General features: G+C 66.4%; 52 protein-coding genes (2 of these 52 running past the window's edge). 34 read left to right on the forward strand and 18 right to left on the reverse strand.

The window, feature by feature from the left end; translation table 11 throughout:
- Positions 1–871: the 3' portion of a Cmx/CmrA family chloramphenicol efflux MFS transporter gene (locus NU1_RS14250; RefSeq protein ID WP_067521526.1), read on the forward strand. Its footprint begins 332 nt before the window's first position; 871 of the gene's 1,203 nt are visible here — the last part of the coding sequence; its start codon lies off the left edge, out of view; the stop codon is at positions 869–871.
- A gap of 151 nt (positions 872–1,022) precedes the next feature.
- On the opposite strand, the gene NU1_RS14255 is transcribed toward NU1_RS14250, so the two are convergent.
- Positions 1,023–1,784, reverse strand: coding sequence for a 3-hydroxyacyl-CoA dehydrogenase (locus NU1_RS14255; RefSeq protein WP_067521527.1), 762 nt, complete (start codon positions 1,782–1,784; stop codon positions 1,023–1,025).
- Between the two features lie 294 nt (positions 1,785–2,078).
- Between NU1_RS14255 and NU1_RS14260 the strand changes: the two genes are divergently transcribed.
- The 13 genes from NU1_RS14260 to NU1_RS14320 all read left to right on the forward strand — a co-directional run bounded on the left by NU1_RS14260 (position 2,079) and on the right by NU1_RS14320 (position 15,887).
- Complete coding sequence (locus tag NU1_RS14260) at positions 2,079–2,885, forward strand: hypothetical protein (protein WP_157552236.1); 807 nt, start codon at positions 2,079–2,081, stop codon at positions 2,883–2,885.
- Positions 2,886–2,898: 13 nt separating this feature from the next.
- Positions 2,899–3,765 (forward strand): MinD/ParA family ATP-binding protein, encoded by an 867-nt coding sequence (locus NU1_RS14265; RefSeq protein WP_067521531.1) that lies wholly within the window; start codon positions 2,899–2,901, stop codon positions 3,763–3,765.
- Positions 3,762–4,415, forward strand: coding sequence for a hypothetical protein (locus tag NU1_RS14270; RefSeq protein ID WP_067521533.1), 654 nt, complete (start codon positions 3,762–3,764; stop codon positions 4,413–4,415). Before NU1_RS14265 ends, NU1_RS14270 begins: the two co-directional genes overlap by 4 nt.
- 80 nt (positions 4,416–4,495) lie before the next feature.
- Positions 4,496–4,786 carry a hypothetical protein gene (locus NU1_RS14275; RefSeq protein ID WP_067521535.1) on the forward strand — a complete coding sequence of 97 codons (291 nt, stop codon included), beginning with the start codon at positions 4,496–4,498 and terminating at the stop codon, positions 4,784–4,786.
- Entirely contained in the window at positions 4,786–5,049 is a 264-nt protein-coding gene (locus NU1_RS14280) for a hypothetical protein (protein ID WP_067521538.1), read from the forward strand. The genes NU1_RS14275 and NU1_RS14280 overlap by 1 nt, the downstream gene beginning before the upstream one ends.
- Before the next feature lie 159 nt (positions 5,050–5,208).
- Positions 5,209–6,033: a DUF8175 domain-containg protein gene (locus NU1_RS14285; RefSeq protein WP_067521540.1), complete on the forward strand. Its 825-nt coding sequence runs from the start codon at positions 5,209–5,211 to the stop codon at positions 6,031–6,033.
- Between the two features lie 34 nt (positions 6,034–6,067).
- The gene (locus NU1_RS14290) at positions 6,068–7,558 is read left to right on the forward strand and encodes a hypothetical protein (RefSeq protein WP_067521542.1); all 1,491 of its coding nucleotides are present in this window, start codon (positions 6,068–6,070) and stop codon (positions 7,556–7,558) included.
- Positions 7,555–9,045, forward strand: a complete 1,491-nt coding sequence (locus tag NU1_RS14295) for an SCO6880 family protein (protein WP_084521344.1) — start codon at positions 7,555–7,557, stop codon at positions 9,043–9,045. The genes NU1_RS14290 and NU1_RS14295 overlap by 4 nt, the downstream gene beginning before the upstream one ends.
- Positions 9,046–9,050: 5 nt before the next feature.
- Complete coding sequence (locus NU1_RS43225) at positions 9,051–12,656, forward strand: hypothetical protein (RefSeq protein WP_245720121.1); 3,606 nt, start codon at positions 9,051–9,053, stop codon at positions 12,654–12,656.
- A complete protein-coding gene (locus tag NU1_RS14305) occupies positions 12,653–12,961 on the forward strand; it encodes a transposase (protein WP_067521544.1) in 309 nt (102 codons plus the stop codon). The genes NU1_RS43225 and NU1_RS14305 overlap by 4 nt, the downstream gene beginning before the upstream one ends.
- A gap of 119 nt (positions 12,962–13,080) precedes the next feature.
- Positions 13,081–13,605, forward strand: a complete 525-nt coding sequence (locus tag NU1_RS14310) for a hypothetical protein (protein WP_084521378.1) — start codon at positions 13,081–13,083, stop codon at positions 13,603–13,605.
- A gap of 36 nt (positions 13,606–13,641) precedes the next feature.
- Positions 13,642–15,504 carry a type IV secretory system conjugative DNA transfer family protein gene (locus NU1_RS14315; protein ID WP_067521545.1) on the forward strand — a complete coding sequence of 621 codons (1,863 nt, stop codon included), beginning with the start codon at positions 13,642–13,644 and terminating at the stop codon, positions 15,502–15,504.
- Positions 15,501–15,887 carry a DUF4913 domain-containing protein gene (locus tag NU1_RS14320; protein WP_245720122.1) on the forward strand — a complete coding sequence of 129 codons (387 nt, stop codon included), beginning with the start codon at positions 15,501–15,503 and terminating at the stop codon, positions 15,885–15,887. The genes NU1_RS14315 and NU1_RS14320 overlap by 4 nt, the downstream gene beginning before the upstream one ends.
- Positions 15,888–15,992: 105 nt before the next feature.
- On the opposite strand, the gene NU1_RS14325 is transcribed toward NU1_RS14320, so the two are convergent.
- Positions 15,993–16,547 (reverse strand): hypothetical protein, encoded by a 555-nt coding sequence (locus NU1_RS14325; protein ID WP_067521547.1) that lies wholly within the window; start codon positions 16,545–16,547, stop codon positions 15,993–15,995.
- Positions 16,548–17,044: 497 nt separating this feature from the next.
- Positions 17,045–17,935, reverse strand: coding sequence for a peptidylprolyl isomerase (locus NU1_RS14330; protein WP_067521549.1), 891 nt, complete (start codon positions 17,933–17,935; stop codon positions 17,045–17,047).
- A 138-nt stretch (positions 17,936–18,073) separates the two neighbouring features.
- On the opposite strand from NU1_RS14330, the gene hisS reads away from it, so the two are divergent.
- The 4 genes from hisS to NU1_RS14350 all read left to right on the forward strand — a co-directional run bounded on the left by hisS (position 18,074) and on the right by NU1_RS14350 (position 21,785).
- Positions 18,074–19,348, forward strand: coding sequence for a histidine--tRNA ligase (gene hisS, locus NU1_RS14335; protein ID WP_067521723.1), 1,275 nt, complete (start codon positions 18,074–18,076; stop codon positions 19,346–19,348).
- A gap of 359 nt (positions 19,349–19,707) precedes the next feature.
- A complete protein-coding gene (locus NU1_RS14340) occupies positions 19,708–20,355 on the forward strand; it encodes a hypothetical protein (protein ID WP_084521381.1) in 648 nt (215 codons plus the stop codon).
- A 100-nt stretch (positions 20,356–20,455) separates the two neighbouring features.
- Positions 20,456–21,154 (forward strand): hypothetical protein, encoded by a 699-nt coding sequence (locus tag NU1_RS14345; protein WP_084521347.1) that lies wholly within the window; start codon positions 20,456–20,458, stop codon positions 21,152–21,154.
- Positions 21,155–21,179: 25 nt separating this feature from the next.
- Positions 21,180–21,785, forward strand: coding sequence for a class I SAM-dependent methyltransferase (locus tag NU1_RS14350; protein WP_067521551.1), 606 nt, complete (start codon positions 21,180–21,182; stop codon positions 21,783–21,785).
- Positions 21,786–21,789: 4 nt separating this feature from the next.
- Here the strand turns inward: NU1_RS14350 and NU1_RS14355 are convergent, their stop codons facing one another.
- The 3 genes from NU1_RS14355 to NU1_RS14365 all read right to left on the reverse strand — a co-directional run bounded on the left by NU1_RS14355 (position 21,790) and on the right by NU1_RS14365 (position 24,214).
- Positions 21,790–22,263: a flavodoxin family protein gene (locus tag NU1_RS14355; protein WP_067521553.1), complete on the reverse strand. Its 474-nt coding sequence runs from the start codon at positions 22,261–22,263 to the stop codon at positions 21,790–21,792.
- 235 nt (positions 22,264–22,498) lie between these two features.
- Positions 22,499–23,290 carry a cutinase family protein gene (locus NU1_RS14360; protein ID WP_245720123.1) on the reverse strand — a complete coding sequence of 264 codons (792 nt, stop codon included), beginning with the start codon at positions 23,288–23,290 and terminating at the stop codon, positions 22,499–22,501.
- 483 nt (positions 23,291–23,773) lie between these two features.
- Complete coding sequence (locus tag NU1_RS14365; RefSeq protein WP_084521349.1) at positions 23,774–24,214, reverse strand: SRPBCC family protein; 441 nt, start codon at positions 24,212–24,214, stop codon at positions 23,774–23,776.
- 433 nt (positions 24,215–24,647) lie between these two features.
- On the opposite strand from NU1_RS14365, the gene NU1_RS14370 reads away from it, so the two are divergent.
- Positions 24,648–25,100 carry a flavodoxin domain-containing protein gene (locus NU1_RS14370; RefSeq protein ID WP_067521559.1) on the forward strand — a complete coding sequence of 151 codons (453 nt, stop codon included), beginning with the start codon at positions 24,648–24,650 and terminating at the stop codon, positions 25,098–25,100.
- 27 nt (positions 25,101–25,127) lie between these two features.
- Here the strand turns inward: NU1_RS14370 and NU1_RS14375 are convergent, their stop codons facing one another.
- On the reverse strand, positions 25,128–26,354 hold the full coding sequence (locus tag NU1_RS14375; protein WP_067521560.1) for a cytochrome P450: 1,227 nt from the start codon (positions 26,352–26,354) through the stop codon (positions 25,128–25,130).
- A 379-nt stretch (positions 26,355–26,733) separates the two neighbouring features.
- Positions 26,734–27,189, reverse strand: a complete 456-nt coding sequence (locus tag NU1_RS14380; RefSeq protein ID WP_157552240.1) for a hypothetical protein — start codon at positions 27,187–27,189, stop codon at positions 26,734–26,736.
- A gap of 520 nt (positions 27,190–27,709) precedes the next feature.
- On the opposite strand from NU1_RS14380, the gene NU1_RS14385 reads away from it, so the two are divergent.
- The gene (locus tag NU1_RS14385; RefSeq protein WP_067521564.1) at positions 27,710–28,714 is read left to right on the forward strand and encodes a malate dehydrogenase; all 1,005 of its coding nucleotides are present in this window, start codon (positions 27,710–27,712) and stop codon (positions 28,712–28,714) included.
- 76 nt (positions 28,715–28,790) lie between these two features.
- Here the strand turns inward: NU1_RS14385 and NU1_RS14390 are convergent, their stop codons facing one another.
- Positions 28,791–29,663: a TIGR03619 family F420-dependent LLM class oxidoreductase gene (locus tag NU1_RS14390; RefSeq protein ID WP_067521565.1), complete on the reverse strand. Its 873-nt coding sequence runs from the start codon at positions 29,661–29,663 to the stop codon at positions 28,791–28,793.
- Positions 29,664–29,845: 182 nt separating this feature from the next.
- On the opposite strand from NU1_RS14390, the gene NU1_RS14395 reads away from it, so the two are divergent.
- Positions 29,846–30,595 carry an SDR family oxidoreductase gene (locus NU1_RS14395; protein ID WP_067521567.1) on the forward strand — a complete coding sequence of 250 codons (750 nt, stop codon included), beginning with the start codon at positions 29,846–29,848 and terminating at the stop codon, positions 30,593–30,595.
- A 138-nt stretch (positions 30,596–30,733) separates the two neighbouring features.
- On the opposite strand, the gene NU1_RS14400 is transcribed toward NU1_RS14395, so the two are convergent.
- Positions 30,734–32,287 carry a hypothetical protein gene (locus tag NU1_RS14400; protein WP_067521569.1) on the reverse strand — a complete coding sequence of 518 codons (1,554 nt, stop codon included), beginning with the start codon at positions 32,285–32,287 and terminating at the stop codon, positions 30,734–30,736.
- The gene (locus NU1_RS14405; protein WP_067521728.1) at positions 32,284–32,613 is read right to left on the reverse strand and encodes a type VII secretion target; all 330 of its coding nucleotides are present in this window, start codon (positions 32,611–32,613) and stop codon (positions 32,284–32,286) included. The genes NU1_RS14400 and NU1_RS14405 overlap by 4 nt, the downstream gene beginning before the upstream one ends.
- A 135-nt stretch (positions 32,614–32,748) precedes the next feature.
- Here NU1_RS14405 and NU1_RS14410 point away from each other — a divergent pair, with 135 nt between their 5' ends.
- The 4 genes from NU1_RS14410 to NU1_RS14425 all read left to right on the forward strand — a co-directional run bounded on the left by NU1_RS14410 (position 32,749) and on the right by NU1_RS14425 (position 37,945).
- Positions 32,749–33,741: an NAD-dependent epimerase/dehydratase family protein gene (locus NU1_RS14410; protein WP_067521571.1), complete on the forward strand. Its 993-nt coding sequence runs from the start codon at positions 32,749–32,751 to the stop codon at positions 33,739–33,741.
- Positions 33,742–33,772: 31 nt separating this feature from the next.
- A complete protein-coding gene (locus tag NU1_RS14415) occupies positions 33,773–34,801 on the forward strand; it encodes an Rv2578c family radical SAM protein (RefSeq protein WP_067521573.1) in 1,029 nt (342 codons plus the stop codon).
- 109 nt (positions 34,802–34,910) lie between these two features.
- Entirely contained in the window at positions 34,911–36,866 is a 1,956-nt protein-coding gene (locus tag NU1_RS14420) for a 2-oxoacid:acceptor oxidoreductase subunit alpha (protein WP_067521574.1), read from the forward strand.
- Positions 36,866–37,945 (forward strand): 2-oxoacid:ferredoxin oxidoreductase subunit beta, encoded by a 1,080-nt coding sequence (locus NU1_RS14425; RefSeq protein ID WP_067521576.1) that lies wholly within the window; start codon positions 36,866–36,868, stop codon positions 37,943–37,945. Before NU1_RS14420 ends, NU1_RS14425 begins: the two co-directional genes overlap by 1 nt.
- A gap of 619 nt (positions 37,946–38,564) precedes the next feature.
- Here the strand turns inward: NU1_RS14425 and NU1_RS14430 are convergent.
- Positions 38,565–39,167: a hypothetical protein gene (locus tag NU1_RS14430; protein WP_067521578.1), complete on the reverse strand. Its 603-nt coding sequence runs from the start codon at positions 39,165–39,167 to the stop codon at positions 38,565–38,567.
- A 167-nt stretch (positions 39,168–39,334) separates the two neighbouring features.
- Positions 39,335–40,258, reverse strand: a complete 924-nt coding sequence (ypfJ, locus tag NU1_RS14435) for a KPN_02809 family neutral zinc metallopeptidase (protein ID WP_067521580.1) — start codon at positions 40,256–40,258, stop codon at positions 39,335–39,337.
- A 189-nt stretch (positions 40,259–40,447) separates the two neighbouring features.
- On the opposite strand from ypfJ, the gene aspS reads away from it, so the two are divergent.
- A complete protein-coding gene (aspS, locus tag NU1_RS14440; RefSeq protein WP_067521582.1) occupies positions 40,448–42,244 on the forward strand; it encodes an aspartate--tRNA ligase in 1,797 nt (598 codons plus the stop codon).
- A 462-nt stretch (positions 42,245–42,706) separates the two neighbouring features.
- The gene (locus tag NU1_RS14445; protein WP_084521352.1) at positions 42,707–43,666 is read left to right on the forward strand and encodes a DUF389 domain-containing protein; all 960 of its coding nucleotides are present in this window, start codon (positions 42,707–42,709) and stop codon (positions 43,664–43,666) included.
- Positions 43,667–43,684: 18 nt separating this feature from the next.
- On the opposite strand, the gene NU1_RS14450 is transcribed toward NU1_RS14445, so the two are convergent.
- Entirely contained in the window at positions 43,685–44,560 is an 876-nt protein-coding gene (locus tag NU1_RS14450) for a DUF7847 domain-containing protein (RefSeq protein WP_157552242.1), read from the reverse strand.
- A 474-nt stretch (positions 44,561–45,034) separates the two neighbouring features.
- On the opposite strand from NU1_RS14450, the gene NU1_RS14455 reads away from it, so the two are divergent.
- Positions 45,035–46,204, forward strand: coding sequence for a phosphotransferase family protein (locus NU1_RS14455; RefSeq protein ID WP_067521588.1), 1,170 nt, complete (start codon positions 45,035–45,037; stop codon positions 46,202–46,204).
- A 132-nt stretch (positions 46,205–46,336) separates the two neighbouring features.
- Here NU1_RS14455 and NU1_RS14460 read toward each other — a convergent pair whose 3' ends face one another.
- Positions 46,337–47,980, reverse strand: a complete 1,644-nt coding sequence (locus tag NU1_RS14460; RefSeq protein WP_084521355.1) for an alkaline phosphatase D family protein — start codon at positions 47,978–47,980, stop codon at positions 46,337–46,339.
- Positions 47,981–48,099: 119 nt separating this feature from the next.
- Between NU1_RS14460 and NU1_RS14465 the strand changes: the two genes are divergently transcribed.
- Complete coding sequence (locus tag NU1_RS14465; protein WP_067521733.1) at positions 48,100–49,452, forward strand: replication-associated recombination protein A; 1,353 nt, start codon at positions 48,100–48,102, stop codon at positions 49,450–49,452.
- Here NU1_RS14465 and NU1_RS14470 read toward each other — a convergent pair whose 3' ends face one another.
- Entirely contained in the window at positions 49,453–50,745 is a 1,293-nt protein-coding gene (locus NU1_RS14470; RefSeq protein WP_067521590.1) for a hypothetical protein, read from the reverse strand.
- Complete coding sequence (locus NU1_RS14475; RefSeq protein ID WP_157552244.1) at positions 50,742–51,521, reverse strand: CPBP family intramembrane glutamic endopeptidase; 780 nt, start codon at positions 51,519–51,521, stop codon at positions 50,742–50,744. Before NU1_RS14475 ends, NU1_RS14470 begins: the two co-directional genes overlap by 4 nt.
- Before the next feature lie 196 nt (positions 51,522–51,717).
- Between NU1_RS14475 and NU1_RS14480 the strand changes: the two genes are divergently transcribed.
- Together NU1_RS14480 and NU1_RS14485 are read left to right on the forward strand one after the other, a co-directional pair.
- Positions 51,718–52,371, forward strand: a complete 654-nt coding sequence (locus NU1_RS14480; RefSeq protein WP_067521594.1) for a response regulator transcription factor — start codon at positions 51,718–51,720, stop codon at positions 52,369–52,371.
- The gene (locus tag NU1_RS14485; RefSeq protein ID WP_084521358.1) at positions 52,368–53,483 is read left to right on the forward strand and encodes a sensor histidine kinase; all 1,116 of its coding nucleotides are present in this window, start codon (positions 52,368–52,370) and stop codon (positions 53,481–53,483) included. The genes NU1_RS14480 and NU1_RS14485 overlap by 4 nt, the downstream gene beginning before the upstream one ends.
- 52 nt (positions 53,484–53,535) lie before the next feature.
- Here NU1_RS14485 and NU1_RS14490 read toward each other — a convergent pair whose 3' ends face one another.
- Positions 53,536–54,207, reverse strand: a complete 672-nt coding sequence (locus NU1_RS14490; RefSeq protein ID WP_067521595.1) for a CatB-related O-acetyltransferase — start codon at positions 54,205–54,207, stop codon at positions 53,536–53,538.
- A 53-nt stretch (positions 54,208–54,260) separates the two neighbouring features.
- On the opposite strand from NU1_RS14490, the gene alaS reads away from it, so the two are divergent.
- The 3 genes in view from alaS to mltG are tightly spaced (each overlapping or abutting the next) and all read left to right on the forward strand, a layout consistent with a single transcriptional unit that may run on beyond the window.
- Positions 54,261–56,930 carry an alanine--tRNA ligase gene (gene alaS, locus NU1_RS14495; RefSeq protein ID WP_067521597.1) on the forward strand — a complete coding sequence of 890 codons (2,670 nt, stop codon included), beginning with the start codon at positions 54,261–54,263 and terminating at the stop codon, positions 56,928–56,930.
- Entirely contained in the window at positions 56,930–57,502 is a 573-nt protein-coding gene (ruvX, locus tag NU1_RS14500) for a Holliday junction resolvase RuvX (protein ID WP_067521599.1), read from the forward strand. The genes alaS and ruvX overlap by 1 nt, the downstream gene beginning before the upstream one ends.
- Positions 57,499–57,671, forward strand: partial view of an endolytic transglycosylase MltG gene (mltG, locus tag NU1_RS14505; RefSeq protein ID WP_067521601.1) — the 5' portion only. 1,273 nt of this gene lie beyond the right edge of the window; the window shows 173 of its 1,446 coding nt (coding positions 1–173); its start codon is at positions 57,499–57,501; the stop codon falls past the right edge of the window. The genes ruvX and mltG overlap by 4 nt, the downstream gene beginning before the upstream one ends.

Consider the following 57,671-nt stretch of genomic DNA (forward strand, 5'->3'; position numbering starts at 1 on the left):
CGCCGCCGCGACGGCGGTCGGTCTGGTGCCGGAGAACGCGCGCGGCAAGGCCATGAGTGTGGTGGCGGGCGGACTCACGATCGCAACCATCGTCGGCATACCCGCGGGTACGGCCATCGGGCAGCAGTGGGGCTGGCGGGCGGCGTTCTGGGCCGTGGCCCTGCTATCGCTCGCCGCCATGGTCGGCGTGCTGACCAAGGTGCCGGATGCCCGGCCGACCGTGACTCCGCGTGTGCGAAACGAACTGCGCGCCTTGACCACCGGGCCGGTGTGGCTGCTCTTCGGCACCGCCGCCCTGACGATAGCCGCGCTGATGGTCACCTTCGGCTACTTCGGCGCACTGTTGACCGACACCACCCGGCTGGCCGACAGGTGGGTCCCCGTCGTCCTGGCCATCTACGGTGTCGGCGCGCTCCTGGGAATTGTGCTGGGCGGCAGGTTCGCCGACGCGCATCCGATACGCACCCTCACCGTCGGCATCACCGGCTTGACCGCCGCCTCCGCGTTGCTGGCGCTCACCGCCGAATATCTCGTGCCGGTGGTAGTGCTGGCATTCCTATTGGGCGCGTTCGGTTTCGGCGTCAACCCGGTGCTCAACAGCCGCATTTTCACCCTCGCCCCGAAGTCGGCGACCCTCGGCGCGGCCGGCAATGTCGTCGCCATCAATATCGGCATCACCATCGGACCGTGGCTGGGCGGCATGGCGATCGGCGCGGGCTGGGGCTACCCGTCCACCGCGTGGCTCGGCGCGGCACTGGGTACCGCGGCCCTGGCCGTGGTGGCGTGGTCGCACGCCTTGTCCCCGGTCACTCCGCAATTCGGTAAAACTCGGGGATCCGAGCATATCGCGGAGCCCGCGCGCCTATCGTGAAGCCAGCGGAAGCGATGACATGACCAGTGCGGAAACGATCCTCGGCGGAGTACTGGCCGTCGTCTCTTGACCATGGGAGTGCTTGCCGCGCTGTGAATTTCGCGCCCCCGGCCGGTCGGAAGCCAGTGGTCCCGACCGGCGGATGGTCGAATCAGCGCGGCGCCATGCGAATCGCGCCGTCGAGGCGGATCGTCTCACCGTTGAGCATCGGGTTCTCCACGATATGGCGAACGAGTGCGGCGTATTCCTTCGGGTCGCCCAGTCGCGACGGGTGCGGCACCTGGGCCTCGAGCGAGGCGATGGCCTCCTCCGACAGGGTCGAGAACAGCGGAGTGCGGAACAGACCGGGCGCGATGGTGTTCACGCGAATCTTGTAACCCGCCAGGTCGCGCGCGACCGGCAGGGTCATGCCGACAATGCCGCCCTTGGATGCCGAATAGGCGGCTTGACCGATCTGGCCGTCGTAGGCGGCGACCGACGCGGTGTTCACGATGACGCCGCGTTCTCCATCGGCTTCCTCGGTCGCGGCCATCCGCTCAGCGGCCAGACGGATCACATTGAACGATCCGATCAGGTTGACGGTGACCACCTTGGTGAAGGAGGCGAGCGGGAACGCGCCCTTCTTGCTCACGGTTCGGACGGCATTGCCGATACCCGCGCAGTTCACCGCGATTCGCACAGTGCCGAGTTTCGCGGCGGCATCGAGCGCGGCCGTCACGTCCTCTTCGCTGGTCACGTCGCCGGGCGCGAACACCACGCGCTCACCGAGTTCCTCGGCCACGGCCTTGCCGTCCGACGACGGAAGATCGATGATGACGACCGAAGCGCCCGCGCTGTGTAGTTCACGCACGGTGGCCAGGCCGAGTCCGGAAGCGCCGCCGGTAACCACCGCGACAGTTTCTGATGTCTTCACAAAACCTCCAATTACTAGATCTTGTGAATGTAGATTCTCGCTCTCAGATGTGGAAGACCGGCCCCCCACATGGGCTTTCGCGGCGATGGTTACTGGCGAGTATCAATGCGCGGGTGAAGCATGGTACCGGTCGGTTCGACAGATTCGTTGAACTTCGAAGGGTAATTTTCGGCGCGTCGGCCGGTGGGAATCGTGCTGATACGAGAGAATTTCCGTTCGGGACCTTGCCCGACTTCGGCGGGTCCGACCGACAGCTACACCGCCTGCTGCACCGACCGCCGAGAGGGTTCGACGATGACGAACGACGTAACCCGTTCGGTGGAAATGTTGAAGTCGTACAAAAAGATGTCCCGCTGGTACCCCGCCCTCGAGCCGGAGACGGGCGATGGCACCGGTACCGATGACTCGCACGCCGTCTCGGCCTTCGGTGACGAGGACCGGGCCGCCGGATTCCCGTACTACATCCGCGACGAGGAAGTCGAAGTCATTCCGCCCGTCGACGAATCGATGTTCCGGCGCAGCCAGTACACCGGCCGCTGGTCGGACTGGGTCACCGATCGCACCCCGGAATTCACCCCGCGCGAACGCGCGGCGGAGCTGCTGACCTTTCCGGCCGAGTCCGATGCCGGGCCGGACTCGGATGTCGGCCCGGAGCCCGCTGCCGACTCGGATTTCGATGCCGACGACGATTCGGATGTCGACGTCGAGGTCGGCGCGACCGCCGCGCCGCGAACCTCCGATGGCGACGAGCGGACCGTGCGCAAGGAGAAGCGTTCAGCGCGTAGCACAAAGCGGCCCGCGCGGCGTGGGCAGCGGACCGCGCGCCTCGAAAGCGCCGACGTCACAGCGATTTCGGACACACCTCGCGCCGCGCGAACCGCGCACAAGTCCGATGCCGTCGCGGCGTCCGCGAAGTTCCGTCGCCGCCGCCTGATAGCCCTCGCCGTCGTGCTGGTTGCCGTGTTGTTGCTGGCATTGGCGGGTGGTGTTGCGCTCTTTGTGCTCCATTCCCATGGCGGCACAGCGCAATCCGTGGGCACCATGGTTGGCAGCATTGTTGTCGACGGTCGCACCACCACTTCGGGCATCCCGGCGGGATAAGAGGAGCACGGACATGGATCAGGACTGGAGCCGCTGGCTCGACGAGACCCCCGAGGAGGGAGAGCCGTCGGGCCGGCCCGCGCGTGCTCCGGTGGTGCGTCTGCGCAAGCGGCGCGACGAATCCGACGAGGGACCGATTCCACGCCCGATCCTGGTGGTAGGCGGCTGCGGCGGTGCGGGAACCACCACCACCGCACTGGGTATCGCGGGCGAGCTGGGGGCGGTCGGAACCCAATCCGTGGCGGTCGACGCGACCTCGGCGGGCAGCGATATCGCCCTGCGCGGCGCGGATGAACACCTCAGCCCGATCAGCCTGCAATCGTGGCTCTACGGTCGCGGTGACGACGAACCCGCTCCGCTGAAGGAATGTCTGTCCCGCGCCACCTCCGGAATCGGTCTGCTGTGGCGCGATGCCGCGCCGCTGCGCCGCCGCGCCACCTACCTCACCGTCGCGCGCGGAATCCACGACTCCGGGTACACCGGTGTGTACGACGGTGGCAACCCGATTGCCAGCCGCCATCTGCGACCGTTGCTGGAGGATGCCGATATCGCGCTGGTGCTTGCCATTCCGGCCCGCGCCGACGCCGCCAATCGACTGCGCCTCACCCTCGAATGGCTCGACGACAACTTCGGTGCGCAGGGCGAGGGGCAGGGCGGTGGCATTGTCGGCGACACCATCGTGGTCATCTCACATCAGCTGCCCGGCAATCACTCTCGGATCGCTGATCATTTGCGGGAGCACCTCACCGGATGGGTTCGCGATATCTGCGAGGTTCCCTACGATCCACACCTGGCGCGGGGAGAGCTGGTGCGGCACAGCGACCTCGCGCCAGAGACTCGCCGGGCGTATCGCCGCCTGCTTGCTGGAGTGGCATCATGACCGCAGCCATGAAGGAACGCCGATCCGAACCAACCGCGGCGGCCGGTGTCGTCCCGCCGCCCGAAACCCTGCGCGCACCCATCTGGGACCGCCCCGTCCCCGGCGCCGGTCGCGCCCCACTCGTCTGGCTGCTGGGTGTGCACGGTGGCGCGGGAGCGTCCACCCTCGCACATGTGCTCGCGCCGGTCGCGGATTCGCACCGTCGCTGGCCCGGTGGCTTCGACCGCGAATCACCGTTCGTAGTCCTGGTCGCTCGCGAAACTATTCCCGGCCTGACACGCGCCCACGATCTGCTGCGCCAACACCACGCGGACCTCGCCGGTCCCAGTGAGGTGCTGGGCCTGATCACCGTGGCGGCGCGACCCGGCCGGATTCCGGTGGAGATCCGTCGCTATCGCGACGTGGTCGGGTCGCTCGCCGGACAGGTGTGGCAGGTGCCGTGGCACGAGGAGTGGACGCTGGTCGAACCCGACCAGCTTCCGGTCTGGTCGCCCGGAGACCCCCTGCCGCAGCAGCGGAAACGCAGAACTGATCCGCTGCAGGAGGTTCCAGCCGATGTCCGGGAGCTCGGTACCGGCATCGTCGCGGCCGTCCGGGAGGCGCTTGCCGACCCGGAGCCGCCCCGCGACACGTCGGATTACGAAGGCTGACGCGACATGCCGCGCCCGAATTGCCCAAAGTTAGGCGAAATAGTAAGTAGCAGTAGGATTTTGGAGTTAGGAAGAAACAGATGAGCATGCTACTCGCCGTACACGACGCGTACGGCGCGGTCCTCGCGCAGGTCGGGAATCCGACCCCCGAGGCGCCGCCCGCGTCGGACAAGCTGTTGAAGCTGGTTCGCTACTTCACCTGGTTCGTGCTGTTGTCCGGAGTCCTTGGAATCACCTACGCGGGCGGCAGGTTCGCCTGGGAGAAGTGGACAGGAGGCGGTTTGGAATCCCCGAAGATGGTGGCAGGCGCCATGATCGGCGGCATCATCGCGACCAGTGCGGGCACGATCATGAATGCCGTGATCGCCTAATGTCCGCGATGGTGACCGTGCTGGCCTACAAGCAGATGCCCCCGGAGGTGATCAGGCCGATCATGCAGCTGATCGACTGGTTGCTCTGGATCGTGCTGCTGTTCTGTATGGCCTGGATGATTCTGTCCGCCGGTAAGCTCTGGTACGCCTTCCGCGACGATATGGCCAACAACGAGGCAACGCACGGAGTGATGATGAGTCTGGTGGGGGCCATTATGGCCAGTTCCGCCAGCGGCATCGCACTCGCGCTGCTGCCCCAGTAGGCGCGCGACGGATCCCATGATGAACCTCACCGACACCCTCGCCCGCCCGCGCCGACGCACCGTCGGCGCGGTATGTGCCGTCGTGCCGGTAAGAGATCGCTTATATCGTGGAGTGATCGTCGAATTACCCACCGGCACAGCCATCTTGGAGGCAAACATATGAGCGAGAAGGAGTCGCTCGAGCGCGAACGCATCTCCTTCGGCGCCATTGTGTCCGCCGCCCTGCTCGCTCTCATCCTGGTGGTGGGCGTAGTCGTGTGGGTGAATCGTGACGAGCCCGCATCCGCGTCCAAAGGTGATGTGGCCCAACCCGCTTCGAACGACCCGAATGCCACCGGGTTCGCAGGCCCGGAGGTCGACCTCTTCGGTCGTCGGGTGGACGTGCCGAACAACCCTGCCGGACAGCCACTTCCACAGAAGCCGGCCGCGCAGCGCAAACCGTCGGATCCGGAATGGCTGACCGCCGCTCCGGCAGGTACCACCGAACCGCACGGCTGGCAGCGGGTCTACGGCGCGTCGGTGCCGTTCTCCACCTCCGATGGGCCCAGCCGGATCGAAGACGGTTTGGCGGTGGGGTATTCGCATACCCCACAGGGCGCGGTGCTGGCGTCGGCGCAGATCACCTATCGACTCAATGCCCGGCCCGCCGATCGGGAACTGTACGTGCGGCAGGTGCGCGTGTCCGCGCAGCAGGTCGCCGCCTACGACCAGGCCCTGGCGGAATCGCGACTGCCAAAACAGCAGCCGGAGCGGGTCACCCGGTATCTGGTGGCCCCTGATGCCTTTCAGATCGAGAACTACGCCGACGATATGGCGATCGTGCGGCTCGCGGCGCGCGGTCCCGTTGTCGACAGCCGACAATTATGGGCAGCCGTGCGGCTGATCATGGTGTGGGACGCGGGTGACTGGCGACTCAAGCCCGCCGCCTCCCGGCAATCGCAAACCGAGTACGTGGATTCGCTTGCGGGGTGGACGAAATGGTGATTGACCTGGCTGCAGATCAGGAGAGGCGGATCACATGCTGAGGCGCATCGTCACGATTTTCGCGGTCGTGTTCACCGTCATGATCGCTACGCCGACGGTGGCCTACGGCCAGACCTATGGCTTCGACGAGGCCTGCAACGAACTGCACGATTCGCTCGACGGTCTCGGTGTGCCGGGTATCAGCCTGGGCGACGCGGCGTCGGCGGCGTGCAAGGCCGGCAATGTCGCGACCCACCCCGGCGACGCCGCCACGGCGGTGCGGGACAAGGCGTGGGACTCCACCTTCGGCAAGGTGGTGGACTCACTGATGAACGGTCTCGGTGAGGCGTTGATCCTGGCGCTCACCTTCTGGATGAAGGTGCCCAACGAACGGGTCAGTGATTCCGGGGCGCTCTTCACCAAGATCAACGACTACACCTATCAGGCGCAGATACTCTTACTCATGGTGTCGGTGATCATCTCCGGCGCCAGACTCGCCGAAGCCAGACGTGGTGCGGCCATGAGCGAGGCCGCCGAATCCTTCCGCATGTTCGCGCGCGTCATCTTCAGCTCGTGGATGTTGGGCGCGGTGATCGTGGCGGGCACCCAGGCCTCGGACAAATTCTCCGAGTGGGTGATCAACGACGCCACCGATGGCAATGCCAAGGATTTGGCCGAACTGATGGTGAAAACCGCCAAGCTACAGGCATTCTCACCGGGTCTGGTGTTGATTATCGCCATTGTCGGCCTCCTCGGCGCACTCGCGCAGATCGTGCTCGCCATCGTGCGACAGGGTCTGCTGGTGGTCGCGGCCGGAGTACTGCCGCTCGCGGCGGCGTCCTCGGGCACAAATACCGGAAAACAGGCCTATCCGAGATTGATCGCCTGGATCATCGCGTTCATGCTCTATAAACCGGTGGCCGCGATCGTGTACATGATCGCGTTCACCACCGCCGGGCACGTGGACGAATTGACCTCCACCGCCGGACTTCCCGATGCCGATCAGGCCCAGCGCATGTTGGTCGCCATCGTATTGCTGTGTAGCGCGGCATTCGTGCTGCCGGTGCTCATGCGACTGGTCACCCCGGCCGTATCCATTGTCGGTAGCGGCGGTTCGGGTCTCACCGCCACCACCGGCACCCTGGTCGGTGTGGCCGCGCTCGGTGCGGTCGGCACCCGGGCAGTGGCCGTGAAGGGTACGGCCGCTCCGGGAGCCGCCGGATACGTCAACGGGCGCGGTCCCAGGCCGCCGGGAGGTACCGGTGGTGCCGCGGGCGGGGGCGGCGGTGGCGGTAGTCCACGGCCCACACCACCACCACGCGGCGGGGGCGGAGCGCCTGCCGGGAATCCCTCCGGCGGCGGTCAACCCGGTGGCGGCCAATCCGGCGGAGTTCCGTCTGGCGCGTCACGCGTCGCGGGCCGGGTCGCCTCGGCGCGCGCCGCGACCGCCGGGGTCAATCGGGCCGAATCCGCCATGGGTGATATGGCCGGCGATCGCTGGACCAATCGTTCCCCCGACCTCGGCAGGAGCACCATTCCGCGATGACGATGACCGATACCTACGAGCGTCGCGCGTACGGACTGTGGCAGAAGCCCCGTAGCGCAGGCCTTTTCGGCCTGCGCTGGGGCGAGACCGTACTCGGTTTCGCCGTCGTCATCACCGCGCTGCTGTCCGCCCTGGTGGCCGGACCCAAGCCTGCCTTCGTCATCGGCGGCCTCGGCTTGATCGTGATGGTTCCACTGGTGTGGCGGACGGGGGGCCGCTCCGGATACGAGAACGGATTGATGATGTTTCATTGGTTGCGAGGCCGCAAAAAGGGTGAGCACGTCTATCGCGGCGGCCGGTTCTCCCGGATCCCCGGCGGCGTCACCCGCCTGCCCGGCCTGATGGCCCCGTCGCGGCTCTACGAGGGCATCGACGCGGGCGGCTACAGCTTCGGCATGATCCACCTACCCCAATTCGGTCAGTACACGGTGGTGCTGCGGGCCTGGCCGCAGGGACACGAGGCGGTCGACCAGCCGGTAATCGACCGGTGGGTCTCGGCGTGGGGCACCTTCCTGGCCTCGCTCGGACAGACCTCCGACATCGTGGCCGTGGTGCCGGTGATCGATACCGTGCCCGAGACCGGAAACCGTCTGCTCACCGAGGTTTCCGCGATCACCCGTCCGGAGGCGCCGGATCTGGCCCAGCAGGTGATGTACGAGCTGGCCACCGAACTGCCGCAGGAGCGGGTGCAACTGTTGCCGCGCGTGGCCATCACCTTCAAGGCCACCACCGCCGAACGCCGCAAGAATCCGGCCGAGGAGGCCGTCGAAATCGGGCGTCGCCTGCCCGGTATCTGTGCGGCGTTGGCGGAGGCGGGAGTTCGCGCTCAGCCCATGGCGGCCGATGAGATCATCTCCTTCATTCGCCGCAGCTACGACCCGGCCTCGCAGGCCGATCTCGAAGTGGCGGCGGGTGAGCCCGGCGGGCACGGCCTGGATTGGGCCGATGCCGGACCGGTCTCGCACGAAGAGCGGTGGGACCACTTCATCCACGACGGCGGCCGCTCGGTCACCTGGGAGATGGATACCGCCCCCGAGGGTGCGGTCGACGAGCGGGTACTGCAACGGCTGCTCGCCCCGAATCCCGAAGTGCCGCGCAAGCGCATCACCATCGTCTACCGCCCGCACTCCGCCGGTGACGCCGCCCAGATCGTCGATGACGACTACAAGAACGCGCTGGTCGCGCAGCAGAGCGAACGCGGCGTCGTCTCCGCCGCCGCCACCATTCGCGTCGGTGCGACCCAGCAGGCCCGCGAAGAGCAGGCCCGCGGCCACGGCGTCACCCGCTTCGGTGCCCTGGTCACCATTACCGAACCGCTCCGCGGCGACCTTCCGCGCATCGAAGCCATTACCCGAGACCTGTCCACTCAGGCTCGTCTCAAGATCCGACGTTGCTACCGCTACCAGGCGGCCGCCTTCGCGGCCTCGCTCGGCTGCGGTGTCATCCTCCCGGAGCACGCCACTATTCCGAAAGCACTTGCGGGGTGAGCTAAATGCCACGTGACCTCGACCCTCCCGTGCGTGAACGGGACGCGGCCGCCCCGGCCCGGCGCGCTCCTCGCCGCGACGCCTCCCCGGACGTCGCGGAGGCTCCGCATACCGTGGAGCCGCCGCGCGTTCCCGTGCTCCCGGAAGCGGACCGCCCCAGCGCCGCTCGCCTCCGAGACCACGAACGTCCCCGCCGCGGGACGCTCCCCGACCGCCGACTCCTGCGCCGCGAGCCATTGGCGGCACCGGAGGAACTGGAGGCGGAGCGCGAGCGCGCCAGCGGGTCGGCGTCATCGGACGACGCACGGGAGCCGAAGTCGACGAGCCGGGAACGCCCGCGCGGTGACGCGGACGGGGAACCGGCACGTGCTCGCCGCGGCACACTGGTTCCGGGGTCCGACACCCGCGGCACAGCGGTGTCCGATCACGAGATGCCGAGCCCGGCCGCGTCGGACGTCGAGAACGTCCGCCGCACAGAGGTATCGGAGCGGGAACCAGCCCAGCGCACCGGGCCGTCGGACGATGCGGCTGTGTCCGCGTCGGCGGGCGGTGGGCCGCGTGACAGTGCTGAACCCGGCGCTGTCGCCGCACCTTCCGGCGACGAAGCGTCGCGTCCGGGCGCGGTCGTCGCGAAGCCATCGGGCCGCGAACGCGCGCGCGGTGTCGCGAGGTCCGCGTCGGAACCGGCGAGCGTTCGCGGCACTCCCGCGTCGGCCGACGGCGCACCCGCGGCACAGGCGGTGAACCGCGAGAACAGTCGCTCAGGAACGGCGTCGGCCCGTCGGCCCGTCGGACGACCGACGCTGTGGGATGACGACGAGCCCGGTGCGGAGTCGGCCGGCCCGGTCGTATCCGGAACACAGCCTCTGGTGCCGGAAGATATCGAAGGGGAGGTGTTCCCGCATGGTCAGCGGGAACGTGCCAGTCGGGTAGCACAACCAGCCGGTGAGGTCGTTCGTTCGGACCCGACCGGCGATCAGCACCACACGGCGCACGACCACGGCCCTGGTGCGCAGGAGTCGCGGCGGGCACGCGAACTGAGCGGGAGTGAGCCGATAGCCGCGGCCGATCCGTCGACCGGGCGGCCGGTGTTCGATGCGGTCGACACACCGGAGGGCGCCGGGGGGCTATCCCGAGGCGAGGCGGCACCGACGCAGGCGGCTGCCCGTGGGCGGACCCGTTCCGCGGGTGACACCCAGCCGGGAGACGGTCGCACTCGTTCGGTGGACGAGGTTCCGCACCCGGAGGTCCGTGCTGGTGCGGCGGCCGAGTCCGAGCGCGCGCGTGGTTCAGGTCAACGCACCGGCCGTGCGCCCCACGCCTCGGACCGTGGCGCGGGTGGCAAGCGCGGCGTGGTGCCGGAGCTTCCCGACCGTGGCGCGAGTGGTAAACGCGGTGCCGCGCCGGAATCCGCTGAGCGTGGGTCTGATTCGGGACGCCCACAGCGTCCCCGCGGGGACGCTCAGCCCTCGGGCCGCGAGCGCCCGCGTAGTGCCGAGCACCCGGTGCGCGAACGCGCCCGGGGTACGGATCTGCCGGAAGGGGAGCGTATGCGCAAGGCGGAACCGGGGCGAGAGCGGACCAAGGGCTCCGACGCGGTCGGACGGGAACGGCGGGCCGCCGCGGAGGGCGAGCGGGAACGGCAGCGGGGCAAGGAGAACGGTAAGGCGTCCGGGCGGGGTCGCGCGGTCGAGGGCGATCGCGTCCACCTCGGCGGGCGGGCGGGGGCACCCGGTCGGACCCGTCGACCGCGGCCCGAGGGCGAGCCGCCCGATCGGTCGACGCGCGGTCGCACCAGTCGTAGCGCTCGCCAGGAGCGGCCCGATCGGGGCTCTTCGGCGGGGGAGCGGGCCGAGCGCAAGCAGCGCGACAAGACACAGCGGGCGCAGAAAGCCAAGGCCAACAAGCAGAAATCCGGTCCGCGGCTGCTCGACGACTCCACCCGGGCACGGCTGGAGGCCATTGCCCGTGAGAAGAACGGCCTGGGCGCGGTCTGGGCCACCTTCCGCCTGCATACCGACGATCTGCGACGCCGCAACTTCGCCGCGCGGGCCGAGCGGCTCGAGTACGGCAGCGTCGACGAATTCGATCGCACCACAGCCCAACTCACCGACCGCGGGTACATGGGTGAGGGTGGTGGCCGCATGAACGTGGTCGGCCGCCCCGTCGAATACCGCGCCACCACAGCGCAGGTCGCGGGGCTGTGGCCGTGGTCGGTCGGTGCGGGCGCGCCGCTCATCGGCACCCCGCTCGGCTCGCATCTGCACACCGGCGCGCCGGTCTGCTTCGATCCGATGAACTGGTTCATGCGCGGCAGCTTCATTACCGCGCCCAGCCTTTTCGTCCTGGGCCTCAATGGATTCGGCAAATCCTCACTGGTGCGCCGCATTGTGCTGGGCGGTGTCGCACAGGGCATCACCCCGCTCATCCTCGCCGATGTCAAACCCGACTACCGCAAGCTGGTGGAGCTGGTCGACGGCCAGGTCATCGACCTCGGTTACGGCCACGGGAAACTCAATCCCCTCGCCGCCGGTGTGCTCGGCTCCGTGGTGCCCATGCTGGACGAACTGCCCGCGCTGCAAACGCAGGTGATCCAGGAGATGCGTGCCCGCCAGGTCACCCTGGTCGCCGGTCTGGTCGAACTCGTGCGCGGCGCGCGCGTGCGCGACTACGAGGAAACCCTCATCTCCACCGGCCTGCGCATCCTGTACCGCGAAGGCAGTGGTTTCACCCCGGACCAGCCACCCATTGTCGAGAACCTCCTGGAGGTGATCGTCGCGGGCGGTGACGAACTCCAACTCGATGCGGGTGCGGACAATCCGGATGAGTATCAGAACGCCATCAAGGGTCTGCGCCGCTCCCTGCGCGCACTCACCCAGGGCCCCTTCGGCGCGGTCTTCAACGGCCAGACCACCACTCCCATCGACACCACCGCCACCGCGGTCTGCATCGACGTCTCCCATATCCCCAGTGGCGACAAGAAACTCAAGGCCGCCGTCATGCTGGCCTGCTGGGCCGACGGTTTCGCCTCCGTCGAGGCCGCGCACGTGCTCGCCGACGCGGGCCTGGGACCGCAGCGCTACTTCCAGGTCGTCATGGACGAGCTGTGGCAGGTACTCGGCCTGGGCGACTTCATGGTCGACCGGGTGGACGAACTCACCCGCCTGCAACGCAGTATCGCCACCGCGCTGATCATGATCAGCCACACCATCAAGGATCTGCAATCGCTCGGCTCCGAGGCCGCCATCGCCAAGGCACTCGGCTTCCTGGAGCGAGCGCGCGCCAAGATCTTCGGCGCGCTTCCGGCCGAGGAGATTTCGCGCCTCGACTCAACCGTGCCGTTCACCGCAGCCGAGGAGGACATGGTGACCAGTTGGTCCGCACCGCAGGCGCTCACCGGCGAGGCGCTCAAACCAGGACAATTGCGGCCATCCGCGCCCGGCACCGGTAAGTTCCTGCTGAAAATCGGCGAGGACCGGCGCCCCGGTATCCCGTTCCATATGGAGTTCACGCTCTCGGAGAAGGAGAGCGGAATCCACGACACCAACCAGCGTTTCAGCGAATTCACCGAATCCAACGGACGCGGCACCGATGATGGGAGTGCCGCATGATGCCGCACCGGTCGTACCGACGAGTGTCTCCGGAGGTCAGACAGGCCGCCGTCGCGCAGGTCATCGCCCTCACCGGCAAGCTGCGCAGTGAATCGGAGGCCTGTCGGGTGGTGGCCGATCAGATCGGTGTGCACACCAATTCGGTGCGCAATTGGGTCCGCGCCGCCGAGGGTCCGGGCGTGGAACGGATGGACGCACTCGCATTGCGCCGCAAGGTCACCCTGCTGCAACAGCAACTGGCCGCCGCGGCCGAGATGAACCGCACCCTGGTGGAAACCCTCAACGACGCCTCGCGCGGCGTATGACCGGACGCGATCTGGACATCGGACACGCCGACTCGGGAAAACCGCTGGTATTGCCCGTGTGTCGGCGCGGGCGGCTAGCCTGGAAGACAAGTCCGGTCAAACGCGCGAACCTGGTGGTGATGCTGGTGGTGAGCGTCGCGATGCTGGTCGTGTCCTGTGGAAGCGACAGCGATGAGCCCGGACAGGGCGCGGGTCGACCACCCACGTCCACCACTCGGCTACTGGAGCGCGTCCCGGCCCCGGATCCCGCGAGTCCCGAGGGTGTCGCCGTGGAGGCGCTGCACGAGATCTTCACCTGGTATCCGGCCACCGAGCAGGAAGGCGCGGCGCTGGGGCGTGCGCGTAAATGGCTGGGTCCGAGCTTGATCCGTACCCTGGACAGCACGACACCGACGGCGGTCGAGACGCCGAAGGCGACGGTGCGCTGGGCCGATTGGGGTAAGGCCGGGGCCACCGTGGAAGCGTTCACGTTCGCGTCGGGTGCGGCGGCCCCCGGTGCCGATCCGAACCGGCAGCAGTACAAGATCGGGATCGAACAGACCGTCGTCTATCCGGACGGACGGCGCGAACCACTAGCACCCTCGACGGTCGTCGCAACCGTCGTCCGCACGACGGACGGCTGGCGGCTCGACGAATTTCATTGAGCCGCAACGACTTACAGGTCATCCCAGGAGGCAGTGATGGCGAAGAAGAAGGTACAGGATCCGGCCGCAAAGGGTCCGGATATGACCCTGTACATGATCTATGCCGGGTTCGTGATCTTCGGAACCCTGTGGCTGGCCCTGCAATTGGGCAATACGCTGGCATCGCAGAGGCAGACGATCCCGATCAATCCCATTGCCATCGGCTTCGAGTTGGCCCGCGGCGACCTGCAGTGGCCCGTCGCGTCCACCGTCATTGTGGGCCTGGTGGTGCTGGCCGCGGTGGCGTATGTGGTCATGGTCCGAAGGTCGAAGACGCGTAAGTCGGTGGGCCGACTGGCCGTCGACGACAAGGCCGACCACATGGGCCATGGCGGCGCGATCCGGCCACTCTCCGAGGAAGGTGTGCGGGAGAAGGCGAAGCAGCTGGGTATGCGGCTCGGCCGCACGGATATGCCCGGCGTGCCGATCGGCCGGTCCGTGGCCGACGGCCAGATGGTCTTCGGCTCGTATGAGGATCTGCACGTCGATATCTGGGGTCCGCGTCAGGGAAAGACCACCTCCCGGGTTATTCCGGCCATCCTGTCCGCCATCGGCCCGGTGCTGACCACCTCGAATAAGCGCGACGTCGTGGACGCCACCCGTGATGTGCGGGAGAACAAGGGCAGTCGCACCTTCGTCTTCGATCCGCAGGGCGTCGCGGACGAGGAACCGATCTGGTATTGGGATCCGCTGGCCTGGGTGGATGCGCACAGCCCGGGCTGTGAGGTCCGCGCGGTGCGGCTGGCCGGTCATTTCGCCGACGGCGACGACAGTTCCGGCCCCAGCGTCACCACCGACTCCTACTTCGACCAGGAGGCCGAGGACCTCCTCGCCGGGCTGTTCCTGGCCGCGGCCGTGGACAACCGGCCCATCATCCAGGTCTGGGAGTGGGTCAACAACTGGCGCGATACCGAACCGGTGGAGTTGCTGCGCCGCGCGGGCCAGCACTACATGGCCTCGGGTCTGGCGCAGCAGTTCAATGTCGACGACCGCACGCGCAGTGGCATCTTCGGTTCCGCCAAGAAGATGGTGCGCTGCCTCAAACTGTCGAATGTGCACCCGTGGATCACCCCCGGCGAAACCCGCACCCGGGATCGCGGCACCGTCAATCGCATTCAGTTCGACGAGCTCGAATTCATCGAGGGCAACGGCACTCTCTACAGCCTCTCCCTCGAAGGTCGCGGCTCCGCGGCGCCACTGGTCAGCGCGCTCACCGAGGCCGTGGTCGATGTCGCCACCCGGAAGGCGTCGCGCTCGCCCGGCGGTCGCCTGGCCATCCCATTGCTGGCCGTCCTCGACGAGGCCGCCAATGTGGTGCGGTGGAAGGATCTGCCGAAGCAGTACTCGCACTTCGGATCTCGCGGCATTGTCGTAATGACGGTGCTGCAGTCGTGGGCCCAGGGCGCGCGTTGCTGGGGGTCCGACGGGATGGAAGCGCTGTGGGCCGCCGCCAATATCAAGGTGCTCGGCAGCGGCGTCGACGATTCCAAGTTCCTCTCCGAGCGCTCGGAGCAGATCGGCGAATACGACTCCATCTCCCAGTCGGTATCGGAATCCAAAGGCGGTAAGAGCTATTCGCGCTCGCTCGCCTCGTCCAAGACCTTCAATGTGCATGCCCTGGCCACGCTGCCGCGCGGGCGAGCCATCGTATTCTCCTCCGGCACACCGCCTGTGCTCGTTCGCACGGTGCCCTGGTGGGAAGGCGAGTACGCTCCCGCGGTAACGAAGTCGATCGAGGCGCACCTCCCGGCTCCGTACCGGAAGACCCAGATCGCCGATCTTCGCCCCGCCGGTCCCTCATTGATCAAATCGGAGCCCAAGTCCGACGCGGGCCAGATTGAGGAGGTCAAGCCGCTGTGAACGAACAGCAGCAACAGCCCATGGTCTACGCCAGCGTGGTGGAGTTCGTGGAGAACTACCTATCACTGGTCTACCGGCGGCAGGTGACCGATATCAGCGATACGGTGTGGTGCCCCGAATGGTGGAAGCATGCCGAGGCGGTCGCCCGGCTCGACGCCATGTGGCGGGCGTGGGAGCACTACCGGCTGGATGGCAAAACCGGTCTGTCCGTGTGGTTTCTGGATCACGCCGACCCGCATATGGCGAAACTGTTCGATCCGAAGGGGCCGTTCAAGTACTGCAGCGTGCGCAATGGGCACAAGGATATGCTGACGCCGCTGCCGCTGAAATCTCCGCAGCAGGGCCTGTTCAGCGATCCGACGATGGGTGATTTCCGGATCTGACCGAGCACTACCGTGTAGCGGCGGATCGCAATTCAGGAATGGATCCGCCATGCTCGGCTCGACGTACGTACCGAACGGTTGTGAGGTGCGGGTCAGCCGCGTACGTCAGTTGCGTGCGCGCTGTAGCCCGCGGGCTTCCTGCTCACGTGCCCGCCGCTGAACCGTCGCGGCCTCTTCCTGCCGGGCCCGAACCGCATCCGACGCCGACTGTGCCTGTCCTACCTCGAGCAGCATCCGCACGGCGGCGAGCTCGGGTGCGATACCCATGCGAGACAGGTGCTGCGCCAGGGCCGCACGCCGTTCCACGGAGTCGTATCGAACCAGTGATTTGGACTGGGCGGCCTTGGTGGCGGCCATACGGGTGGCCTCGGCCTGTGCGGCGAAGCGGTCCTTCTCCAGCGAAACCCCTTTTTCCATCGGGGGTTTCTCGATCATGCGCGCAAGTTCGACATTGCGCGGATCCTTGGCTTTGGAGTCCGCTGCCTCCCGGAGCTGGCGCTCCCGGGATTCCTTCTGGCGTCCCTCGGTGACCTTGACGCGGGCTTCCGCTTCTTTCTGGCCACGTTCCCGGGTTCGCAGCGCGACAAGCGTCGCGAGCTGCAACATTTGCCTCATCATCGCCGCGGTTTCGCGGCCGATGTCGTCGAGTTCCTCGGCCATTGCCTGCTCCCCGATGCTGCAGTGATCACTATGGATGATTGTGGTGCTTCGTCTCGGATATCGCTACACGAACGGTGGTTCGGGAAGCGGTATCCCGCCTGCAAGCGTGGACACCGGGAGCACGGGAAGCGCGGCTTGCCCTGTGGGGGTTGCCCTGTGGGTTTTACTACGCCGCTCGTACTCCGTTCTATGAGGTTACCAGCGCGAACTCGGATACCGCCGTACGCGCGTGCTGTGATCCAGCATATATCTCACATTTCCGACACAGGCTGAAAAACTTCGGATTTTCTTTGGTTAGGAAACCCTTACACCGAAGCTTCACTAGGTGTCGAGGGTAGTGGACGCGCAAAAAAATCGGGCCCGACGCGCGGTGGCGGCGGGCCCGAAAAACCGTGCCGTCCAGTCGATTCGGGCGGTACCCGAAAGCGGCACCGGCTAAACCAGGTGTCTATATCGAGTTGGCGGCCGATCAGTCTCGGTCGGTCGGTTTGATTTGATCAGTCGATCTGGACCGAGTCGATGGTGACCGGAGTGTTCGGCGCACCGCCGCCTGGACTCGGCTCGAAGGAACCGTCATCGCCGGCAGCCGCGATCTTGTCGAGGGTCGCCAGACCGGTCTCGTCGATGGTGCCGAAGATGGTGTACTGCGGCGGCAGCTGCGAATCGCCGTAGACCAGGAAGAACTGGCTGCCATTGGTGCCGGTGCCGTCCTGGTTGGGGCCGCCGTTGGCCATCGCGATAACGCCACGCTTGTAGTTGACCGGCACCGACTCCGCGGCCGGGTCGCCCGGTGCGTACTGGTCCGTCGGGTATTCGTTATCGAAACTGTAACCGGGGCCGCCCATTCCGGTACCGGCCGGATCGCCACACTGCAGGATCTTCAGACCGGAGGTGGACAGGCGGTGGCAGCTGGTGCCGTCGAAGTACTTCTGCCCCGCCAGGCTCGCGAAACTATTGGTGGTACAGGGCGATTCGGCATTGTTCAGGGTGAGACCGATATTGCCCTGCGTGGTCTCCATACTGACGCTGAGCGTGGCATTGTCACCGCTGGTCGCGATGCCCTCGGTACGGGGCTTGTCCACCGGACGTGCCGCGGGCTGCTCCGGAGTATCGCGATAGGTGCAGTTCACCAGGTCGGCCTTGGGTTTGGCCGACGGCGGCGCCGAGGCCAGCGAGGCTTCGGGGGTCTCCGACGCGGTCGTGGTGGAGTTGTCCTCACCACGAGTCAGGTAGTAGATGCCGACGCCCGCCGCCACCGCGACCACAACGCCCAGGGCGGACGCGGCAATCGTGAGCTGCTTGCGCTTGCGGGCCCGTTGCGCCCGATTGGCCAGTTGACGCTCCAGCTTGCGTTTCGCCGCAGCGCGTCGCTGTTCATTGCTCGGCACTAGCTAGTCCCTCCGTGGTCGTATGTGTCCGGCACAAGAGTTTGCCATCATTTCCTGAGACCTTTCCTTATGAGCGGGGCCCGCCGCAGGGTAAACCGGTTGGACTTGTCCGATGGGCGTTTGAAAGACTTGGACACTGTGACCAAGACCAGCAGTTTCAAGGCCCCGAAGGGTGTCCCCGATTACCTGCCGCCGACCTCGGCGGAGTTCGTCGCCGTACGCGACGGATTGATCCGTGCCGCGCGGCTGGCCGGGTACAGGCATGTGGAGCTGCCGGTGTTCGAGGAGACCGCGCTGTTCGCCCGCGGGGTGGGTGAGTCCACCGATGTGGTCAGCAAGGAGATGTGGACCTTCGCCGACCGCAATGGGCAGAGCTTCACGCTGCGGCCGGAAGGTACCGCCGGGGTGATGCGCGCGGTGATCGAACACAATCTCGATCGCGGCGGACTGCCGGTGAAGCTCTGCTACGCCGGGCCGTTCTTCCGCTATGAACGCCCGCAGGCCGGTCGGTACCGCCAGTTGCAGCAGGTCGGCGTGGAGGCCATCGGCGTGGATGATCCGGCCCTCGATGCCGAGGTCATCGCCATTGCCGATACCGGGTTCCGCTCGCTCGGGCTCACCGATTTCCGCCTGGAGATCACCTCGCTCGGTGATGAGACCTGCCGACCGCAGTACCGGGAACTGTTGCAGGAGTTCCTGTTCAAGCTGCCCCTGGACGAGGAGACCCGCCGCCGCGCCGAGATCAACCCACTGCGGGTGCTCGACGATAAGCGGCCGGAGGTGCGCGAGCTGGTCGCCGACGCGCCGCTCATGATCGATCACCTGTCCGAATCGGCCAAGGCGCACTTCGATCAGGTGCTCGGCTACCTCGACGCCATGGGCGTGCCGTATGTGGTCAACCCGCGCATGGTGCGCGGTCTGGACTACTACACCAAGACCACCTTCGAATTCGTGCACGACGGTTTGGGCGCCCAGTCCGGGATCGGTGGCGGAGGTCGCTACGACGGGCTGATGGCCCAGCTCGGCGGGTCCGAACTGTCCGGTATCGGGTTCGGCATCGGCGTCGACCGCACGGTGCTCGCCCTGGAAGCGGAGGGCAAAGCCGCCGGTGATGGGGCGAGTTGCGATGTGTACGGCGTGCCCATGGGTGATCTCGCCAAGCAGCACCTGGTCGTCCTCGCCGCACAGCTGCGGGCGGCCGGTATCCGCACGGATCTGGCCTACGGCGGACGCGGGGTCAAGGGTGCCATGAAGGCGGCCGATCGGTCCGGAGCCCGCTTCGCCATCGTCCTCGGCGACCGCGAGGTGACCGAGGGGGAGATCGCGTTGAAGGACCTACGCAATGGTGAACAGCGGCAGGTGCCGCTCGACGAGGTGGTCGCACAGGTGTCCGCCGCCCTCGCGGGCGGGTAAGGCATAGGCGTCGCTCTGCCCTGGCAGTTGCTATCAACGCCGGGGCGGAGCATCACCGACGGTGAATTGGACTATCCCCGAATCGAATTCGTGATCGGCACCGTCCCCCGTCATCCCGGCGCGCTTTTGGCCGGGATCCACTACTCACCAGAGGTGGATTCCGGCCAAAGCGTGCCGGAATTACGAAGGTGGCGGTGGCCAGGCCACATCGCAACCCCAACTCTCGGTAGGCGCGAATGTGCGCACCCGCCAGGAAGTTCGGCGCGGTACCCGGTCTTGGTGGTAGCGTCCCCGACGGTGTTCGCCGCCGCCGCACCTTCCGGCCGTACACCCACTCCGACCTGGACGAATGCGCACCCGTGACTGAACAACCCAATACTGAACCCACCGCACCGGTCGGGCTCGATCTCATCGCACCCGAAATGTACGCACCGGCGCTGCGACGTCTCGCCCTCGCGGCTATGGGCGTAGGCATCGGCGTCGGTCTGCTGCTGGCACTGCTGGTGGATTGGCCCATCGCCCTGGCTGCCGCCCTTGTGCTCGGTGCACCCACCGCCCTGTACGCCGTGGCCGCGCAGCGTCGCCGAATGTCCCTATCCGGCACCGTACTTCACGCCCAGACCTGGTCCGGCGACCACCGCCTCGATATAGCGGCCGCTACTGGAGTCGAAATCCTCGTCTACGCGGGCCGCCTCAGTCGAGTGGTTCTACGCATTACCTCGGGCCCCGACACCCGCATAGTCCCGCTGGCCATGTACACCGATAGCGGTAGCGGCCGAGAGCTGCATATCCTCGGTCTCCGTCGCCTGTCCGACGCCCTGGCCGCCTGCCCCCTGGCCGCGGCCCTGGCGGTCTCCGACGTCCTGGTCCAGCAATTGCGCGCCGAAGCTCGCGATGCCAACGCGGAGGAGCGGCCGCTCTACCGTGCCGCCCGCATGGTCCGAGACCGCGATGCCGTCCAGCCGGTGGTGCTCAGCGGCCGGGATATCGCCGAGCTCTCCGACTAGGCGCGATCGGTAACGGACCGGCCCGCCTCCGTGTCGGAGCGCCGCGTCGCCCGCCTTCTTCCGTAGGCTCTTTCGGGCCGACGAAAGGGGACACCCGCACATGTTCGAGCGCACACTGCAGAAGTCAGTGGAACTGGTCTTGCGGGCCGGGAGTGGGGTACAGGCACCGCTGGCGGCCAAATACGTCGGACGGTTGCGGCGGTTGCACCCGGATCGGACGCCGGAGGACATCGCACAGGGGTTGGAGACGCGATACCTGGTCCTGGTCACCACCAGCGGCACGCTGGCGGGTCTCAGCGCCGCCGTACCGGGTGTCGGCACCCTGATCGGGTTGGCGGTGAGTGGTGTCGAATCGGTGTTCTTCCTGGAGACCTCCGCGCTGTACGCCGCCTCGGTGGGCGCGGTGCACGGAATGGACAAGATGCCGCCCAAACAGCGCCGCGCCGTGGTCGCCGGTGTTGTGCTGGGGGAGAGCGGCGCGGAGATGCTGGGTAAGACCGCGAGCCAGTCCGCCCGCGACTGGGCCACCGCGCTCGGCGACAAACTCCCCGTCGTTCGCTCCATCGACAACTCCATGGCGAAGCGCTTCATCGTGCAGTTCATCGTCAAACGTGGTGTGCTCATGTTCGGCCGGGTACTGCCCGCCGGTATCGGCGCGGTCATCGGTGCCGTCGGCAACCGCGCACTCGGCAAGGCCGTAGTCGCCAACGCCCACCGCACTTTCGGACCCGCGCCCGCGACGTGGGAGTCGACCACACCGGTCCCCGCCGGTGCGGTCAGCGGCAATGGGCGCGGGTGACGTTCGGTAACGGAGAATCGGTGCGGTGCTCGATTACGACGATGAAGCCGACGTTTACGATCGGACGCGAGGGGGACAGGCGCGCGCCGATGCGGCCGCAGCGGCGCTGAGCGGGTTGCTTCCTTCGCGCAGTGTGATTCTCGATCTGGCCATCGGTACCGGAATAGTGGCCGCCGGGCTGGAAACCCTCGGCCACCGCGTCGTCGGCGTCGACCTGTCGACCGGCATGCTGCGACACGCGGTCCGTCGACTGCCCGGCAGAGTGACGCGTGCGGACGCCACCGCACTTCCCGTGTCGAGCGATTGCGTTGAAGCCGTCACCGCGCTGTGGCTACTGCATCTACTGGATAATGCCGAGCCCGTCATGGTCGAAGTGGCAAGGGTCCTCCGACCGGGCGGACTCTTCCTCACCACCGCGGACAAACGCAGCGCAGATCGACTGGCCGCCGCTGCGCCAGCCGGAAGCCCTGTGGCCCAAGATAATTGCGCGCGGCTGACTGTTCTCGGAGTTCGGCACAATCTCCAGCTGACCGCCGCGACATCCTTTGTCGGACATGGGCAAGCTCGACCGGGTGGCGTCGACCCGGTGTACCCGGTTCTGGCCTTCCGCCGCGCTGTTGGCAGGGGTTAGGCCGTCACGACGTGGTGCTGGTCCGAGTTCGTAGCCCTTCGGCGAAGGTGCGTGCCGCCGCCAGGTCGCTGGCATTGGGTCGGCCCTTGCGGACACCGCCGACCAGTTTGAACGGCAGGAAGGTGTCGAAGGCGCGACAGGAGAAGGTGTCGACCACCTCGAAGCCCTGCTGTTCGAGCAGCCGCACCAGGGGGCGGGAAAAGGGGCGGAAGGACGCTTCGGGGAATCCGCTGGTGGCGAAGACGAATGCCTTGTTTCGTTGTTCCTGTGGGAGTGATTCGATGAACTCGCGCAGCTGAGTGTGGAAGGAGCCCAGGAAGATTCCCGAGCCGAAGCCCACCAGGTCGTAGGTGGACAGCTCGGCTGCATCGACCTGATCGGGGCTGACGATACGGGCGTCGAGGACCTTGCCGATGACCTCGGCGACCTTCCTGGTATTGCCGTGGGAGACCGAGGTGCACACCATGATCGCCTTCATACCGGCGCTCCCGTGGTTGCCTCGAATGCCTTGCGGCGCTGGCCGGTTCGGGCCTTGGGCTCCCCATCCCATCCGTGCGGCGTCATCTGTTCCCTCCCGGTAGAAGATCGACCTGCACCGTCGATCCTATTGGACTCCATAGCAAGGCAAAGGATCTCGCCGAGACGGGAAGTGTGGTGTCGATGACAGTCGACCCGGGTGGCCGTCGCGACAGCCACCCGGGTCGAATCGGTGGTCAGGGGTTTTCGGCCGCGATATCGACGAGCCAGTTGCGCAACCAGGTGGTGGCGGTGGTGCCGTTCTCGTCAACCACATAGGTCGGATACTTCTGGTGCGCTCCGGAGACGAGGAACTCCTGCACCTGCCGCACCCACTGCTCACCTGCCGGGTCGTCCGCCGGGGCCGCGAGGATGCCTGTAATGCCGGGGAAGAGCGCCTCGGTCAGGATCGACTGCAGGGACATGACGTAATTGCCGGCCTGCAGCGGATCCGGTGCGGACAGCTGGGTGAAGAATCCGGCGAAACGTCCGGCGAGATCGTCATTGGGCACCGAGCAGTACAGATCGCCCTCGACGCAGAAGGTCCGCACCTTCGAACTCAGAAAGCCGAATCCGCCGACGCGCGCCCCGCCCGCGCCCGCGCCCGGCACCGGCGGGCCGATCAGCGCGTCATTGAGCGAGCGGCGCGGGTCGGACAGCAGCCCGACCGCGGCCACCCGGTCCGGCGACACCACACCGAGTCCGGTGCCGATCTCCGCGGCCAGGTCTCCGGCCGCATCCGCGCCCTGGCTGTAGCCGATCAATGCGAAACGTGTTGCGCTGCACCGGGCCGCCATACCGGCGATCATCTTGCGGGCATTGTCGACGCCCTCCCGCTTGGAGCGGCCATAGACCTCACCCTCCCAGGGGAGTGCCGTGGCCGCGTAACTGACGTAGTCGGTGCGCACTGTGCCGGGCAACCCTCGGGTGACGAGGGACAGCATCCCCTGGCTCGGATCATCGCGGGAGGTTTCCCAGGTGCCGGGCACGGCCACCACGTTCAAATCCGGGCAATCGCTGGGTGCCGCATCCGCCGGCGGCGTGTCGGTTGTTATCCAAAGCATCCCTGCCGCAACCGCTACGACCGCTGTCGCGACCGAGCACGCTGTCCTGAGTGACCGTGCTGTTCGAAATGACAAGCTTCACACTCCTTGCTCGGACGATTCCAAGGTGGGAAGGCGCGCACCCCGCCCATTGCCGACAAACCGACCACAGCGAATGTCAGGCAACCCATGTGTACCGTCAGAAAGTACCAAGAAAGTGGCGAGTCGGTAATCGTTCCGCGCCAGGCTTTTCGCGTGAATAGCAGACCCTTCAGCCTGCGGCTTTCCGTACGAGCTCAGCGATCCGCGCCTCGTTGTCGGCGTTTCTGCAAAACTGATCAATCGTCCGACGTGCGAGCAATTCGCGCCGCCACCGCACCATCGCATCGGTGTATCGGCGTCGCAGAACTCACCGGAGTGGGCGCTGGCTCAGTTTTCGAGTACCTCGCGCAGTTTCAACAGGGTGGTCTTCCAGCCTCGCTCCATATAGTTGCGGGCCATCTTCTGTCGACGGTTCTCGATGTCGAAACCGGTCTGCGTCAACAGGAGTCGCGTACCACGGCCCTGTGGCTTGATCGTCCAGTCGACAACCCACCGCGCGGGATACTTGGCACGCAGATCGACCCAGGTGTGGGTCAACTGCTCACCCGGCTGCACCACGAGGACTTCACAGGCGATCTCACCGGTCGGCTCGGTCGGCACCACGAAAATGAAATGCGTTCCGACTGTCGCGGCGAACCCGTTCGACCGCATCAACCATCGCTCGATCAGTTCCGGCTCCGTCAGAGCACGCCACACGGCGTCCGGCGGCTGCGGAAAGAACCTGCCGATCTCGACCGCAGCGGGATTCAACTCGTGATCAGAAATCACGGCACACCGCCTCAACGAATCCAGCCATGCCAACAGCATCCCAGATCCCCGCGCCGCGAGCCCGCTAGAACCTGCTGGTAATTACCCGGATTCGGGCGAGGTCACGATGCCGGCAGCCAGCCTTCCCAGCGGGAGAGCCACCACTGGTCACCACGATCGAGCGCAACCGCCGCCCGTTCGGCCTCGGCCCAGACAGCTGCGGCCTCCGCCGGGCTGAGCCGACCACTCGCCACCTGCTCCGCGACATGGATAGCCAGACGTGGCCGTGCAGCACTTCTCGCAGCTGTACCAGGGATCCGACCGGGAACCTCTTCATTGCGGCCACGCTAGTCGTGCGACGGCCTGCGGCACCGGCAACCGTGGTTGGGGGCGAGCAGGCGGCACTCCCTGATATAAATTAGGTTAGCCTTACTTGCATTGAAGGGAGTTGTGCGTGCGCGTCGTTATTCTTTTCGGATCTGAACTGGGCACCTCCGAGCTGGTCGCCGAGTCCGTGGCCGATGAACTTTCGGCACATGATGTGTCGGTTTTCGATATGACGGACTTCGATCCCGGCGACCTCGAGCCGACTGATTTCCACATCGTCGTCTGCTCCACCTCCGGCGACGGGGAACTGCCGACCGGGGCCGAGCCCTTCTTCAATGCGCTCGATGCCACACAACCGGACCTGACCGGGCTGCGGTTCGGCGTCTTCGGGCTCGGCGACAGCATCTATGGCGACACCTACAACCGTGGCGGTGAGATCGCGGCCGAGAAACTCACAGAATGTGGCGCTGTCCAGGTCGGCGAGCATGCCCGGTACGACTCGTCGACGGAGGTGCGGCCGCAGGAGATGGCGCGGGAATGGGCTCGGACATTGCCGATCCCGGCCCTCATGACCACGTGAGGACGCAGTCCCGCTGCCACACAACCTTCAGGAGTAGGCGACCTTCCAGCTCTTGATCGCGTTCAGCCAGCTCGAGCGCAGCCGGACCGGCTCGGAGATCTCGCGCAGGTTCGGCATCACGTCGGCGATGGTATTGAACATGAGGTCGATCTGCAGACGCGCCAGGTTGGTGCCCGCGCAGTGGTGGGTGCCGTTGCCGCCGAAGCCGACATGCGGGTTGTGCTCGCGCAGCACGTCGAACTCGTAGGGGTTCTCGAAGTGGTCCTCGTCGAAGTTGGCGGAGGCGTAGAACAATCCGAGGCGGTCGCCCTTGGCAATGGCTTGACCGCCGATTTCGGTGTCCTGCATGGCGGTTCGCTGGATGGAGAGCACGGGGCTGGCCCAGCGGACGATCTCGTCGGGAGCGGTGCGGGGGCGCTGCTCCTTGTAGATCTCCCACTGGTCGGGGTTATCGACGAAGGCCTTCATACCGAGGGTGATGGCATTGCGAATCGTCTCGTTGCCGCCGACGATGAGGAGGACGACGAACCAGGCGAACTCATCCGAGGCCAGGGCCTCGCCCTCGACATCGGCGTGCAGCAGCGAGGTGACGATATCGTCCATGGGGCACCTGCGCTTCTCCTCGGCGAGGTTCCACGCGTAACCCATGACCTCCGCGGTGGCCATCCGGTGATCGCCCTCGAAGTCCGGATCCTCGAATCCCATCATCTGGTTCGTCCACGCGAAGATCTTCCGGCGATCGTCCTGCGGGACCCCGAGCAGTTCGGCGATCGCCTGCAACGGCAGTTCGGAGGCGACCTGATCGACGAAGTCGCCGCCGCCGGTTTCCTTGGCCTCGTGGACGATTCGTTCGGCACGGTCGCGCAACGCGTCACGCAGCAAATCCATGGCGCGCGGGGTGAAGCTCTTGGAGATGATGCGGCGGAACTTGGTGTGCTTGGGCGGATCCATATTCAGCAGCAGCGAGCGCTGAATCTCGATCTCCGCGCGGGTGGTACCGCTGGGCATCCGGATGACGGCGGTGTTCTCCTCCGAGGAGAAGATATCCGGCTTCCGGGAAATCTCCTTGATGTCATCGAGTTTGGTAATCGCCCAGTAGCCTCCGGTGTCGTACCCGCTCACACCGTCGGGCTGCGGGATCCAGTAGACCGGTGCGGTACGCCGCAGCTGCGCGAACTCCTCGACGGGCAGACGATGGACGAGGAACTCCGGATCGGTGAAATCGATACCGGCGGGGATGGACGGGGCGGACACGGAACCTCCTGTGGCACTTGAGCATTAGAAGTCAACCACGGAGAGGGAGGTGCCGCGCGCCGTGCGACTGCGAGGAAATGTGCTGCGCTGGTGATGAACACGATCTGCCGCGGGGCGACGGGAGCCCTCAATGTGAGGGAATTGTTGGTCACAATTGGTGATCGACGTTTCACCGCAATGTGTTTGGGATGTCGCTCGTGGCGGCGTCGCCGGGTGTGGACGTCTGTTACCCCGGTCGGGACGTCGATACCCGAACCGGGGACGTGGTGCGGTTTCTCACGTTTTCGGCTCAGCCGATCGATGGTTGGTTCTTGTGGCGCAGCCCATAGTCGATGTCGCCACGAGAACCGGGGCACCGGCGTCTGGTGTGCGAACCGGATCAGCGGGTGAGCATGCGCGGGGGATTCGGGTGCACGTCCACGAACGCGACCAGGTCACCGTAGGGAACGCTGCCGTGCGTGAAACGATGAGCCATGCGCGCCAACGCGGTTCGCGCTCCGTACTTGATCCGCATGGCTTCATACACTCGTGCGGCCAGGCGTGCGTCGCGGACTATATAGACGGTGCCGTACTGCTGACGGGTATTGAGGGCCGGTCGGCCGCGCCAGTCTCCCGGCTGGATCACCACTCGCGGATCGTGTGCCAACTGCTCTGCCTCGACGCCATATGAGGACAGCAGAAAATTCAACCGCCCGTGCTCGGCCGGAATGACCAGGTGCGGCGTCGTCGCGATGCGCCCCGGTGCGATCGGACGCGTCACCAGCACGGATTTCGCATCCCACCACGGCGATCCTTGATGCCATACGCCGGCTCCCGCGGGCCGGTCGGGCGTCATATCGCGATTCTGGTACACGGTTGCTACAGGTGCGGCACTCGATGTCATAACCGGTTCGACTCCAAAATCGTTGTTCTTCAGTACCTTTCGAACACAGGCATGTGCACGTGGGTGGGGCGCGCGGCAGCCCCGGTCCCGCTCCGGGCCCGGATGAGTGCCGCAATTGTCCCCATCCCGAGGTTAGCGTTGCTCTTGAATGCGTGCCAGGACGCTCGGGTCGAGCAGGGGTGCGTGTCCTGCGGTTGTCTCACATACGTCACCGACGCCACGGGGTAGTGGCATAACGACATTCGCCCGGCTCGCGCCGATACCGGCGAGCCGATCGGTGCGACGGTCGCTATTGCGGAGATCACTATCCGGAGATGCGGGTATGAGAGAAACGGCAGGACGGCCGGTGCGGCGAGGCGGACCTTCATCGCCCGTGCGGGCGGATGTCTGCTTGCTCACGGCCGCGGGTCTCGGTTGTGAGCGGTCGTTAGGCTGAGGAAGGGAGTGTCCGGACTATCGCTAGGAGATTGTCGTGAGCAGTGCCGCCCGACCCGTGACCGTTACCGTGACCGGCGCTGCCGGACAGATTGCCTATGGGCTGCTGTTCCGGATCGCCTCCGGGGCGATGTTGGGGGCGGATACGCCGGTACGGCTGCGGCTGTTGGAGATTCCGGCTGCGGTGGGGTCGCTGGAGGGAGTGGCGATGGAGTTGGAGGATGGCGCGTTTCCGCTGCTGTCCTCGATCGATATCTCCGATGACCCGTGGGTGGGGTTCGACGGGGCGAATGTCGCGCTGCTCGTGGGGGCTCGACCGCGTACGGCGGGGATGGAACGCGGCGACCTACTGGCCGCCAACGGGCCGATCTTCACCGATCAGGGTGCGGCTATCAATGCCAGTGCCGCTGCGGACGTCAAGGTGCTCGTCGTCGGAAATCCGGCCAATACCAATGCCTTCATCGCTATGAGCAATGCGCCGGATGTGCCCGCGGAGCGGTTCACGGCGCTCACCCGGCTGGACCACAATCGCGCGATCGCGCAGCTGGCCAAGAAGACCGGGGTGGCGGGCACCGATTTTCGGCGGGTCGCCATCTGGGGCAACCACTCCGCCACCCAGTACCCGGATATCTCGCATGTCACCGTGGCCGGTCGGCCGGCGGTGGAGGTCATCAACGATCAGAACTGGGTGGTGAACGACTTCATTCCGACCGTGCAGCAGCGTGGGACCGCGATTATCAAGGCGCGCGGGGCGTCCTCGGCGGCCAGTGCCGCCAGCGCGGCCATCGACCACATCCGTGATTGGGCGCGGGGTTCCGCGGCGGGGGATTGGGTGTCGATGGCGGTGCCGTCGGACGGGTCCTACGGGGTGCCGGAGGGGCTGATCAGTTCGTTCCCGGTGACCTGCGCGAATGGCGAGTACAGCATTGTGCAGGGTCTCGACGTGGACGAATTCTCGCGTGGGCGAATCGATATCAGCGTGGCCGAGCTCGAGGGCGAGCGCGATGCTGTTATCGACCTCGGATTCGCCAAGCGCGTCTGAGTGCCGCTCGGTGCGGACCCCGGCCCGATATAGGGGCCGGGAGTCCTCGGGACCGTGGGGATCGCGCCCGGGCCGGTCAGCTCAGCTTGCTGATCACATTGTCGCCGTACCACTTCAGCTTGACGATCTTCTCTTCCAGCGACTCGGTGTCGTGCTCCATGGCGTAGGAGTTGCGGAAGCCCACAATGAGATCGGTAATGCCCTTGTCCTCGAGGCGCTTGACCCCATCGGTGGTGTAGCCGTCGCGGGAGACGGCGTGAATCTCGAACGGCGTGGAAAGGTCGCGCTCGCTGCGCAGTTCATTGATGCGGGCGAGGTACTTGTCGAGATCCTCCGCACCGCCGCCCGCGTGCATCCAGCCGTCGGTCAGGCGCACCGCGCGCTCGAGGGCGGCATCGGAGTGGCCGCCGACCAGAATGGGAAGCGGTTCGGTGGGAGCGGGAGTGAGCTTGATCTTGGGGATGTCGTAGAACTCGCCGTGGTACTCGAAGTACTCGCCGGTCGACAGGCCCTTCACGATTTCGATGCATTCGTCGAGACGCTTACCACGCTTCTCGAACGGCACACCCATGATCTCGAAATCCTCCGGCCACGGGCTGATGCCGACGCCCAGCGCGAAGCGGTTATTGCTCAGGCGGGCAAGCGAACTCGCCTGCTTGGCGACCAATACCGGCGGACGGATCGGCAGCTTCAGCACGAAGGGGGTGAGGCGCAGGGTGGTGGTGGCCGCGGCGATGGCCGCCGACAGGACGAAGGTCTCGATAAAGGGCTTACCGTCGAGGAACTCGCGGTTGCCGTCCTTGGTGTAGGGATACTTCGAGTCCGACTCGGCCGGGTAGGCGATGCTGTCGGCGATGGTCATGCTGTGGAACCCGGCGGCCTCCGCGGCTTGCGCCAGCGGAATGTAGTAGTCCGGGTTGGTCATGGCCTCCGCATAGGTGAAGCGCATCTGGTCGTCCTCTCGACAGTGGGCGGGCGCCAAACTAGAACAGATTCTAGTTATGGGGTGATGCTAGCCGCATCATCTGTCGTAGCGCGAGAGTTCTTCCAATGGTGGGAATGGTCTCGCTGGCTGAGATCGGCCTCGGTGGGGATTGCCCCGCTATTCTGAACCCTGTTCTAATCGCACCCATGACGATTGCCATCACCGGCTCCGCCTCGGGTATCGGCGCGGCCACCGCCGCCGCCCTGACCGCGGCCGGGCACGACATTATCGGCATCGACCTGAAGGACGCCGATATCACCGGCGACCTCACCGATCCAGCCCTGCGCGCGGCAGCCGTCGAACAGGTGGTGGCACGCAGTGGCGGTGTGCTCGACGGGCTCGTGCTGTGCGCGGGCGTCGGCCCGCAGGTCCCGGACCCCATGCGCATTGTGGAAATCAACTACCGCAGCACCATCGCGCTGCTCGATGCCCTGCTGCCCGCCCTGCGGAAGGGCGAATCGCCCGCGGCCGTGGTGGTTTCGTCGGTGGCCTCCACTCATATCCCATGGGATAAGAACCCCGTCGCCACCGGTACCGAAGCCGAAGCCTTCGCGCAGGCCGGTGATTACGCGGGCAGCTACGCCTACGCCGCCTCCAAGAACGCCGTCACCGTCGCGGTGCGCCAACGCGCCGTCGAATGGGGAGCGGCGGGCGTGCGACTCAATACCGTCGCACCGGGCAGCGTCGACACCCCGTTGCTTCAGGCGGGTATGGATGATCCCCGCTACGGCGAGGCCATTCGCAATTTCACCTCCCCGGTGGGGCGCAATGGCCGCCCCGACGAAATCGCTGCCCTGATCGCGTATCTACTGGGCCCGCATGCCGGTTTCATACACGGCGCGCAGTTCGTCATCGATGGAGGTACCGACGCGCAGGCGCGGCCGACCGCCGTCTGAGGTGCGTCGGCGCGGTCCCGCCCGGTCGCGGTGGCCAATCACCACGACGCCGCTTGGCCGCCCTCGTCATTCCGGCGTGTGCTTGGCCGGAATCCAGCTTTGATCAGCATGGATCCGGTCAAAGCATGCCGGGCGTGCTCAGGATTTCTCCTGGTTGTTCTCGCCTGACGCCTCATCGGGGATTTCGCCGATGACCCCCGGCCCGGACTCGCCCAGATTGCTGGTGAGTTCGCTTTCGCCGGACGGGTTCTGGTAGTGCTCCACCGAGCGCGAGTATTCCTGGTCCGCGCCTCGCTGACCGGCCGCGGCCCCGTGGGGCGCACCCATGAAACCGCCCGGAGTCGCGCCGCCCGCACCGGGGCCGCCGAGGCCCCCGGAACTGAACGGGTTGCCCGCGCCGGCGGCGATCTTGCCGCCGGGAATGGAGGAGCCGGGACCGCCGGGCTTGGCCGCGATGCCGCCCGCGCCGCCGCCGACACCCGCGCCGCCACCCGCGCCACCGCCGAGTCCGGCGGCCTTGGTATCCGCATCGCCGGGACCGGTCCCGGCGGGGTTGACGCCGGCGGCCCTGGTGGCCTGGTCGACGCCGGACTTCAGCAGTTCCTGAGCCTGCTGCAGGATCGGCTGGCCGACATTCTGGGCGAGCGACTGGGCGACCTCGGCCGGATTGGGGCCGCCGCCACCCTGGCCGAGCAGCTGGCCGACGACTCCGCTCAATTGGGCTGTGTAGCCGCCCAATTCACCACGGGTGGCATTGACGACCGCTACCGCCGCGCCGAGGTGTTCGGTCGCGGAGGCAATGAGCGCGGCCTGGCCGGGTGGGGTCAGTGCCACGGGGGCCATGGCGGTGGCCTGGGTCGCGAAGGACTGGGCGATGGCGGTGAGCTGGATATTGCCGCGCTGCACGACGGCGGCGGCCTGCTCGGTCAGTGCGGAAATATCGAACCCGCGCCGGGTGGTTTCCGCACCGTGGTTCTGCGCCTGCTGACCGGCGGATTGGGCGGCGCCGCCGGATTTGCCCTTCCAGACCGTTTCCACAGTCTTCAGCGCGCCGTTGCCTATCTGCATCGCGCCCTCGATGAATTTGGACGACTGGTTCAGCACGGTGGCGGGGTTCAGTGCGCCGAGGACGCCGGTGCCGAAACTGTTGATGAGATCGAGGAATGGTTTGAACAGGGCGTCGATACCGGGAATCGCGGGCAGCGCCATACCGCTCATGAGCGCGGCCACCGGGTCCGGGGGCAGTGGCGGTAGCGCGGACGGATTCGGTCCGGCGCTCGCGAGCGCGGCCTGCGCGGAGGCGATCGCCGCGGGTGCGTTGCCCAGGGCGGCCCGGGCGTTGTCGAGCACTGACTGCGCGCCGTCGAGGGTGTGCTGCGCGGAGTCCAGGGTGTGCTGACCGCCGTCGAGGACACCGTCGAACGCCGCGTAGGTCGAGTCATCGGGCGCGCCCGGGCCACCGTGCGGCATGCCACCCAGCAGCGGGGAGCCACCGCCCTGCTCGAACTCCTTGCGCGACAACAGGAAAGCGGGAGCTTCGAACGGTGCGACGTCCTCCGGCAACTGGAACAGCGGTACGTCGACGAAGGGCCCCGAGGGCGGCGCTGCCCCGGTGTCCGGGGCGGCGTACGCGACCTCGGGGGAGTGATCGGGCGCGATGACGCCCGAGGACAGCGGATCGACGGGGCTCATACCTGCTCGCCGATCGTTGCGCCGAGCTGCCCCACACCGCCCGCGAAGGCGGCGTCGGTCGTCTCGAGGGTGGTCGCCGAACCGGACGCCGTCTGCCCCACGTGCGCGTACCGCCCCGACAGCGCGTTGATGTCCTCGGCGTGCAGCACCTCCGCGACCGCGTACAGGGCCAGGTAGTCGGCACCGATGAGACCGAAGACAGGTGTCATGGCGGCGACACCGGCTACAGTGTCGAGATTGCCCGCGGCAGCGATATCGGCCGCGACGCCACCCTGGGTCGCGGCGAAGGCGCGGACCCCTTCCGGATCCACCGAGAATTCGGTCATGAGTCCCACCCCGATCGTCGTGGACAAATAGCGATCCTGAATATATCCGACAAGGCCGACCGGGCGCAGGGGCGTATCCACAGGCCAGCCACCCGCCGCTGTTGCAAATTAGAACAGGTTCTATATTCTCGACTCATGAAGGTCGCAGTCACCGGCGCTGCCGGGTTCCTTGGCACCAATTTGCTTCGCCTGCTTACCGATCGCGGTCACGAGGTGACAGCTATCGATCGTGTTCGGCCCTCCGGTGCCACAGAACCAGGTGTCACCTGGGTGACCGGTGATGTGCTCGATCCCGAGTCCATGCGCGGCGCGCTGGACGGCGCGGAGGTCGTCTACCACCTGGTCGCGGTAATCACCCTCGCCCAGAAGAACGATCTCGCCTGGCGGATCAATACCGAGGGCGTGCGCATCGTCGCCGAGGCCGCCCTGGCTGTCGGCGCGCGCAAATTCGTTCATGCCAGCTCCATTCACGCATTCGACCAGTACAACTGCGGCGGCCGCATCGACGAGCGCACCGCCCGCTCCATCAACCCGGATCTGCCGGTATACGACCGGTCCAAGTGGCAGGGTGAGGTGGAACTGCGCAAGGTCATCGACAAGGGTCTCGACGCCGTGCTCTGCAATCCGACCGGCGTCTACGGTCCGGTCGACTTCACCCGCTCCCGAATCAATGGCACCCTGCTCGACGCGGCCAAGGGTCGTATACCCGCCATGATCGGTGGCAGCTTCGACCTCGTCGATGTCCGTGACGTCGCCATGGGTCTGATCCAGGCCGGCGAGCGCGGCCGCACCGGTGAGAACTACCTGCTCACCGGCCATATGCAGACCATGTGGGATGTCACCCGCCTCGCCGCGTCCGTCAATGGCAAGAAGGGTCCCCGCGTCCTGATTCCGGCACAGGTCATCTCGGCCGTGATGCCCGTACTCGAGCCGGTGGGCAAGCTGTTCGGCAGCGATGTGCTGTCCAAGGCCGCTATGGGCGCGCTCATCTCCGCCCCCATTGTCGACGGCACCAAGGCCAGAACCGAACTCGGCTACCTGCCGCGCTCCACCGATGAAACGGTGCGGGATCTGGTCGCCTTCGCCAATAACGACCTCGTCAAGCTCGACACGCGAAAGATCGCTTGACACCTGCTAGAACAAATGTTCGACTGGTGGGGTGCGGTGGCAAAGCCAGACTCTGGACGCCGATGACGGCGCGCTGCCCGGACTCGAACGGGCCGGTCTCGTTCGGACAGTACAGACTCCCGACTTCGAGGGCATCACATTCCACGAGGTGCTCTGTAAGAGCGCGCTGAACAAGGTTCCCGAGGGCGGCAGTATGCCGTTCAACTGGACCGTCAATCCAATGCGCGGATGCTCGCACGCGTGCCGCTACTGCTTCGCTCGCGGCTCGCACGAGTATCTGGACCTGGACGCAGGACTGGACTTCGACAATCAGATCGTCGTCAAGACGAATGTCGCGGCCGTCCTGCGCCGGGAGCTGCACAAGCGGTCCTGGCGGCGCGAAGCCGTTGCGCTGGGGTCGAATACGGATCCGTACCAGCGCGCCGAGGGTCGCTACCGGCTCATGCCGGGCATTATTTCCGCACTCACCGAGTCGGGCACACCCTTCTCGATTCTCACCAAGGGCACCCTGCTGCGCCGGGATCTGCCGCTGCTCACCCAAGCCGCGCAACAGGTCTCGGTCAGTGTGGCCGTCTCGCTGGCCATCCTGGATCCGGATCTGCATCGCGGGCTGGAATCCGGTACGCCGACGCCCAAGGCGCGACTGGAACTCATTCGCGCGCTCGCCGACGCCGGATTCGCGGTGAATGTCATGGTGGCCCCGGTAATTCCGTACCTCACCGACAGTCGAGCGCATTTGGACGAACTCTTCGCCGCGCTCGCCGACGCGGGCGCATCCGAGGTCACCGCCTTTCCCATGCATCTACGGGGCGCGACCCGAGATTGGTTCCTCGAGTGGTTGGCCACCGAGCACCCCGCGCTGATCCGCCGCTACCGACAGCTGTACGGTCGCGGAAGCTCTGTCACACCCGAGTATTCCGCCTGGCTACGCGGCCGCATCGAACCGCTGCTGGAGAAGTACCGCTTCAACCGTGAACGTCCGGCCGAGCCCGAAGTGCGGGCCGCCGCCGAGTCCGCCGCCGCGCGGACGCCCGACCGGCAACTGGCGCTCTTCGCCTGATTCCGGCGGAGATTCATCGAGTTCCACCGCTCACTTCGCGGTCCTCCGCGAATGAGGCGGAGTAGTTTGGCGTTGATACCTCACAGCGACGAGGAAGTGATGCAGGCGCATGGTTTCCCAGCACGGCGACGACTCAGTGGTGAAGTCCGAAAACGGCCACACCACAGAGAAATTGGAAAAGGTCGTAATTCGGTTCGCCGGTGACTCCGGTGATGGAATGCAGCTGACCGGTGATCGATTCACCCATGAGGCAGCGGCATTCGGCAATGACCTCGCCACCCAGCCCAACTTTCCCGCCGAGATCCGGGCACCCCAGGGCACGCTGCCGGGTGTCTCGTCCTTCCAGATCCAGATCGCCGACTACGACATCCTCACCGCCGGTGACCAGCCCGATGTGCTGGTGGCGATGAATCCCGCGGCGCTCAAGGCGAATCTGGAAGACCTCGCGCGGGGGGCAACCGTCATCGTCAATACCGATGAGTTCACCAAGCGCAATCTCGCGAAGGTGGGCTATACCGGCGACCCGCTGACCGATGACACCCTGTCGGATTTCGTGGTGCATCGAGTACCCATGACATCACTGACACTCGGGGCAACAGAACCGACCGGTGTGGGCAAAAAGGATGGGCAGCGGGCGAAGAATATGTTCGCGCTCGGTTTGCTGTCATGGATGTATGGGCGGCCCATTGATGGGACCGAACAGTTCGTACGGGAGAAATTCGCTGCCACACCCGAGGTGGCCGAAGCAAATATTCTCGCAATTCGGGCAGGGTGGAATTACGGCGAAACGACCGAGGCATTCGCGAGTACCTATGAGGTTGCGCCCGCGACGCTGCCGCCGGGTACCTACCGGCAGATCACCGGCAATACCGCGCTGGCCTACGGCATGGTCACGGCCGGGCAGCTGTCCGGCATGCCGGTATTCCTCGGGACGTATCCGATCACCCCGGCCTCGGACATCCTGCACGAGCTGAGTAAACACAAGAACTTCGATGTCACCACCTTCCAGGCCGAGGACGAGATCGCCGGAATCGGTGCGGCACTGGGTGCTTCGCTCGGCGGGGCCTTGGGCGTGACGAGTACCTCCGGACCGGGTCTGGCGCTCAAGAGCGAAACCATCGGGCTGGCGGTCATGACCGAGTTGCCCTTACTGATCGTCGACGTACAGCGCGGCGGTCCCTCCACCGGACTGCCCACCAAGACCGAACAGTCCGACCTGTTGCAGGCGTTGTACGGACGCAATGGCGAATCGCCGGTGGCGGTGCTCGCACCGCGGTCACCCGCCGACTGCTTCGATACCGCGGTGGAGGCCGCGCGTATCGCCATCACCTACCGCACCCCGGTACTGCTGCTCTCCGACGGCGCGATCGCCAATGGCTCCGAGCCGTGGGCGATTCCGCAGGTCACGCAGCTCGCGCCGATCGATCCCGGGTTCGAGGCCGATGCCGAGGAGGGTAGCGAATTCCTGCCCTATGCGCGTGATCCGGAAACTCTGGCGCGACCGATCGCTCGACCCGGTACCAAGGGGCGCGCCCATCGCATCGGCGGTCTGGAGAAGGCCGACGGCAGCGGCAATATCTCCTACGAGTCGGCCAATCACGAGCTCATGGTTCGACTGCGCCAGGCCAAGATCGACGGTATTGCGGTGCCGGACCTGGTGGTCGACGATCCGGACGACCGCGCGGAGCTGCTGCTCATCGGGTGGGGTAGTTCCTACGGGCCGATCGGGGAGGCGTGTCGGCGGGCGCGACGGCGCGGGGTACCGGTGGCGCAGGCGCATCTGCGGCATCTGAATCCGTTCCCCGCCAATCTCGGTGCGGTACTGCGTCGCTACCGCACCGTGGTCGCGCCGGAGATGAACGGCGGCCAGCTGGCCATGCTGTTGCGCGCCAAGTACCTCGTCGACGTCCAGCCGTGGACCAAGATCGCCGGAACCGCGTTCTCGGCACAGGAACTGGTCGGCGTCATCGACGCGACACTGGACGGATCCATCGCGGATATGGAACAGGACAAGGCCTTCGCCGCGCGGGCACGGGCCACCTACCGCACCCCAGGGGGCAAGTGATGACCATTGTCGAGAACCAGTTCGTCGGAAGGGATCTGGGGCTCACCGGGCTGTCCGGCGTACCCACTGCCGACGGACCGCAGAAGGCCAAGGAGTACACCTCCGATCAGGAGGTGCGCTGGTGCCCCGGATGCGGTGACTACGTGATCCTGGCGACCGTACGTGGTTTCCTGGCCGACCTCGGGCTCGAGCGCGAGAATCTCATGTTCGTCTCCGGAATCGGCTGCTCCAGCCGGTTCCCGTATTATCTGGAAGCCTATGGGCTGCACTCGATTCACGGCCGCGCCCCGGCCATTGCCACCGGGCTGGCGGTCACCCGGCCCGATCTGTCGGTCTGGGTGGTGACCGGCGATGGTGACGCGCTGTCCATTGGCGGCAACCACCTCATTCACGCGCTGCGCCGCAATGTGAATATGACGATCCTGCTGTTCAACAACCGGATCTACGGACTCACCAAGGGCCAGTACTCACCGACCTCGGAAACCGGCAAGGTCACCAAGTCCACCCCGATGGGTTCGGTCGATCACCCGTTCAATACCCTGTCGGTCGCCCTCGGTGCCGAAGCCACCTTCGCCGCACGGGCTTTGGACTCCGACCGCGCCGGGCTCACCGAGGTTCTGCGCGCGGCCGCCGAGCATCGCGGCACCTCATTCGTCGAGATCCTGCAGGACTGCCCGATCTTCAATGACGGCTCCTTCGACATGCTTCGTAAGGAGAATGCCGAATCCCACCTCATCCGGCTCCAGCACGGCGAACCCATTCGCTTCGGCGCGGATCGCGAATTCGCGGTGGTGCGCAGCGGTTTCGGGCTGCGGGTGGCGAGCGCGGATGCGGTGGCCGAATCCGACATTGTGGTGCACGACGCCTATTGCGAGGATCCGGAATACGCCTACGCGCTGTCGCGGCTCTCGGATCAGGACCTGACCCGGGTGGTGACCGGCGTGTTCCGCAGTGTCTCGCGACCCACCTACGACGACGGGGTGCGGGCGCAAACCGCGATGGCCCAGGAACGTAAGCCGGTCAGTGCCGATTCATTGCAGTCGTTGCTGACCGGGAAGGAAACCTGGACCGTCGGTTAGATGGTTGTGTGCACTGGTGGGTGGGGTACTGACTGCTGTTCTCGGGGCCTACGTAGCCAAGTCGGGTGCGAAGGAGCGGCTTCCAGCGGCGTTCGGCCGAGTCGAGCCAAAGGCGAAAGCAGTGTGGTGGCGTCGCCTGCCGTCCCCGACCTGAGTCCCCCAGTCGGGTGCCGTCATCTCCCATTCCAGCCTGGCGGCGGACCGTTGTCACGTCCTCGAGATTTCACAACGAAGACAAAGACGCCAGTACGCAAGAGATAAAGATTCGAGCCCGCCAGAGCAGACCGATTGGTCAGGGGGACCTGGTGGCGGCATCGGCCGAGTAATCCCCGCCACCATGTCCCCCTGACCGATCGGTCTGTTTCGGTTTGTCCTCTTTGTCTGTTTCGTGTGTCTTGTTCTGTCCCGAAATCGGGACAACGGTCGGTCCACCGTCGAGAAGGTGAGAATCCGCGCCTGACTGGGGGACTCAGGTCGGGGACGGCAGACGAGTCGACCACACTATCGGTTTGATCTCTTCCTCCGGCACCCAGCTGGAACCGCAAGGCCCGCTCCCAACTTGGCTACGTAGGCCCCGAGAACAGCAGTTAGTCACTCACTAACCAGCCATCCAAGGAGCTCAGCGGTCGGCAGTGAAGGCGTCGACGAGTTTGTTGTACAGGGCGGCGAAACGGGTGCGATTCGCCTTCTGGTCCTCGTCGAGGCCATCGGTGACACCGGGGGCGTAGACGATCAGATGGGCATCCTCGGCGGACTGCTGGGGCAGGAAGTCGATGATCATCGTGCCCTGGTCGGTGACATTGGGTGTGCCCATATCGACGGTGGCCAAGGCCTGTACCTCGGAAATCGCCGCGGTCAGGACATCCTTGGGTACGGTGCCGTTCACCTGCTGCGGCGCGGCGTCCGGGGCGCGGTCCGGGCTCGCCGCATCCGGGCGCTTGACCGCTCGGCCGTCGTCGTGCACCTCGAGGACCGGGCGGATATCGGTGCGTTCGAACCAGCCACCGGGCATGGAGGTGAGGATGAAGAGTGGCTGTGCCGCAATGGGAGTCGCCGAGGCCTGGGTGGCCGTGTCGCTCGGGGATGTGGGTCCCGCCGGCACCGGATGCTCGGCGGTCGCGATACCGCAGGTCAGCGTGAATGCCGCCACCGTCGCCAGGGCGGCCGCCGCGGCGCGTACCGGGTGCTGTCCGAATTGCCCTGTGGCACCGAACCGTCGCATCGATCAATCCCTCCGTTCCGACGAGCCGAATCTCGCCGCCGGTGATTGTCCATCGCATCGGGCGTGGCGGGCGACAGGCTCGCCGAAATACCGTGCGCGACACGCGGAATCACAGGTAGCGTCGCACACGGGGATCTCGGGGTACGAAATGGGTTGAGCGCGAGCGGCTATCGGGTCAGCGCGGGCGGATTCCTCAGGTCTCGCGCGTTGTAGGTGTCACACGCCTTGACCTGGCCGGTCTTGTACCCGGCGAGGAACCACTTCTGCCGCTCCTCGGAGGAGCCGTGCGTCCAGGCTTCCGGATTCACCCGGCTGCCGGAGGCCTCCTGGATACGGTCGTCACCGACGGCCGACGCGGCGGAGAGACCATCGCGAATATCGTTATCGGTCAATGGCTTCAGGAACGGCTGGTCGGTGCCCGGGGCGGGGAGCTTATCGGCGTAGTAGGCCCACACCCCGGCGTAGCAGTCGGCCTGGAGTTCGGTGCGAACCGCCCCGGATTCCGCGCCCCTCGGATCACGTTGGGCGCGACCCAGATCGCCGAGCAGGTTCTGGATGTGGTGACCGAACTCGTGGGCGACCACGTACTCCTCCGCGAGGGGGCCGCCGCTCGCGCCGAACCGATCCTTGAGTTCCTGGAAGAAGGCGGTATCGAAGTAGGCGGTCTCATCGGCGGGGCAGTAGAACGGCCCGACCGCCGACGAGGCCTGACCGCAGCCGGTATTGATCACACCGGAGAACAGCCGCACGGCGGGTTCGGTGTACTGGCGGTTGGTCTGCTTGGCGAGTTCGCTGTCCCAGACCGCGTCCAGGCTCTGCACGGTCAGCACCACTCGGCAGTCGACGTACTTATTGGCATCGGCACCGGTCTTGCAGTGCTCGGGCGTCCCCGCCGTGCCCTGTTCCGCCTGACTGTCCGCGCCGGTGAACTGACCGAGCACCGAGCCGGGATCGCCACCCAGCAGCAGTGTCACGACAAGTGCGATGAGGCCGAGCGCGCCGCCGCCGAGTGCCATTCCGCCGCCCATACCGGGCCCGCCGCCCGAGGACACCCGATCCGAATCGATCTGCATGCCTTCGTTGAAGGTCATCCGATAGCTCCCGTCTGCGGTGCCTCGATAGGGCGGTACTGCATGAGGGTCGGGTAGCCGATCGACCCGCCGACTAACAGCTTGGCACGTGGGAATGGATATCGGTTTTCACTTGGCGCACGTGTCTCTCTACGATGAAGCACGCACCCGCTCACTCTCCGGTGCTTCGAATGCGTCGAAAGGACTCCCGTGCTGCGCACCCACTTGGCTGGTTCGTTGCGAAGCGAGCACGCTGGCCAGACCGTAACCCTCACCGGTTGGGTGGCCCGGCGTCGAGACCATGGTGGCGTGATCTTCATCGATCTGCGTGATGCCTCTGGTGTGTCGCAGGCGGTGTTCCGGGAGGGCGCACCGGCTGAGCAGGCCCATAAGCTCCGCAATGAGTTCTGTGTGAAGGTCACCGGTGTGGTCGAGAACCGACCGGCTGGTAGTGGCAACCCCAATCTGCCGACCGGCGATATCGAGGTCAATGTCACCGACCTCGAGGTTCTCAACGAGGCCGCGCCGCTGCCGTTCCAGCTGGATGAGACCCCCGGCGAGGAAGCTCGGCTCAAGTACCGCTACCTCGATCTGCGCCGCGAAGGTCCGGGTCATGCCATTCGCCTGCGGTCCAAGGTCAATGCCGCCGCCCGCGATGTGCTCGCCTCGCATGCCTTCGTCGAGGTCGAAACCCCGACCATGACCCGGTCCACCCCGGAGGGCGCTCGCGACTTCCTGGTGCCGGCGCGTTTGCAGCCCGGCAAGTTCTACGCGCTGCCGCAGAGCCCGCAGCTGTTCAAGCAGCTGCTCATGGTGGCCGGTATCGAGCGCTACTACCAGATCGCGCGCTGCTACCGCGATGAGGACTTCCGCGCGGACCGCCAGCCCGAGTTCACCCAGCTCGACGTGGAGATGAGCTTCGTCACCCAGGAAGATGTCATTCTCCTGGCCGAGGACATCCTCGTCGCGCTGTGGAAGCTCATCGGCCACGAGATCCCCACGCCGATCCCGCATATGACCTATGCCGAGGCCATGCGTCGGTACGGCTCCGATAAGCCGGACCTGCGGTTCGAGGTCGAGATCACCGAAATGGCCGACTACTTCAAGGACACCCCGTTCCGGGTGTTCCAGTCGCCGTATGTCGGCGCGGTCGTCATGCCCGGCGGCGCGAGCCAGCCGCGGCGTCAGCTCGATGCCTGGCAGGACTGGGCCAAGCAGCGCGGGGCGAAGGGTCTGGCCTACATCCTGGTTCAGGAGGACGGCACCCTCGGCGGTCCGGTCGCCAAGAACCTGACCGATGCCGAGCGTGAGGGTCTGGCCAAGTACGTCGGCGCGGAACCGGGCGACTGTGTGTTCTTCGCCGCCGGTGAGATCAAGTCCAGCCGGGCGCTGCTCGGCGCGGCGCGCGGCGAGATCGCCCGCAAGTGCGGCCTCATCGACGAGAACTCCTGGGCCTTCGTCTGGATCGTCGACGCTCCCATGTTCGAGCCCGCCGCCGACGCCACCGCGAGTGGCGATGTGGCCCTGGGCAATTCCGCCTGGACCGCGGTGCACCACGCCTTCACTTCGCCCAAGCCGGAATTCGTCGACACCTTCGACACCGATCCGGGTTCGGCGCTGGCCTACGCCTACGACATTGTCTGCAATGGCAATGAGATCGGCGGCGGCTCCATCCGTATCCACCGCGGTGACGTGCAGGAACGGGTGTTCAAGGTCATGGGCATCAGCCACGACGAGGCCCAGGACAAGTTCGGCTTCCTGCTCGACGCCTTCAAGTACGGCGCACCCCCGCACGGCGGCATCGCCTTCGGCTGGGACCGCATCACCGCACTCCTCGCCGGACTCGACTCCATCCGCGAGGTCATCGCCTTCCCGAAGTCCGGCGGCGGCGTCGACCCCCTGACCGAAGCGCCTACCGCGATCACCTTGCAGCAGCGCAAGGAAGCGGGCCTGGACGCGAAACTCGACGCCAACGGCAACCCGATCGCCGAGGGCAAAGAGAAGTAGGCCTCGACCGGACCGAAACACACGGCAGCGCGCCGAGAGAGCAATCCGTTCTCTCGGCGCGCGCTGCTTTGTGATCTGGGGCGGTGATCACCCGCCACTCCGGCGCGTCTCGGACCACCCGCCACTCTTGGGCACGATGGGCGCTCGTCGAGTTTCTGTCGAAAGCGTGAGGTCGGGAAAGTCCCGTCATCCCGGCATGCTTTTGGCCGGGATCCACTACCGCGGGGGTGTGGATTCCGGTCAAGAGCGCGTCGGAATGACGAAGGCGGCCGGTCCAGGGACATTGTGACGCCAAGTCGGTAAGCGCTCTGGACAGCGCTGGATCCCCACCGCAGGTAACCGGTCGGGATCCGGGCCGGGGAGCACAGCGCGTCGGTTGACCTGCCTGGTCGCTCCCGCCGATACGCTGCACCCCGCTGGTATCGACCGGTACCGGCAGTCCGCCGATGGCGAGGAGATGCGGTGCTGCATATCCGAGTGGTTTGTCCGCCGGGCACGACCGATGCCGCCGTGGAACTGCTGGTGAGCGAACCGGGTGCGACGCTGGTCTCGGTGCAGCGGGGTAGTGCTGTGGAACCGGTCGGTGATGTCGTCGAATGCGCGGTCGCGCGCGAATCGGGTAATGCCGTGTTGGCCGGATTGCGGGGCCTCGGTATCAAGCACAGTGGTGGGATCGCGATCGATCCGTTGGAGACGGTGCTCTCCGATGCCGCTGAGCGCGCGGTGCGGACTGCGCCCGGCGATCCGTCGGATGTGGTGGTGTGGGAGGAATTGATCGCGCAGACGCACGATGAATCCACGCTCAGCCCGACCTTTCTCGCCTTCATCACCATCGCGTGCCTGCTGGCCGTGGTCGGCGTGGCCACCGACTCACCGGTCACGATTGTCGGTGCGATGGTGGTGGGGCCCGAATTCGGGCCCCTGGCCGCGATATCGGTCGCGCTGGTGCGCAAGGATTTCCGGCTCGCCCGCCGCTCCGCGCTGGCGCTGCTGGTCGGCTTCCCGCTCGCCATGGCGGTGGCGGCGGCGGTCTCGCTGGTCTGGGAGCGGTTCGGTTGGATCACGGTGCGCGGTATCGAGGATCTGCACAATGTGGACTTCATCTACGAGGTCGGACCGTTCTCCCTCGTGGTCGCGCTGCTCGCGGGCGCGGCGGGGATGCTGTCGCTGGTCACCGCGAAATCCGCTGCGTTGGTGGGTGTTTTCATCTCCGTGACCACCATTCCCGCGGCCGGATTCGCGGCCGTGGCGGCCACCCTCGGCGAATGGCACAAGGCGTTCATGTCCATCGGCCAGCTCGGCGTGAATATGGTCGGCATTGTGGTCGCCGGAGTTCTGGTGCTGTGGCTGCGCCCTCGCCGTGCGGGCGAGGGCGGGCCGGTCGATCGGGTGCGGAACTGGTGGCTGTCCGATGCCACCTGATCGACAGCTGTCGCGTGACTACAGCGGTGCGACCAGGCGGCCGGTGAGGGTGCGGTAGGCGTAGGTCACCGCGATGGCCGATACGGGGCCGGCCACGAGCAGGCCGATACCGCAGAACAGTAGGCCGATGAGCGTGATGACCGTGACCGTGATGGCGAGCAGTACGGTCTGGAACAGATTCCCGATCACCAGTCGCGCACTGGATTTGATGGCCTCGATCGGATTCTGATCCTGGTCGATCACGAAGTGCAGGGCGAACATACAGAGCACGCCGACGATCAATGCCGGAATCACGCACAGCACCGAGGTGATCAGGCAGGCGACGAAGACGATCAACGCGGTGACCAGGACGGCGCCCGCATTGACGAATCCGAAGAACGCCGCGAAATCGGTGGGTGTGCCGTCGGTTTCGTAGAGCGCGCCGCGAATCATGGCGGCCTGCAGCAGCCACACCATGAGCGAGGCGATGGCGAAGACCAGCAGCACCACCGGCAGAGACTGGACGTTCGCGATATTCACCAGCAGCGCAACCACCAGATAGGCGATCAAACCGACCAATACGATGCCGACCCACGGAATCGGATTGAGGCGGAAACGATCCCAGCCGTAGGAGAGGGCGTGCCCGACATCGAGCGTGTCCGATTCCGCGCGCTGCGGTGTGCCGTGCTGTCCCGCGGGGTTCGGCGCCTGACCGGGCGGAAGGTTCCCGGGTGCGGCGCCCCTCGAGGCCGGATCCTGCGAATATGCCTGCCCCTGCGAATATGCCTGCCCCTGTGCATACGGCTGTCCCTGCGGATATCCCTGATTCGGCGAAAACTGGCCGGGAGGAACCGAACCCGGTTGCTGCGGCGCGCCCGACTGCGGGGGTGGGCCGAAACCCGGCGGCGGCGACATGCCGGAGCCACTCGGCGTAGCGTGGCGCGAAGGAAGGGGAGGTGGCGGTTCCACTGGCTCGCTGCCGTACTGCGCCTGTCCCGGGCCCTCGAATTGCGGGTATCCGCGCGGGCCGGGCATTTCGTGGCGACCGAATCCCGGCGCGGATTCCTGACTCGCCGAATGTGCTGGCGGCTCGGGAGTTTGGTGGTGACCGGGTGGGGTGGGGTGCCGCTCGCCACCCTCGTCAGAGGGCGTTTCGCCCGATTCGCGAGGTGTTGAGGGCGGTGTGCCGGTCATCGTCACAAACCTTTCACATATTCCGGTTTACGGTGTGGCGCACAGCAGTTGAAGATGAGACAACCGGACGGTGTTGGTTGTGTCAAGCAACCAGCGCCGCGTGGGCAAACCCTTCACCCGGACACGCCGGACGACGCGCGAAAGGTTGCGGAACCGCTCGCTGAAAGTGACCTGGAGCGAGTAACTTGGGACGCGATGACCGCACTATTGGCCGAACGCGCCGCCGAAGTCGTGTCCGCGGCACAACACTTGCTCACAAAGCGAATGGGTGCTCCGGTAAAGCTGAGTGATCCTATAGAGCTCAGTGGTAGTGGTAGGACAACGGTTCTACGTGTGCGTGTTGCGGAAAACGCTTTCTCACTTCCACGGACCCTCATTGTGAAGCAGGTCCGCGGTGCCGCGCAGGAACGACGCACCGGCGGTATGGCGCCGGGGGTCGCCAGCATCGACTCCGCGTTCCTCCGTGAGGCGGTGTCGTACCAGTTCACCACCGCCCTCGGACGCGAACATCGGCCCGGGGCGTACCTGCTCGGCTACAGCCTCCCCGAACGTCTACTCATTCTCAGTGACCTGGGGGAGATCTCGCCGCTCACCGCGGTCCTACAGGCCGGGGTCGAACCCGCCGGGCGCAATGCGCTCATGGCATTCGCGCAGGCGCTGGGCCGGATGCATGCCGCGACGGTCGGGCGGGAAGCGGATTTCGTCGCGCTGCTGCGGCGCGTCGATGTCGTGCACCGGGTGGACGGAATCGCCCAGCAGGCCGAGATCGCCGTGACCGAAGTGCCGGAAATGTTGCAGCGGGAGATGGGTATCGAGGTACCCGGCGAAATCGCCGAACGTATCGTGCGGGGCAACCGGCTGTTCTCGGCCGGACGCTACCGCGCGTTCAGTCCCTCGGATCTGTGCCCGGACAATGTGATCCTCAATGAGGAGGGTGCGCGCTTCCTCGATTACGAGTGGGGCGGTTTCCGCGACGCCACCCTCGATATAGCCTACGCGCTGGTCTCTTTCCCGGGCTGCCTCTGCGATTTCGAACTGTCCCGCGAACGCGCGCGGCAGATGGTGGAGGCGTGGCGCTCGGAGGTGGTGGCGGTATGGCCGTCACTCGCCGATGACACCGTGCTGGCCGAACGGATTCTCGAGGCCCGGCTCATCTGGGTGTGGCTGTCGACCTACTGGTTCCTGCCCGCCGATCATTCGCGCATCGCGGCGGCCCGCGAACACGGCCTGTCGATTCCCCGATCGGCGGCGCTCATCAACCGCTGGGCGGCACTCGCCGAGGACGCCCGCTGCATCGGCGACGACACACTGGGCGATTTCGCCGAGCATGTATCGGCGACCCTCGAGGAGCAGTGGGAGGAATAGGGCGGCGCGAACCGTCAGTCATTCCGGCCCTGCCCGCCTTCGTCATTCCGGCATGCTTTTGGCCGGAATCCACCACCCGTAGAAGGTGTGGATCCCGGCCAAGGACACGCCGGGATGACGAGACCAGCGAGTTCAGTCGAGGACCGGCCCGGGGCGCTGCTCCACGCGTCCACCCCGGCGCACCGCCAGTGAAGCCCCGTGGCGCACACCGGCATTCGGATCCAGCACATCGCTGACATAGAACCAGTCCATCTGGGCCTGGCCCGCGTCCACGTGCAGGACGCCATAGCCGTGTGAATCCATTTCGATATAGCGCAGATGCCGGTTCACCGATTGCAGCGCCGCCTCCGCGGCGAGGGAGGCCGTACGCGGCGGTGTTCTCATCATGTCGCCCAGGCTCGGTGACGTCACCGACGGCACCACGAATTCCGCGCCCGCGGTCGGACCGCCCGGATAGTTCGCGGCGTCGAGGGGCAGGTCGGCGGCCCAGGAGGTGTGGATATCGCCGGTCAGGAAGAGTACGTCGCCGACCTGGTTGTCGGTGACGGCGTCGAGGAGGCGCTTGCGGTCGGCGGTGTATCCGTCCCACTGGTCGAGGTTGACCGGGATACCGCCCTCGGGGATGCCGATCAACTGGGTGAGGGCGGCGGTGGTGGCCGGTTCCAAGGGCGGGAAGACCAGCGGCGCGATCATTACCGGGTTGCCGATCAGCTTCCAACTCACCGGGGATGACACCAAACCATTGGTGACCCAATCCATTTGATCCGCACCGGTAATGGTGCGGTCCGGCGCGTCGACCTGTCGCCAGCCGGGTCCGGCCTTCACCTCTTGGCTGCGGTAGCTGCGCAGGTCGAGCATGGACAGTTCGGCGAGGGTGCCGAAGCGCAGTCGGCGGTACAGGCGGCGGTCCGCGCCCGCGCGCACCGGCATCCACTCCAGATACGCCCGCAGCGCCGCGGCCTTGCGGGTCTGCCAATCGCCTTCGGCGCCGGGGGTGTGGTTCTCCGCGCCGCCGGACCAGGTGTCATTGGCGGTCTCGTGGTCGTCCCAGATGCAGACGAACGGCAGCTGCCTGTGCAGATTCGCCAAATCCGGATCGGTTTTGTACTGGGCGTGCCTGATGCGGTAGTCGGCCAGCGAGACGATCTCGTGGGCGGGCTCGTGCACGCGGACCGAACCGGTGCGTCCGCCGTACTCGCCGCGCGCGTACTCGTAGAGGTAGTCGCCGAGATGCACGATCGCGTCGAGGTCGGTGCGCGCGGCCAGGTGGCGGTAGACGTTGAAGTATCCGGCCTCCCAGTTCGCGCACGACACCACACCGAAGCGCAGCCGGTCCGGCGTCGCGGCGGTATCGGGCGCGGTGCGGGTCCGGCCGATCGGGGAGGTTTGGCCGAGGGCGGTGAAGCGGTAGCAGTAGTCGCTGCCCGCCCGCAGGCCGGAAATATCGACCTTGACGGTGTGGTCGGAATCGACTGTGGCCGTCTGTGTTCCAGAGGCGACGATATTCGAGAAGCCGTCATCGGTCGCCACCTCCCAGCGCACCGTGACCGCCTCGCCGACGCCGGAGCCGGGAGTGGCGTCCGCATTCGGCGTGACGCGGGTCCACGCGATTACCCCGGTGGGTAGTGGATCGCCGGAGGCGACGCCGTGCTGGAATACCACGTGCTCGGCGCGCGCCGGGGCGGTGGTGAGCAGGGTCGCCGCGACGGCAGCGGTACTGCCCTTGAGAACTGTCCGGCGGTCGAGGCGGGCGCTGATGATCTCGCGGAGAGGCACGGCATGATCTCAGCCCATCCGCCTCGCCGAGGCAAACTGGACAGGTGAACAGTTCATAACGGCTCCGGGTGCGGCCGGTGCGCATCGAGGTGTCGGGGTGGGTCGGTAGGGTCGTGACCGTGACTGAAGGGCTGTTCGACGCACCGGGGGCCGATACCGGGTCCGACGAGTTCACGGCGGGTTCCGCCGGGAACGGCGCCGACCATTTCGCACCCCTGGCGGTGCGGATGCGACCCAGAAGTCTGGACGAGGTGGTCGGGCAACAACATCTGCTGGGCGCGGGCTCGCCGCTGCGGCGGCTCATCGAGGGTTCCGGTGCCGCCTCGGTGCTGTTGTTCGGGCCGCCCGGCACCGGCAAAACCACGCTGGCGTCACTGATTTCACACGCCACCGGTCGTCGCTTCGAAGCACTGTCGGCGCTCTCGGCCGGAGTGAAGGAGGTGCGCGCCGTCATCGATCTGGCGCGTCGCCGCCTGCTGCACGGCGAGCAGACGGTGCTGTTCATCGACGAGGTACACCGCTTCTCCAAGACCCAGCAGGACGCGCTGCTGGCGGCGGTCGAGAACCGGATTGTGCTGCTGGTCGGCGCGACCACCGAAAACCCGTCGTTCTCGGTGGTGTCGCCACTGCTGTCACGCTCACTGGTGCTGCAACTGCAATCGCTGTCCGAGGACGATATCCGGACCGTGCTGCGTCGCGCCGTCGAGGACTCCCGCGGCCTGGCGGGGGAGTACACCGTCACCGACGCCGCCCTCGACCACATCATTCGGGTGGCGGGCGGTGACGCCCGGCGCGCGCTCACCGCGCTCGAGGCCTCCGCCGAATCCTCCCTCGACGGCACCGTGGATGTGGATCTGGTCGAGGCCAGCGTCGATAAGGCCGCCGTCCGCTACGACCGCGCCGGAGATCAGCACTACGACGTCATCAGCGCCTTCATCAAATCGCTGCGCGGTTCCGATGTCGACGCCGCCCTGCACTACCTGGCCCGCATGATCACCGCGGGTGAGGACCCCCGATTCATTGCCCGCCGCTTGATGATCCAAGCCAGCGAGGAAGTCGGCATGGCCGATCCGAGCGCCCTGCAAACGGCGGTGGCCGCCGCCCAGGTGGTGCAGCTCGTCGGGCTGCCCGAAGCCCAACTGGCCCTGGCGCAGGCCACCATCCACATCGCGACCGCCCCCAAATCCGGCGGAGTGGTCAAGGCGATCGGCGCAGCCATGTCCGATATCGGCAAAGGGAAGGCCGGAGCCGTCCCACCGCATCTACGCGACGGCCACTACTCCGGAGCCGCCGCCCTCGGCAACGCCCAGGGCTACAGGTACCCACACGACCATCCGGATGGCGTTCTCGCACAGCAGTATCCGCCCGACGAGCTGGTCGGCACCGACTACTACGTGCCGACCGACCATGGTTACGAACGCGAAATCGGTCCGCGCGTAACGAAACTCCGAAAGATCGTGCGCGGCAGGTAATCAGCGGCTCCGAGCGGGCCGGAGCCGGTAGAGCACAATGATTCCACCGATGGCGGCGAGGGTAGTAGCGACCGCGGTCCAGCCCGGGGTCGCCGTACTCGACGGCTCGAAACCCAGCAATCCGCAATGTATCTCCGCCGGCAACGCCGTCACGACCGAGGGCAGGAAGAGGATGGGTGCCGCCAGGATCCGGCTGCGTGCGGAGACCGGGCGGACCGTCCCGCAGCAGTAACCCACGATGAATGCCAGTGCCCCGCCGGCGGCGGCCGCCAGCAGCGGCCCGCCGGAATCGATCCAGATCGATACCGCCGCGAGTGCGGTAACCAGGGTCATCGCACCGGCGACGGATGGCCGCCGAATCCCGGCGAACAAGCCGATGCTGAGCACGGCGATGAGCAGGGGCACGCTCCACGGTGGTCGGGGCATCGCGCCCTGTGCGGCACACGCCGCGGTCAGGGCCAGCGCCATCAGGATGACGACGCCGTCGCGGCCCGGCAGTACGAAAGCGGCCACGGTCGCGGCCACGACGATCGCCGCCACCGCGAATCCGATCTGCCCGACACCGGCATCGAATCTCATTCGAGCCAGGCGCTCCGACACCACCAGCGCGACGAGGGCCAGGAACACCGTGGCGAGAATCGGAGACAGCGGCAGCTCCGTCGGCGGGGTCGGGGCCAACCCCGCGCGCCGATTGCGGTATCCACTGCACAGCGCCAGCACCAGGGCCATCGCGATGAACCACAGCGGCGGCGCGGCAACCAGGGAGAAGGGTGCGATATCCCCCCAGAGGGCGTGGTCGAGGCCAGGGACCGGGGTCGCGGAATTGCCGATCACCAGCACGGCCGCCACACCGAGCGCGAAGGCGACAGCCGACATCGGCCGGCGAAGGGCGGCGGCCCCCACCGCGCCCAGTACGACACCGGCACACAGGGCGTCGACGTAGTTCATGGTCACCGAGGATTCGGCCCCGTGGCCGAAGGCAGAGTTCGCGAAGATCCCGAGCAGTCCGGCAGCGGCCGTCCACCAGGCCGTCACCGCCCGGTTGTCGGTCACAACGACCGCTCCGACCGCGACCGCGGCGATCACCCCGACCATCGCTGCCTCGGGAGCACCGAGCAGTAATCGTTGTGTCTCGAACGGCGACGCCTCGCTCATCCAGGGAAAGCGGATCGGCATGAGCACCGCGGCCCCGGCGAGCAGGGCCGCGGTGAACGCCGCCGCCGCATCCAGACCCTCCCCGCCACGTCGGACCGGCCGCGCGTACGACAGCCGTTGTCGTGCACGGACACTCATATGCCGTTCCGCACCGGCGGGACCGCCGAGGGCCGCCGCACCCAGCGGACGAAGAAGGTCACACCGAGCGCCAGCATGACGAGGGTGATCCCGGCCTTGGGCAGACCGGCGGGCACGACGAAGGTGTTCAGGTTGTAGAGCGCGTGCGCGACCATGAACGGCCACACCAGCCGAACCCGGTCGTAGGCATAGCGCAACAGCACGCACCAGACAATGACCATCGCGATGGCGGCGGGCCCGTAATACAGATGGAACGGCAGCCGCAGCGCCGCCAGTACGGCCACCTGCGCCCACCATGGCCAGCGCAGCCGCCACATAATCGCCATCGGCAGCGCGAGCAGCACCGCCTCCTCCACCAATCCCGCACGCACACTGTGCGTTACGGCATCCCAGGTGCTGGCGTCGAGCAGAGTGTCCTGTCCGGTCGGCAGCCATGCGGGGAAGGAGCCGAGTACCTGCAGCGCCACCCACAGGATCAGATACCCCGCGCCCACCGCCCGGAGGAATTCGCCGCCGCGGACCGGTGCGGCCAGACCCAGCTCTCGGGTGGACAGCCCGAGCCACCGATAGGCCAGCCACAGCGCCATCGCGGCGAACGGCACCGCGGCCCAATTGGCATACCGGTAGGCGTCCGCCACGGTGTCGCTCCAGTTCGGTGCCGCGCGGGTCAGCAGGATCGTGATCGCCGCCGCGCCGGCCGCGCCGAAGGTGGCCGCGAAGGCGAGGATCTGGAGCAGCCAGGCGCGCGCCGCCCAGGATTTCGAGGTCGGTCGCACCGGCGATCCATCGCATACCGTGGAACTGTCGGGTAATGACACCGGGCACCTTTCGAATTCGCTGAGCGGAGAGTCGAAAAGAAGTTACGCCGCGGCCGGTCCGGGTCGCATCGCCGCGCGGAGTGATATCGACCCGCCGACTGGCTGGAATTTCGTAGCCGCTCGGCGGAAAGGAAATGTCGTATCGTCAACGCTTATGATCCGGGTGGTCGTGGTCGACGATGAAGCGCTGATCCGTAGCGGTTTCGAGCTGATCCTCGCGCAGGATCCGGGAATCGAGGCCGTGGCCACCGCAGCGGATTTCGAGGCATTGGAAACCATCGACCAATACCGCCCCGATGTCGTCCTGCTCGATATTCGAATGCCGCATGTGGACGGGCTCACAATTCTGCGCGAGCTCATGGGCCGCGACAATTCACCGGTGGTGGTGATGCTGACCACATTCGACGTCGACGAGTATGTCCTCGAGGCATTGCGGCTCGGTGCGTCGGGATTTCTGTTGAAGGACACCGATCCACGTCAGCTCGCGACCATGGTGCGCACGGTGATCGCGGGCGGGGTGGTGCTCTCGCCGACCGTCACCCGCTCGGTGATCAGTGGCTGCGCGGAATCGGGCGCGGTGGCCGCGGCATCGGCGGCGGTGGCGCGGCTGACCGATCGGGAGCGAACGATCCTGGTGCAGGTGGCGCTCGGCAGGGCGAACCGGGAAATCGGTGAGCTGATCAATGTCAGCGTCGGTACGGTCAAGGACGATATGAGCGCGATCCTCGGCAAACTCGAGGTCGGTACCCGCGTCGAAGCGGCATTGATCGCGCAGCAGGCGGGTATCGTCACAGGATCGGGCGCATGAATACACCGCGGGTGAATGCGTTGTTGGACGGCCGATTTCGTGCCGAATTCCGGTACGGCCTGATGATAGGTATTGCGGCCCTGGACGTCTGGCTGCTGCACACCGACCTATCCGATGCCGCGATCATCGCCTCGTGTGTCGGCCTGCTCGCATTGCTGCTGGCCCGGAAATATCCGGTGACGGTATATCTGTGCACGCTACCGGCACTGGTGCTCGGCTCCTCGCTGCTCATTGTGGCGATCGCCGCATATCAGGTGGGTCGGCACGCGAAACGGAATATCGCGGCAGTGGCGGGTATTCTGCCGACCTTCGTGCTGCTGACCGCCGGTGAGTACCCGATCGACTGGACGGTGAATTTCACATGGTTCATGAGTCAGGTGATCTTCTGCATCATGCTCGCCGCGGCCCCGGTGCTGCTGGGTCGCCTGGTTTCCGCGCGTCACGCGCTGCGGGAACAGTTGCGGGAGGTGGTGCGCGCCCGTGAGGAAAGCGCCGCCCTGCACACTCAGGCCGCCTTGGCACTGGACCGCGCCCAACTCGCCCGCGAAATGCATGACGTCGTATCCCACCAGGTGAGCCTGATCGCGGTCCGGGCGGGCGCCCTCGAAATGAGCAGCGCCGACAGCGACACCACCGCAGCGGCAGCTACCATTCGCGGTCTGAGCGTGAAAACCCTGGATGAACTGCGCCATATGGTCACCGTCCTGCGTGCCTCGGGAACCGTGGCGGCGGGGCTCGCTCCGCAACCGACGGTCGACGCACTGCCGGACCTACTCGCCACGAGCGGGCTCGACATCACGGTCACCGGCCAACTCCCCACCGATCTACCCGCACCCCTGCAGCGGGCCGTCTACCGCACGGTCCAGGAAGCGCTGACCAATGCGCGCAAACACGCCCCCGGCGCATCCGTCGCCGTGACCTACGACCCGACTCCCACGGAAGTTGTTGTGGTCGTGAGCAATCCACGCGGCACCGCACCCCGAATGGCCTTGCCCAGCTCCGGCCACGGCCTGGCCGGGCTGGGGGAGCGGGCAGCCCTGCTGGACGGCACCCTGCGGGCCGATGCGCAACCCGACGGCGGATTCCGTCTCGAACTTCGCCCACCGCGCTAGTCGGCCGCGCGGCGGACGCAACTGGTCGACAGGATCGGTACGGCGCGAGTGATCAGAGCAGCCCGTTCTCGATGGCGATCTTCTCGATCTGCTCGGGGGTGCCCGCCATGATCGTGCGGACCTGGTCGGTGACGAGTTCGATCGGCCAGTTCCACCAGGCGGCGCGCAGCAGCCGGGCGACATCCTCATCGGCGTAGCGCTGCTTCACCGGCTGAGCCGGGTTACCACCGACAATGGTGTACGGCGCGATATCGGTGGTGACGACCGCTCCGGTGGCGATAATCGCGCCGTCGCCGATGCGGACGCCCGGCATGATCGTGGCGTTGTAGCCGAACCACACGTCATTGCCGACCACCGTGTCACCGCGACTGGGAATGGACGTGATGATGTCCATGGTCTGCTCGGCCCACGTACCGCCGAAAATGGTGAAGGGGAAGGTGGAGACGCCCTGGGTGGGATGGTTGGCACCGGCCATGATGAAGGTGGTGCCACTGGCGAGGGCACAGAACTTACCGATGATCAGCTTTTCCGGACCGAAGGCGTAGAGGACGTTCTTCTCTTCGAAATCGGTGGCGGCGTCCGGATCATCGAAGTAGGTGTAGTCGCCGACCTCGATCTTGTCGGATTCGACGTGCGGTTTCAGGAATACGGTCCGGTCGGTGTGCGGCAGTGGGAATGGGGCCGAGGGGTCCGGAATCACAGTCACCGCTGTGATGCTAGCCATCGGGCGGTGGTCGGCGAAAACCCGCTGGACCGGCCCCGGTAGGCTGGATAGTTGTGCAGACCCACGAGATTCGACGACGCTTCCTGGAGCATTTCGTTCGTGCGGGACACACCGAGGTACCGAGTGCCTCGCTGGTCCTGCCCGACCCCAACCTGCTGTTCGTCAACGCAGGCATGGTCCAGTTCAAGCCGTACTTCCTGGGTCAGGAGGCAGCGCCGTTCCGCCGAGCTACCAGTGTGCAGAAGTGCGTGCGCACCGGTGATATCGAAGAGGTCGGCGTCACCACCCGGCACAATACGTTCTTCCAGATGGCGGGCAATTTCTCCTTCGGTGACTACTTCAAGGAAGGTGCCATCACCTTCGCCTGGGAGTTGATCACCAAGTCCCAGGAGGAAGGCGGCTACGGTTTCGATCCCGAGCGCATCTGGGTGACCGCGTACGAGTCCGATCCCGAGGCCGCCGAGATCTGGGAGCGGGTCGCCGGAATTCCGAAGGAGCGCATCCAGTTCCGCGACGGCAAGGACAACTACTGGGATATGGGCGTGCCCGGTCCCGGTGGTCCGTGCTCGGAGATCTACTACGACCGCGGTCCGAAGTACGGCAAAGAGGGTGGCCCGGTCGCCGATGAGGACCGCTACATCGAAATCTGGAACCTCGTCTTCATGCAGGACATCCGTGGTGAGCTGAGCCCCAAGCTCGGCCACGCGCCGATCGGCACCCTGCCCAAGAAGAATATCGACACCGGTATGGGCGTCGAGCGCGTCGCCATGCTGCTGCAGGGCGTCGAGAATGTCTACGAAACCGATCTGCTGCGCCCGATCATCGATAGGGCCGAGCAGCTCACCGGGCGGTCCTACGGTGTCGAGCACACCGACGATGTGCGCTTCCGCGTAATCGCCGACCACGTCCGCAGCTCGGCCATGCTCATTGCCGACGGCGTCAACCCGGGCAATGACGGCCGCGGCTACGTGCTGCGCCGCCTCCTGCGCCGTATTGTGCGCTCGGCGCGCATCCTGGGTTCGGAGAAGCCGGTAATGGCCGAATTCATGAAGGTCGTCAGCGATCTCATGGCCCCGTCCTACCCGGAGCTGGCCACCGACTTCCGCCGGATCGAGACCGTCGCCGTCGGTGAGGAGACCGCGTTCCTCAAAACGCTCAGCACCGGTTCGCGACTGTTCGACGAGACCGTCGACCAGGTGCGGTCCAAGGGCGGCAAGAAGATCGCGGGAACCGACGCGTTCACGCTGCACGACACCTACGGCTTCCCGATCGACCTGACCCTGGAGATGGCGTCGGAGGCGGGTCTCGAGGTCGATGAGGCGGGCTTCCGGTCCCTGATGGCCGAGCAGCGCGACCGCGCGAAGGCCGATGCCCAATCGCGTAAGCACGCGCACGCCGACCTGTCGATCTACAAGGAGCTCGTCGATCGCGGCGCCACCGAGTTCACCGGCTTCGACGAACTGACTTCCGAGGCAACGGTTCTCGCGCTCATCTCCGGCGGCGTGCGGGTGCCGGTGGCCGAGGCGGGCTCCGAGGTCGAGGTCATCCTCGACCGTTCGCCGCTCTACGCCGAGGCCGGTGGCCAGATCGCCGACCGTGGTTCGATCACCGCCACCGGTGGGGTGAAGCTGCGCGTCAACGACGTGCAGAAGATCGCCAAGAAGGTGTGGGTGCACAAGGCCACCGTCGAGGCCGGTCAGCTCACCGAGGGCGATACCGTGCTCGCCCAGGCCGATCCGGCCTGGCGCGGTGGCGCGACCCAGGGCCACTCCGGCACTCACCTGGTGCATGCCGCGCTGCGACAGGTCCTCGGCCCCAACGCCGTGCAGGCCGGTTCGCTCAACAAGCCCGGCTACCTGCGCTTCGACTTCAACTGGCAGGGTCAGCTGACCGAGGGGCAGAAGGCCGATATCGAGGCCATCTCCAATGACGCTGTGGCCGAGAACTTCCCGGTCAATACCTTCGTCACCGATCTGCCGTCGGCGAAGAAGATGGGCGCGATGGCGCTGTTCGGCGAGAACTACGGCGATGAGGTGCGCGTCGTGGAGATCGGTGGCCCGTTCTCCATGGAGCTGTGCGGCGGTACCCATGTGCAGCACTCCTCGCAGATCGGCCCGATCACCCTGCTCGGTGAGGCGTCGGTCGGTTCCGGGGTACGCCGGGTGGAAGCCTTCGTGGGCCTGGACTCCTATAAGTACCTGGCCAAGGAACGCGCGCTGCTCGCCGGTGTGGCCTCCTCGCTGAAGGTGCCGTCGGAGGAGGTTCCGGCGCGCGTCGAGCAGCTCGTGGAGCGGCTCAAGATCGCCGAGAAGGAACTCGAGCGCACCAAGATGGCCGCGGTGCTGTCGTCGGCGGGCAAGTTCGTCGATACCGCACAGCGCATCGGTGAGGTGCTGCTCGTCGCCGAGGCCGCGCCCGAGGGTGTGGGCGCGGGCGACCTGCGCACTCTCGTCACCGATATCAAGGGCCGCTTCGGCACCCAGCCCGCCATTGTGGTGCTGCTCGGCAATGCCGATGGCAAGGTGCCGTTCGTGGTGGCCGTGACCAAGGCCGCCCAGGACCTCGGTATCAAGGCCGGTGACCTGGTCGGTGCCTTCGGTCCGAGTATCGCCGGACGTGGTGGTGGTAAGCCGGAGATGGCGCAGGGCGCGGGTTCGGACCCGGCGGGAATCGCGGCCGGATTGGCCGCGGTGCGGGCGCGGGTGGCCGAGCTCGTCGGCTGATGAACGACTCCGACACAGACAGGCCGGGCGTCGACGGCGACGCCCGGCCCGCCCGGGCGGTCAGCGAACCGGAACGGCCCACCGCGGCCGATGATCCCGGGCGCGGACGACGCGTGGCCATCGATGTCGGCACCGTCCGCATCGGCGTCGCCGCCAGCGATCCCGATGGCATTCTCGCCACCCCCGTGGAGACCGTGCAGCGGGCGAAACGAATCGCCAAGGGCGCGATCGCACCCGAGCTGACACGAATTGCCGATATTGTGCGGGAGTACGAGGCCGTCGAGGTGATCGTCGGCCTGCCACGCACCTTGCGCGGGGAGAACGGCTCCTCGGCCAAGCTCGCCACCGTGTTCGCTGATCGTTTGCGGCGATTAATAGCCCCCGTGCCGGTGCGGCTTTCCGACGAACGTTTGACTACGGTGTCAGCTGCACGCGCGTTGCGAGACAGTGGAGTTCGCGGTCGCGGGCAGCGGCAGGTCATCGATCAGGCGGCCGCCGTATCGATCCTGCAAGGATGGTTGGACGAACGGAGTGCGCTTTTGAAGTCGGTCGACCGCGGGGATGACGTATGAACGACCGCTGGACCCGAGCCGAGGAACGCTATCGGCAGGATGCCGAACGGCGCTACCGCCGAGATGATCTCGACTGGGATGAGGTGGCGGACGACTACGAGGATGACACCACCGTCATCCCGGCCTATACCGATGAGGACGAACCGCCGCAGCCGGAAACCATGCGACG

It is taken from the genome of Nocardia uniformis NBRC 13702 (assembly GCF_001613345.1).
GTDB classification, from domain to species: Bacteria; Actinomycetota; Actinomycetes; order Mycobacteriales; family Mycobacteriaceae; genus Nocardia; species Nocardia uniformis.

Bases quoted from the DNA above. Each gene is read 5' to 3' on its own strand.
- NU1_RS14455 (WP_067521588.1), top strand. From the start codon at position 45,035: ATGACCGCACTATTGGCCGAACGCGCCGCCGAAGTCGTGTCCGCGGCA.
- NU1_RS14395 (WP_067521567.1), top strand. From the start codon at position 29,846: ATGACGATTGCCATCACCGGCTCCGCCTCGGGTATCGGCGCGGCCACC.
- NU1_RS14410 (WP_067521571.1), top strand. From the start codon at position 32,749: ATGAAGGTCGCAGTCACCGGCGCTGCCGGGTTCCTTGGCACCAATTTG.
- NU1_RS14280 (WP_067521538.1), top strand. From the start codon at position 4,786: ATGTCCGCGATGGTGACCGTGCTGGCCTACAAGCAGATGCCCCCGGAG.
- NU1_RS14400 (WP_067521569.1), bottom strand. From the start codon at position 32,287: ATGAGCCCCGTCGATCCGCTGTCCTCGGGCGTCATCGCGCCCGATCAC.
- NU1_RS14485 (WP_084521358.1), top strand. From the start codon at position 52,368: ATGAATACACCGCGGGTGAATGCGTTGTTGGACGGCCGATTTCGTGCC.
- NU1_RS14490 (WP_067521595.1), bottom strand. From the start codon at position 54,207: ATGGCTAGCATCACAGCGGTGACTGTGATTCCGGACCCCTCGGCCCCA.
- NU1_RS14405 (WP_067521728.1), bottom strand. From the start codon at position 32,613: ATGACCGAATTCTCGGTGGATCCGGAAGGGGTCCGCGCCTTCGCCGCG.
- NU1_RS14260 (WP_157552236.1), top strand. From the start codon at position 2,079: ATGACGAACGACGTAACCCGTTCGGTGGAAATGTTGAAGTCGTACAAA.
- NU1_RS14355 (WP_067521553.1), bottom strand. From the start codon at position 22,263: ATGAAGGCGATCATGGTGTGCACCTCGGTCTCCCACGGCAATACCAGG.
- ruvX (WP_067521599.1), top strand. From the start codon at position 56,930: ATGAACGACTCCGACACAGACAGGCCGGGCGTCGACGGCGACGCCCGG.
- NU1_RS14310 (WP_084521378.1), top strand. From the start codon at position 13,081: ATGCTGGTGGTGAGCGTCGCGATGCTGGTCGTGTCCTGTGGAAGCGAC.
- NU1_RS14380 (WP_157552240.1), bottom strand. From the start codon at position 27,189: ATGACGCCCGACCGGCCCGCGGGAGCCGGCGTATGGCATCAAGGATCG.
- NU1_RS43225 (WP_245720121.1), top strand. From the start codon at position 9,051: ATGCCACGTGACCTCGACCCTCCCGTGCGTGAACGGGACGCGGCCGCC.
- NU1_RS14285 (WP_067521540.1), top strand. From the start codon at position 5,209: ATGAGCGAGAAGGAGTCGCTCGAGCGCGAACGCATCTCCTTCGGCGCC.
- NU1_RS14290 (WP_067521542.1), top strand. From the start codon at position 6,068: ATGCTGAGGCGCATCGTCACGATTTTCGCGGTCGTGTTCACCGTCATG.
- NU1_RS14450 (WP_157552242.1), bottom strand. From the start codon at position 44,560: ATGTCGCCGCCGCCGGGTTTCGGCCCACCCCCGCAGTCGGGCGCGCCG.
- NU1_RS14390 (WP_067521565.1), bottom strand. From the start codon at position 29,663: ATGCGCTTCACCTATGCGGAGGCCATGACCAACCCGGACTACTACATT.
- NU1_RS14420 (WP_067521574.1), top strand. From the start codon at position 34,911: ATGGTTTCCCAGCACGGCGACGACTCAGTGGTGAAGTCCGAAAACGGC.
- NU1_RS14275 (WP_067521535.1), top strand. From the start codon at position 4,496: ATGAGCATGCTACTCGCCGTACACGACGCGTACGGCGCGGTCCTCGCG.
- NU1_RS14480 (WP_067521594.1), top strand. From the start codon at position 51,718: ATGATCCGGGTGGTCGTGGTCGACGATGAAGCGCTGATCCGTAGCGGT.
- NU1_RS14305 (WP_067521544.1), top strand. From the start codon at position 12,653: ATGATGCCGCACCGGTCGTACCGACGAGTGTCTCCGGAGGTCAGACAG.
- NU1_RS14425 (WP_067521576.1), top strand. From the start codon at position 36,866: ATGACCATTGTCGAGAACCAGTTCGTCGGAAGGGATCTGGGGCTCACC.
- NU1_RS14470 (WP_067521590.1), bottom strand. From the start codon at position 50,745: ATGAGTGTCCGTGCACGACAACGGCTGTCGTACGCGCGGCCGGTCCGA.
- NU1_RS14315 (WP_067521545.1), top strand. From the start codon at position 13,642: ATGGCGAAGAAGAAGGTACAGGATCCGGCCGCAAAGGGTCCGGATATG.
- NU1_RS14265 (WP_067521531.1), top strand. From the start codon at position 2,899: ATGGATCAGGACTGGAGCCGCTGGCTCGACGAGACCCCCGAGGAGGGA.
- NU1_RS14345 (WP_084521347.1), top strand. From the start codon at position 20,456: ATGTTCGAGCGCACACTGCAGAAGTCAGTGGAACTGGTCTTGCGGGCC.
- ypfJ (WP_067521580.1), bottom strand. From the start codon at position 40,258: ATGACCTTCAACGAAGGCATGCAGATCGATTCGGATCGGGTGTCCTCG.
- NU1_RS14325 (WP_067521547.1), bottom strand. From the start codon at position 16,547: ATGGCCGAGGAACTCGACGACATCGGCCGCGAAACCGCGGCGATGATG.
- NU1_RS14295 (WP_084521344.1), top strand. From the start codon at position 7,555: ATGACGATGACCGATACCTACGAGCGTCGCGCGTACGGACTGTGGCAG.
- NU1_RS14270 (WP_067521533.1), top strand. From the start codon at position 3,762: ATGACCGCAGCCATGAAGGAACGCCGATCCGAACCAACCGCGGCGGCC.
- NU1_RS14430 (WP_067521578.1), bottom strand. From the start codon at position 39,167: ATGCGACGGTTCGGTGCCACAGGGCAATTCGGACAGCACCCGGTACGC.